The organism is Methylorubrum podarium (assembly GCF_040270385.1).
In the GTDB taxonomy this organism is placed as follows: domain Bacteria; phylum Pseudomonadota; class Alphaproteobacteria; order Rhizobiales; family Beijerinckiaceae; genus Methylobacterium; species Methylobacterium podarium.
This window is the reverse complement of sequence record NZ_JBELQE010000057.1, coordinates 1-54,783: the sequence shown is the minus strand read 5'-3', so window position 1 is coordinate 54,783 and position 54,783 is coordinate 1. Positions and strand designations below refer to the sequence as shown.

Annotated in this window: 55 protein-coding genes (1 of these 55 only partly in view); 22 read left to right on the top strand and 33 right to left on the bottom strand. The window is 70.0% G+C overall.

Translation table 11 applies throughout. The features are described 5' to 3' along the window. The 8 genes from ABS772_RS09855 to ABS772_RS09820 form a co-directional block, all read right to left on the bottom strand. Positions 1-669, bottom strand: the 5' portion of a protein-coding gene (locus tag ABS772_RS09855; RefSeq protein WP_238254552.1) for a DUF599 domain-containing protein. It extends 45 nt beyond the left edge of the window; 669 of the gene's 714 nt are visible here — the first part of the coding sequence; the start codon lies at positions 667-669; the stop codon falls past the left edge of the window. Positions 670-770: 101 nt separating this feature from the next. After that, positions 771-1,055, bottom strand: a complete 285-nt coding sequence (locus ABS772_RS09850) for an acylphosphatase (RefSeq protein WP_350394109.1) — start codon at positions 1,053-1,055, stop codon at positions 771-773. A gap of 120 nt (positions 1,056-1,175) precedes the next feature. Next, positions 1,176-1,607 (bottom strand): gamma-glutamylcyclotransferase family protein, encoded by a 432-nt coding sequence (locus ABS772_RS09845; protein ID WP_238256403.1) that lies wholly within the window; start codon positions 1,605-1,607, stop codon positions 1,176-1,178. A gap of 29 nt (positions 1,608-1,636) precedes the next feature. Further along, entirely contained in the window at positions 1,637-1,771 is a 135-nt protein-coding gene (locus ABS772_RS09840; protein WP_350394106.1) for a hypothetical protein, read from the bottom strand. Beyond that, on the bottom strand, positions 1,768-1,998 hold the full coding sequence (locus tag ABS772_RS09835; protein ID WP_350394105.1) for a hypothetical protein: 231 nt from the start codon (positions 1,996-1,998) through the stop codon (positions 1,768-1,770). Before ABS772_RS09835 ends, ABS772_RS09840 begins: the two co-directional genes overlap by 4 nt. Before the next feature lie 24 nt (positions 1,999-2,022). Further along, positions 2,023-4,026, bottom strand: coding sequence for an acetyl/propionyl/methylcrotonyl-CoA carboxylase subunit alpha (locus ABS772_RS09830; protein WP_350394103.1), 2,004 nt, complete (start codon positions 4,024-4,026; stop codon positions 2,023-2,025). Between the two features lie 227 nt (positions 4,027-4,253). Continuing rightward, a complete protein-coding gene (locus tag ABS772_RS09825) occupies positions 4,254-4,712 on the bottom strand; it encodes a hypothetical protein (RefSeq protein WP_350394102.1) in 459 nt (152 codons plus the stop codon). Between the two features lie 172 nt (positions 4,713-4,884). Next, a complete protein-coding gene (locus ABS772_RS09820) occupies positions 4,885-5,535 on the bottom strand; it encodes a L,D-transpeptidase (protein ID WP_350394100.1) in 651 nt (216 codons plus the stop codon). A 300-nt stretch (positions 5,536-5,835) separates the two neighbouring features. Here ABS772_RS09820 and ABS772_RS09815 point away from each other — a divergent pair, with 300 nt between their 5' ends. Beyond that, positions 5,836-6,765 (top strand): histone deacetylase family protein, encoded by a 930-nt coding sequence (locus ABS772_RS09815; protein ID WP_350394147.1) that lies wholly within the window; start codon positions 5,836-5,838, stop codon positions 6,763-6,765. Positions 6,766-6,820: 55 nt separating this feature from the next. On the opposite strand, the gene ribB is transcribed toward ABS772_RS09815, so the two are convergent. Both ribB and aroC read right to left on the bottom strand, forming a co-directional pair. After that, entirely contained in the window at positions 6,821-7,897 is a 1,077-nt protein-coding gene (ribB, locus tag ABS772_RS09810; RefSeq protein ID WP_350394098.1) for a 3,4-dihydroxy-2-butanone-4-phosphate synthase, read from the bottom strand. A gap of 35 nt (positions 7,898-7,932) precedes the next feature. Further along, a complete protein-coding gene (gene aroC, locus ABS772_RS09805) occupies positions 7,933-9,033 on the bottom strand; it encodes a chorismate synthase (RefSeq protein ID WP_350394097.1) in 1,101 nt (366 codons plus the stop codon). Between the two features lie 132 nt (positions 9,034-9,165). On the opposite strand from aroC, the gene ABS772_RS09800 reads away from it, so the two are divergent. Next, complete coding sequence (locus ABS772_RS09800) at positions 9,166-9,468, top strand: type II toxin-antitoxin system RelE/ParE family toxin (protein ID WP_350394096.1); 303 nt, start codon at positions 9,166-9,168, stop codon at positions 9,466-9,468. After that, positions 9,465-9,755 carry an addiction module antidote protein gene (locus tag ABS772_RS09795; protein WP_238256411.1) on the top strand — a complete coding sequence of 97 codons (291 nt, stop codon included), beginning with the start codon at positions 9,465-9,467 and terminating at the stop codon, positions 9,753-9,755. The genes ABS772_RS09800 and ABS772_RS09795 overlap by 4 nt, the downstream gene beginning before the upstream one ends. A gap of 4 nt (positions 9,756-9,759) precedes the next feature. Here ABS772_RS09795 and ABS772_RS09790 read toward each other — a convergent pair whose 3' ends face one another. Further along, complete coding sequence (locus ABS772_RS09790; protein ID WP_350394095.1) at positions 9,760-10,365, bottom strand: DUF3578 domain-containing protein; 606 nt, start codon at positions 10,363-10,365, stop codon at positions 9,760-9,762. Positions 10,366-10,372: 7 nt separating this feature from the next. Continuing rightward, on the bottom strand, positions 10,373-11,506 hold the full coding sequence (locus tag ABS772_RS09785) for an anhydro-N-acetylmuramic acid kinase (RefSeq protein WP_350394094.1): 1,134 nt from the start codon (positions 11,504-11,506) through the stop codon (positions 10,373-10,375). 139 nt (positions 11,507-11,645) lie between these two features. On the opposite strand from ABS772_RS09785, the gene tyrS reads away from it, so the two are divergent. Next, positions 11,646-12,917, top strand: coding sequence for a tyrosine--tRNA ligase (gene tyrS, locus ABS772_RS09780; protein WP_350394093.1), 1,272 nt, complete (start codon positions 11,646-11,648; stop codon positions 12,915-12,917). Positions 12,918-13,175: 258 nt separating this feature from the next. Here the strand turns inward: tyrS and ABS772_RS09775 are convergent, their stop codons facing one another. Further along, positions 13,176-13,685 (bottom strand): chlorite dismutase family protein, encoded by a 510-nt coding sequence (locus tag ABS772_RS09775; protein ID WP_350394091.1) that lies wholly within the window; start codon positions 13,683-13,685, stop codon positions 13,176-13,178. Positions 13,686-13,944: 259 nt separating this feature from the next. Continuing rightward, on the bottom strand, positions 13,945-17,400 hold the full coding sequence (locus tag ABS772_RS09770) for an AsmA-like C-terminal region-containing protein (protein ID WP_350394089.1): 3,456 nt from the start codon (positions 17,398-17,400) through the stop codon (positions 13,945-13,947). A 150-nt stretch (positions 17,401-17,550) separates the two neighbouring features. On the opposite strand from ABS772_RS09770, the gene ABS772_RS09765 reads away from it, so the two are divergent. Together ABS772_RS09765 and ABS772_RS09760 are read left to right on the top strand one after the other, a co-directional pair. Further along, complete coding sequence (locus ABS772_RS09765; RefSeq protein ID WP_238256417.1) at positions 17,551-18,018, top strand: peroxiredoxin; 468 nt, start codon at positions 17,551-17,553, stop codon at positions 18,016-18,018. Between the two features lie 165 nt (positions 18,019-18,183). Then, the gene (locus tag ABS772_RS09760; RefSeq protein WP_350394086.1) at positions 18,184-19,359 is read left to right on the top strand and encodes a M23 family metallopeptidase; all 1,176 of its coding nucleotides are present in this window, start codon (positions 18,184-18,186) and stop codon (positions 19,357-19,359) included. 195 nt (positions 19,360-19,554) lie between these two features. On the opposite strand, the gene prfB is transcribed toward ABS772_RS09760, so the two are convergent. Then, positions 19,555-20,683 (bottom strand): peptide chain release factor 2 gene (gene prfB / locus ABS772_RS09755; protein ID WP_096485929.1). Its coding sequence is split into 2 segments (ribosomal slippage): positions 19,555-20,613 and positions 20,615-20,683, totalling 1,128 coding nucleotides; the frame shifts between segments, so codons are not numbered across the junction. A gap of 127 nt (positions 20,684-20,810) precedes the next feature. Here prfB and ABS772_RS09750 point away from each other — a divergent pair. Further along, a complete protein-coding gene (locus ABS772_RS09750) occupies positions 20,811-21,257 on the top strand; it encodes a ribosomal maturation YjgA family protein (RefSeq protein WP_350394084.1) in 447 nt (148 codons plus the stop codon). Positions 21,258-21,310: 53 nt separating this feature from the next. On the opposite strand, the gene ABS772_RS09745 is transcribed toward ABS772_RS09750, so the two are convergent. The 5 genes from ABS772_RS09745 to ABS772_RS09725 form a co-directional block, all read right to left on the bottom strand. Then, positions 21,311-21,943 carry a tetratricopeptide repeat protein gene (locus ABS772_RS09745; RefSeq protein ID WP_350394082.1) on the bottom strand — a complete coding sequence of 211 codons (633 nt, stop codon included), beginning with the start codon at positions 21,941-21,943 and terminating at the stop codon, positions 21,311-21,313. A 17-nt stretch (positions 21,944-21,960) separates the two neighbouring features. After that, entirely contained in the window at positions 21,961-23,664 is a 1,704-nt protein-coding gene (locus ABS772_RS09740) for a lysine--tRNA ligase (protein ID WP_350394081.1), read from the bottom strand. 108 nt (positions 23,665-23,772) lie between these two features. After that, on the bottom strand, positions 23,773-24,702 hold the full coding sequence (locus ABS772_RS09735; RefSeq protein ID WP_350394080.1) for an AEC family transporter: 930 nt from the start codon (positions 24,700-24,702) through the stop codon (positions 23,773-23,775). 112 nt (positions 24,703-24,814) lie between these two features. After that, the gene (gene rpmB, locus ABS772_RS09730) at positions 24,815-25,120 is read right to left on the bottom strand and encodes a 50S ribosomal protein L28 (RefSeq protein ID WP_017486232.1); all 306 of its coding nucleotides are present in this window, start codon (positions 25,118-25,120) and stop codon (positions 24,815-24,817) included. A gap of 200 nt (positions 25,121-25,320) precedes the next feature. After that, positions 25,321-26,169, bottom strand: coding sequence for a tetratricopeptide repeat protein (locus tag ABS772_RS09725; RefSeq protein ID WP_350394078.1), 849 nt, complete (start codon positions 26,167-26,169; stop codon positions 25,321-25,323). A gap of 96 nt (positions 26,170-26,265) precedes the next feature. Between ABS772_RS09725 and ABS772_RS09720 the strand changes: the two genes are divergently transcribed. Beyond that, on the top strand, positions 26,266-27,675 hold the full coding sequence (locus ABS772_RS09720) for a leucyl aminopeptidase family protein (protein WP_350394077.1): 1,410 nt from the start codon (positions 26,266-26,268) through the stop codon (positions 27,673-27,675). Positions 27,676-27,694: 19 nt separating this feature from the next. Here the strand turns inward: ABS772_RS09720 and ABS772_RS09715 are convergent, their stop codons facing one another. Both ABS772_RS09715 and ABS772_RS09710 read right to left on the bottom strand, forming a co-directional pair. Continuing rightward, on the bottom strand, positions 27,695-27,934 hold the full coding sequence (locus ABS772_RS09715; RefSeq protein WP_350394075.1) for a hypothetical protein: 240 nt from the start codon (positions 27,932-27,934) through the stop codon (positions 27,695-27,697). Positions 27,935-28,044: 110 nt separating this feature from the next. After that, positions 28,045-28,854, bottom strand: a complete 810-nt coding sequence (locus ABS772_RS09710; RefSeq protein WP_350394074.1) for a cold-shock protein — start codon at positions 28,852-28,854, stop codon at positions 28,045-28,047. 381 nt (positions 28,855-29,235) lie between these two features. Between ABS772_RS09710 and ABS772_RS09705 the strand changes: the two genes are divergently transcribed. Continuing rightward, entirely contained in the window at positions 29,236-29,712 is a 477-nt protein-coding gene (locus tag ABS772_RS09705; protein ID WP_096485920.1) for a response regulator, read from the top strand. 17 nt (positions 29,713-29,729) lie between these two features. On the opposite strand, the gene ABS772_RS09700 is transcribed toward ABS772_RS09705, so the two are convergent. Next, the gene (locus tag ABS772_RS09700) at positions 29,730-30,677 is read right to left on the bottom strand and encodes a metallophosphoesterase family protein (protein ID WP_350394145.1); all 948 of its coding nucleotides are present in this window, start codon (positions 30,675-30,677) and stop codon (positions 29,730-29,732) included. A 227-nt stretch (positions 30,678-30,904) separates the two neighbouring features. On the opposite strand from ABS772_RS09700, the gene ABS772_RS09695 reads away from it, so the two are divergent. From ABS772_RS09695 to lpxK, 3 genes are read left to right on the top strand one after another with little or no spacing between them, the layout of a single operon-like run. Continuing rightward, positions 30,905-31,657: a lysophospholipid acyltransferase family protein gene (locus ABS772_RS09695; protein WP_350394072.1), complete on the top strand. Its 753-nt coding sequence runs from the start codon at positions 30,905-30,907 to the stop codon at positions 31,655-31,657. Beyond that, the gene (locus ABS772_RS09690; protein WP_350394071.1) at positions 31,654-32,958 is read left to right on the top strand and encodes a 3-deoxy-D-manno-octulosonic acid transferase; all 1,305 of its coding nucleotides are present in this window, start codon (positions 31,654-31,656) and stop codon (positions 32,956-32,958) included. Before ABS772_RS09695 ends, ABS772_RS09690 begins: the two co-directional genes overlap by 4 nt. Before the next feature lie 7 nt (positions 32,959-32,965). Next, entirely contained in the window at positions 32,966-33,949 is a 984-nt protein-coding gene (lpxK, locus tag ABS772_RS09685) for a tetraacyldisaccharide 4'-kinase (RefSeq protein WP_350394069.1), read from the top strand. Positions 33,950-33,956: 7 nt separating this feature from the next. Here the strand turns inward: lpxK and ABS772_RS09680 are convergent, their stop codons facing one another. After that, a complete protein-coding gene (locus ABS772_RS09680) occupies positions 33,957-34,181 on the bottom strand; it encodes a DUF2093 domain-containing protein (RefSeq protein WP_350394067.1) in 225 nt (74 codons plus the stop codon). A 158-nt stretch (positions 34,182-34,339) separates the two neighbouring features. On the opposite strand from ABS772_RS09680, the gene ABS772_RS09675 reads away from it, so the two are divergent. The 4 genes from ABS772_RS09675 to deoA are packed head-to-tail and all read left to right on the top strand — an operon-like array spanning position 34,340 to position 37,630. Continuing rightward, positions 34,340-34,753 carry a cytidine deaminase gene (locus ABS772_RS09675; protein WP_350394065.1) on the top strand — a complete coding sequence of 138 codons (414 nt, stop codon included), beginning with the start codon at positions 34,340-34,342 and terminating at the stop codon, positions 34,751-34,753. Next, positions 34,743-35,555, top strand: coding sequence for a purine-nucleoside phosphorylase (locus ABS772_RS09670; RefSeq protein ID WP_350394063.1), 813 nt, complete (start codon positions 34,743-34,745; stop codon positions 35,553-35,555). The genes ABS772_RS09675 and ABS772_RS09670 overlap by 11 nt, the downstream gene beginning before the upstream one ends. Before the next feature lie 9 nt (positions 35,556-35,564). After that, the gene (gene deoC, locus ABS772_RS09665; protein WP_350394062.1) at positions 35,565-36,323 is read left to right on the top strand and encodes a deoxyribose-phosphate aldolase; all 759 of its coding nucleotides are present in this window, start codon (positions 35,565-35,567) and stop codon (positions 36,321-36,323) included. Next, positions 36,320-37,630, top strand: a complete 1,311-nt coding sequence (gene deoA, locus ABS772_RS09660; protein ID WP_350394060.1) for a thymidine phosphorylase — start codon at positions 36,320-36,322, stop codon at positions 37,628-37,630. Before deoC ends, deoA begins: the two co-directional genes overlap by 4 nt. Before the next feature lie 62 nt (positions 37,631-37,692). On the opposite strand, the gene ABS772_RS09655 is transcribed toward deoA, so the two are convergent. The 5 genes from ABS772_RS09655 to dnaK all read right to left on the bottom strand — a co-directional run bounded on the left by ABS772_RS09655 (position 37,693) and on the right by dnaK (position 43,914). Next, positions 37,693-38,775: an alpha/beta hydrolase family protein gene (locus tag ABS772_RS09655; RefSeq protein WP_350394058.1), complete on the bottom strand. Its 1,083-nt coding sequence runs from the start codon at positions 38,773-38,775 to the stop codon at positions 37,693-37,695. A gap of 408 nt (positions 38,776-39,183) precedes the next feature. Beyond that, positions 39,184-39,501 carry a hypothetical protein gene (locus ABS772_RS09650; RefSeq protein WP_350394056.1) on the bottom strand — a complete coding sequence of 106 codons (318 nt, stop codon included), beginning with the start codon at positions 39,499-39,501 and terminating at the stop codon, positions 39,184-39,186. 288 nt (positions 39,502-39,789) lie between these two features. Next, positions 39,790-40,446 carry a class I SAM-dependent methyltransferase gene (locus ABS772_RS09645; RefSeq protein ID WP_238254847.1) on the bottom strand — a complete coding sequence of 219 codons (657 nt, stop codon included), beginning with the start codon at positions 40,444-40,446 and terminating at the stop codon, positions 39,790-39,792. 157 nt (positions 40,447-40,603) lie between these two features. Next, positions 40,604-41,755, bottom strand: a complete 1,152-nt coding sequence (dnaJ, locus tag ABS772_RS09640; RefSeq protein ID WP_350394054.1) for a molecular chaperone DnaJ — start codon at positions 41,753-41,755, stop codon at positions 40,604-40,606. Positions 41,756-41,994: 239 nt separating this feature from the next. Beyond that, positions 41,995-43,914: a molecular chaperone DnaK gene (gene dnaK / locus ABS772_RS09635; protein ID WP_238254845.1), complete on the bottom strand. Its 1,920-nt coding sequence runs from the start codon at positions 43,912-43,914 to the stop codon at positions 41,995-41,997. Positions 43,915-44,324: 410 nt separating this feature from the next. Here dnaK and ABS772_RS09630 point away from each other — a divergent pair, with 410 nt between their 5' ends. The 5 genes from ABS772_RS09630 (at position 44,325) to ABS772_RS09610 (ending at position 49,278) form a co-directional block, all read left to right on the top strand. Continuing rightward, entirely contained in the window at positions 44,325-45,362 is a 1,038-nt protein-coding gene (locus ABS772_RS09630) for a hypothetical protein (protein ID WP_350394052.1), read from the top strand. Between the two features lie 124 nt (positions 45,363-45,486). Continuing rightward, positions 45,487-47,802 (top strand): FdhF/YdeP family oxidoreductase, encoded by a 2,316-nt coding sequence (locus tag ABS772_RS09625; protein WP_350394143.1) that lies wholly within the window; start codon positions 45,487-45,489, stop codon positions 47,800-47,802. Positions 47,803-47,915: 113 nt separating this feature from the next. Continuing rightward, entirely contained in the window at positions 47,916-48,608 is a 693-nt protein-coding gene (locus ABS772_RS09620; RefSeq protein ID WP_350394050.1) for a PspA/IM30 family protein, read from the top strand. 33 nt (positions 48,609-48,641) lie between these two features. Beyond that, on the top strand, positions 48,642-48,914 hold the full coding sequence (locus ABS772_RS09615; RefSeq protein WP_350394049.1) for a YiaA/YiaB family inner membrane protein: 273 nt from the start codon (positions 48,642-48,644) through the stop codon (positions 48,912-48,914). Between the two features lie 70 nt (positions 48,915-48,984). Beyond that, complete coding sequence (locus ABS772_RS09610) at positions 48,985-49,278, top strand: RNA polymerase sigma factor region1.1 domain-containing protein (protein WP_152277411.1); 294 nt, start codon at positions 48,985-48,987, stop codon at positions 49,276-49,278. Here ABS772_RS09610 and recN read toward each other — a convergent pair. Beyond that, entirely contained in the window at positions 49,275-50,975 is a 1,701-nt protein-coding gene (gene recN, locus ABS772_RS09605) for a DNA repair protein RecN (RefSeq protein WP_350394047.1), read from the bottom strand. The two genes, ABS772_RS09610 and recN, sit on opposite strands and share 4 nt — an antisense overlap. A gap of 164 nt (positions 50,976-51,139) precedes the next feature. Here recN and ABS772_RS09600 point away from each other — a divergent pair, with 164 nt between their 5' ends. Further along, positions 51,140-52,126 (top strand): glycosyltransferase family 2 protein, encoded by a 987-nt coding sequence (locus ABS772_RS09600; RefSeq protein ID WP_350394045.1) that lies wholly within the window; start codon positions 51,140-51,142, stop codon positions 52,124-52,126. Positions 52,127-52,283: 157 nt separating this feature from the next. Here ABS772_RS09600 and ABS772_RS09595 read toward each other — a convergent pair whose 3' ends face one another. The 3 genes from ABS772_RS09595 to ABS772_RS09585 all read right to left on the bottom strand — a co-directional run. After that, positions 52,284-53,159, bottom strand: a complete 876-nt coding sequence (locus ABS772_RS09595; RefSeq protein ID WP_350394044.1) for an outer membrane protein assembly factor BamD — start codon at positions 53,157-53,159, stop codon at positions 52,284-52,286. Between the two features lie 164 nt (positions 53,160-53,323). After that, positions 53,324-54,265 carry a UDP-3-O-acyl-N-acetylglucosamine deacetylase gene (gene lpxC, locus ABS772_RS09590; protein WP_350394043.1) on the bottom strand — a complete coding sequence of 314 codons (942 nt, stop codon included), beginning with the start codon at positions 54,263-54,265 and terminating at the stop codon, positions 53,324-53,326. Between the two features lie 351 nt (positions 54,266-54,616). Continuing rightward, positions 54,617-54,783: hypothetical protein (locus tag ABS772_RS09585; RefSeq protein ID WP_350394142.1), on the bottom strand; the 167-nt coding region annotated here is incomplete at its 5' end.

The following is a 54,783-nucleotide window of genomic DNA, read 5'->3' as shown; positions in this document are numbered from 1 at the left end:
CGGCGAGGCGAACTGGCGCCGCCACATCACCCAGACCACGCTGGCGGTGGCGAGCATCATCACCGGCGCGCTCACGAACCAGCCGAGATAGGCCAGCGCGAACAGGAAGGCACGCTGGCCTTTCGCGAAATGCGAGCCCGCGGCCACGTTCATCGCGCCGGCCCGCTCGGCCGCGCGCCGCATCACCGCCTCGGGGGCGCCCGAGCCCTTGGGCGGCACCGCGCCGATCAGGATCGCACCGTAGTTGAACAGCCGGTAGGCCCAGGCGAATTTGAAGAAGGCGTAGACGAACACCACCGCGAGCCCGGCGACCTTGATCTCCCAGGTCTGGCGGGTGGTCACGGTGCCGAAGGGCAGCGCCGAGAACAGGTTCAGCACGTCGTCGCCCGAGCGCGAGAGCGTCAGCACCGAGCCGAGCGCGATCAGCGAGGTCGAGGCGAAGAAGGCGGTGCCGTTCTGCAGCGAGGCGTTGATCGTCGTGTCCACGACGCGGTTGTCACGGGCGATCATCTGGACCGCCCAGTTGCGCCGCTGCCGGTTCATGATCTGGCTGAGGCTCAGCCGGTCCCCCCGCCGCCGGGCGACCGCGAAGCTGTAGCCGGCCCAGACTGCCACGAAGAAGACGAGCGCCGCGAAGTCGAGCGGGGAGAAGGCGTGGAGGTCCCACATGGTCAGGGCGTCGTCATCGCGGTGTCGTCCTGCCGGTCGGGCTCGGAATGCTGCCCCGGCGGCTACAGGCCGGAGGCCCGGCGGGCAAGCCCTTGACCTGTCTAGGCGCGGATCTCGAAACCCTCGCCCGAGGCCGGCTCGGCCTCGTCGCTTACGTCGATGCCGTCGACGCGCGCCGCGAACGGGCCGCGCCGGCAGGCGGCGAGGAGCGCGTCGACCGCTTCGGCCGGGCCGGTGAAGGACGCTTCGACGGTGCGGTCGGGACGGTTGCGGACCCAGCCGGCGACGCCGTGCCGATCTGCCTGCTTCTTGGTCCAGGCGCGGTAGGACACGCCCTGCACGCGGCCACGGATCACGACCCGGATGGACTTGCTGTCGGTGGTCAAGGTGACTGGATCTCACGAATTCCGATCGGCGGGAGCCCGCCGGTCTTGGTCACGATACTATAGCGGCCGGACGGGGAGGACGCCGCCGACCGCGTCGCGGCGGGCTCGGCCGCGGGCCGATCAGGCCGGAGCGCGCCGCTGCCAGCCGCGGATCTCCTGGAGATACAGGCCGGGCAATTGCGCCGCCGCCCCCGCGGCGAGCACGGCTTCGAGGTAGCCCGGCCGCGGCAGCCCGCCGGCCTGGCTGCGGCCGAGATAAATCAGGGCGCGCTTCGTCCCGCCATCGGTGACGACCGGCTGGTAGGCCTTCACGTAGAGCCCGCCCGCCACGCCCTCGTAGCGGTCCAGCGCCGGCACGTCGGAGAGCGCGAGTTCCCACAGCACGCCCCACACCGTCGCGCCCGGTGCCCGCACCACGGATGCCCAACCCTCCCGCATGATGATGAAGCGGTGCCGCGGCAAGCGCCCGCGCCCAATCAGCCGCGAGGCCGGGCAGCGTTGCGCCATGGCGGCGGCGTCCATGTTGGCGCCGTAGGCGAAGTAGAGCGGCATGTGTCTGGAGAGGAATGCGGATGGCGGGGCTACTCGCCGGGCGCGTGCTTTTCGCGCTCGACAGCGCGTTTCACCGCTCGCTCGTTCGCGAAGACGGCGGCATATGCCATCGCCACGACGACCGCGGGGATGACGAAGATCACAAAAATCTCGCCCGAACTCACGGCTTGAGGCTCCGAAGGGCGCGTCGTGCCGCCCAATGTACGGCAACGCCCGCACTGAGCCAAACCGTGGCGAACGCGACGGTTCCGAAGCTGAGGCTCGGCGCGCTCGCGACGCCGAAGCTCATCGCGGTGACCGGCGTGACGCCGCCGATCACCACGAAGGCGACGGCGACATTGTTGAGGCCGGTCGCCAGAAGCTTCGTCTGCTCGTTGTGGATCTGATTCACGGCGGCCGACGACGACCGCGCCGATCAGGCGAATTCCAGGATCACCGCATCGACGGCGAGGCTGTCGCCTTCCTTGGCGGCGATCTTCGAGACGGTGCCGTCGCGCTCGGCGCGCAGCACGTTCTCCATCTTCATCGCCTCGACGATGGCGAGCGGCTCGCCGTTCTTCACCTCCTGGCCCTCCGCGACCATGATCTGCTTGACCAGGCCCGGCATCGGGCAGAGGAGCTGCTTGCCCGAACCGGCGTTCTCCTTGACCGGCATCAGGTCGGCGAGCTCGGCCTCGCGGCGGGTGAAGACCCGCGCTTCGGCCGCCGCACCCGCATGCTGCAGGAAGACGCCGTTGAGGAGCGGGCGGACCTGGATCGCCACCGGCGCGCCGGCGACCGTGCCGCTCCAGACCGGATCGCCGGGGCGCCAGTCGCTTCGCACCGCGGTCGCCGTACCGTCGTCGAAGGTGACGAGAAGGTCGTCGTCCTGCGTCTCGACGGTGACGTTGAAGCGCTGACCGGAGAGTACCACCACGCGCTCCCGCTGGAAGGTGAGCAGGCTCGGGTCGCGCATCTGGCCGGAGATGCCGCGCTTGCGGATGTTGAGCTTGTGGTCGATCGCCGCCGCCACCGCCGCGAGCCGTCGGGCGACCTGCCCCTCCGGCGCGGGGGCGGAGAAGCCCTCCGGGAACTCCTCCTTGATGAAGCCCGTCGAGAGCCGGCCCTCGCGCCAGCGCGGATGGGCCATCAGGGTGGCGAGGAACGGGATGTTGTGGCGGATGCCGTCGATGGCGAAGGCATCGAGCGCCGTCGCCTGCGCCTCGATCGCCTCAAGCCGCGTCGGCGCCCAGGTGACGAGCTTGGCGATCATCGGATCGTAGTGGATCGCGATCTCGCCGCCCTCCTCGACGCCGGTATCGTTGCGCACGATCGCCCCGCCGAGCGGACCCTCCTCCGGCGGCTGGTAGACCGTGAGCCGGCCGATCGAGGGCAGAAAGTTGCGGGTCGGGTCCTCGGCGTAGACGCGGCTCTCCACCGCCCAGCCGTCGAGCTTCACCTCGTCCTGCGTCAGCGGCAGCGTCTCGCCGGCGGCGACCCGGATCATCAGCTCGACGAGGTCGAGCCCGGTGATCATCTCGGTGACGGGGTGCTCCACCTGCAGGCGGGTGTTCATTTCGAGGAAGTAGAACGACTTGTCCTGGCCGGCGACGAACTCGACCGTGCCGGCGGAGTCGTAGTTCACGGCCTTTGCCAGAGCGACCGCCTGCTCGCCCATCTTGCGGCGGGTCTCCTCGTCGAGGAGCGGCGACGGGGCCTCCTCGATGACCTTCTGGTTGCGGCGCTGGATCGAGCACTCGCGCTCGCCGAGATAGATCACGTTGCCGTGCTTGTCGCCGATCACCTGGATCTCGATGTGGCGCGGATCGGTGATGAACTTTTCCACGAAGACGCGGTCGTCGCCGAAGGAGGACGACGCCTCGGACTTGGCGCGGGCGAAGCCTTCGGCGACCTCGTCGGCCGACTCGGCGATGCGCATGCCCTTGCCGCCGCCGCCGGCGGACGCCTTGATCATGACGGGATAGCCGATCTCGTCGGCGATTTTCACGGCGTGCTCAGGACTCTCGATCACCCCGAGGAAGCCCGGCACCGTCGAGACCTTGGCCGCGGCCGCGGCCTTCTTCGATTCGATCTTGTCGCCCATGGCGGCGATGGCGCCCGGGTTCGGGCCGATGAAGACGATGCCGGCTTCCGCCAGCGCTTTCGGGAAGGCCTCGCGCTCGGAGAGGAAGCCGTAGCCCGGGTGGACCGCCTGCGCGCCGGTCCGCTTGCACGCGTCGATGATCCTGTCGATCAGGAGGTAGGACTGCGCGGCGGGCGCCGGGCCGATATGGACGGCCTCGTCGGCCATCGCCACGTGGACGGCATCGCGGTCGGCGTCCGAGTACACGGCCACCGTCTTGATGCCCATCTTCCGGGCGGTCTTGATGATACGGCAGGCGATCTCGCCCCGGTTGGCAATCAGGATCTTATCGAACATCGCAGCCGCTTCTTGAGGGGGACTGTCCTGGCCTGCCCCTCCCGAAGGCAAGCCCGAACCCCTCCCGATAAAGCAGTTGCGCGAGAGACGGAAGCTGTGCCGCACACCTCAAAAGGCCAGCTTCGGTGAAATTCGATTGAGGGGCTATCAATTCGAATTTCGGCGCGGCTCGGTTGCTGGCCGCGGTGTCGTTGCCGAAGGCGAACTTGCCCTCAAATCTGAATACATCATGCAGCGCAGGGCAGGCGACCGGCGCAGCTCTCGGCCGGCTCGTCCATCATGCTCTTGGCCAGGGTGCTCTTGGCCTTGAGGGCGAAGGCGATCAGCGCCTCGTCGCTGGTGTCGGCCTCGCGCACGATCTCCATGGCGATCCGGGTGCCGAGCGCGGTCGGACCCTTGCGGCCGGCGATCGAGGCGGAGAGCCACGCGGACATCTCGCGGGTGATAATGCCGGTGGGGCGCTCGCCGTAGACGGCGAAGTTCACGACCTCGGCGGCGACGAAGGCGGAAAAGCCCTCGTGCGTCTCGGCGACCGCACGGTCCAGGGCGAGCAGCAGGTCGGCCTCTTCCCGGCCCATGATGCCGTCGGGCAGGATCTCGCGGGCGAGCTCGCGGACGTCGTCCTGGGTCAGGCGGCCGGCATCGACGATGCGGGTGCAGAACAGTTCAAGCGCAGTGTTGGTCATGGTCTGATGCCTCCCCGGCCCCGTGTTGCCGGTGTTTGTCCGTGTCTGTGCTGACAATACGGACCGACAACACCCGAAGAGGTTAATGGCCAAATCTGAACCCGTGTTCAGGTAAACGTAGGCTCACGATTGAGCCTTTCGGAAATCTTGCTCTCGAAAAGTAAGACTCTCTTCATCGCACCACGACCTTCGTCCCGACCGGCACGCGGTCGTAGAGGTCCATCACGTCCTCGTTGAGCATGCGGATGCAGCCCGAGGACACCGCCTGCCCGATCGTCTCCGGCTCGTTGGTGCCGTGGATGCGGTAGAGCGTGTCCTTGCGGTTCTGCGCGAGGTAGAGCGCGCGGGCGCCGATCGGGCTGAAGGGACCGCCTTCCAGGCGCGGCGGCAGATCGGGATGGCGGCCGATCATCTCCGGGGCCGGGTTCCAGTCCGGCCATTCGAGCTTGCGGTCGATCTCCGCCCGCCCGGTCCATGCGAGCCCCGCCCGGCCGACGGAGACGGGGTAGCGCATCGCCTTGCCGCCGGGCTCGACGAGGTAGAGTCGCCGCTCGGTCGTGTCCACGATGATGGTGCCGACCGGCTCGCGGGTCGCGAAATCGACCGTGGTGCGGGCCAAGGCCGGATCGAGGGGCGCTTTCGGCGCGAGCTTCATCCAGGCCGCGTCCCGCTCCGGCCCCGGCGGCAGGGGCGGGACGGCGGGCAGTTCGGCGACCGCCTGGACGGGCGGCGCGACCTGCGCCGTCCGCGACTGGCAGCCGGCCAGGCCGGAGGTCAGGGGCACGAGGCCCGCGAGGAGGATGAGGGCGGACGAGGAGCGCATGGCGGGTGGTCGGTCGTGCGAGGAGGCCACCGCAGGTTGAGAGCGACTTTATGGCTAAGCTTGGGCCGGGAAGCGGCCCTGTGCGGAAGAGAGCGATCCGGGCCGCTGTCCCGCTTTGTCCTGTTGCGCGCGGGCGACAAGATCGACAAGTTCGAGGGAACGAGGCGGTGGGTCCCGGCGCGAACCGGGAGCATCGCATCGGCAACGACAAGGCCGTCCTGCCTCCGCAGGGCGGCGCGTGACGAGGTAGGATCGCCGGGCCCCGGCATCGACGCTTCGCGCACCCTGGGAGAAACGGCCCTGAGCACCCTCTACGTCACCCATCCGAGCGCGGTCGAACACGTGGTTCCGACCGGACATCCGGAGCGGCCCGCCCGCATGCAGGCGGTCGAGAGCGCCCTCGAGAACGAGCGCTTCGCCGCCCTCGTCCGCAGCCACGCGCCGAAGGCGGAGGCGTCGGTCGCCGAACTCGCCCACCCGGCATCCTACGTCGAGGCCATCGTCGCGGCCTCGCCCGACGAGGGGTTCTTCCAGATCGACGGCGACACGCTGATGTCTCCGGGCACGCTCAATACCTGCCTGCACGCGATCGGCGGCTCGAACCACGCCGTCGATTCGGTGATGAAGGGCGAGTGCGCCAACGCCTTCGTCGCCATGCGCCCGCCCGGCCACCACGCCGAACTCACCCGTGCCATGGGCTTCTGCCTGTTCAACCACGCGGCGATCGCCGTGCGCCACGCGCAGAAGGCGTTCGGCGCCACCCGCGTCGCGCTGGTGGATTGGGACGTCCACCACGGCAACGGCTCGCAGGACATCTTCTGGTCCGACAAGAGCGTGCTCTACGCCTCGACCCACCAGATGCCGCTGTTCCCTGGCACCGGCTCGACGGGCGAGCGGGGGGACCACGACACCATCGTCAACGCGCCGCTCTCGGCCTTCGACGGCAGCGAGATTTTCCGCGAGGCCTTCGAGGCGCGGATCCTGCCGCGGCTCGACGCCTTCGCCCCCGACCTGATCGTGATCTCGGCCGGGTTCGACGCGCACAAGCTCGACCCGCTGGCCAACATCCAGCTCGAAGAGGCCGATTTCGGCTGGGCGACGCGGCGCCTGATGGAGGTCGCCGACCGCCACGCCAAGGGACGCGTCGTCTCGATCTTGGAGGGCGGCTACAGCCTCGACGGGCTCGCCCGCTCGGTGGCCGCCCATGTGGACGCGCTGATGGGGCGGTGACCTTCGGCCCCGAAGACCAGCCTCCGGCCTTCGGGACGACGGTTTGGGGCGCCGCTCAGCCCTCCAGCGGCTCCTCGCTGACCAGCTCGATGCCGAAGCCCGAGAGGCCGACATAGGCGCGGGACGAGGACGACAGGTTGCGGATCGAGACCACGCCGAGGTCGCGCAGGATCTGCGCGCCCAGGCCCACCTCGCGCCACTGGCGCACGCGCTGCGCCTCGGCGCCCTCCTCCGCGTAGCGGTTGAGCGGCACACCCGCGGTGCCGTCGCGCAGGTAGACGAGGATACCCCTTCCCTCCTTGGCGAAGCGGCGCATGACGCTCTCGATCTGCTGACCGCCCTCGATGACGTCGGCCACGACGTTGGAGCGGTGCAGGCGCACCGGCACGTTGCGGCCGTCGCCGATGGCGCCGTGGACGAAGGCGAATTGCTGGATCGGCTCGAACGGCGTGACGTAGGCGTAGCCGGTCATCGCGCCGAACTCGGTCTTCACCGGGAAGGTGCCGACCCGCTCCACCAGCCGGTCGCGGGCCTGGCGGTAGGCGATGAGGTCGGCGACCGACACGCGCTTGAGGCCGTGCTGCTCGGCGAACGCGTCGATCTGCGGCCCCTTCATCACGGTGCCGTCGTCGTTGGCGAGTTCGCAGATCACGCCGACCGGCGGCAGGCTCGCGAGCTTGCACAGATCGACCGCCGCCTCGGTATGGCCGGAGCGCATCAGCACGCCGCCGTCGCGGGCGATGAGCGGGAAGACGTGGCCGGGCCGCACGAAATCGCCCGCGCCCATGTTCCCGTTGGCGAGCGCGCGGACCGTGTTGCAGCGCTGCTCCGCGGAGATGCCTGTGGTGAGCCCGTGGCGCACGTCGACCGTGACGGTGAAGGCGGTGCCGAGCGGCGCGTCGTTGGAGGCCACCATCGGGTCGAGATGGAGGCGGCGCGCCTCGTCGAGGGTGATCGGCGCGCAGACGATGCCGCAGGTGTTGCGGATGATGAACGCCATCTTCTCCGGCGTGCAGAGCGAGGCGGCGACGACGAGGTCGCCCTCGTTCTCGCGGTCGTCGTCGTCGGTGACGACCACGATCTCGCCGCGGGCGAAGGCCTCGATGGCCTCGGTGACGCTGCAATGGGGCACGGGCTTCGTCTCGTTCAGCGGTTCGAAAGGGCGGGTCAGGCGCGGTCGCCGACCTGGCCGCGATGGCGAAGATAGTGGTCCGCCAGCACGCAGGCCATCATCGCCTCGGCCACCGGCACGGCGCGGATGCCGACGCAAGGGTCGTGACGGCCCTTGGTGACGAGGTCGATCTCCGCACCGTCCCGGTTCACGCTCCGGCGCGGCGTCAGGATCGAGGAGGTCGGCTTCACGGCAAAGCGCACCACCACCGGCTCGCCCGACGAGATGCCGCCGAGGATGCCGCCGGCATGGTTGTCGAGGAAGCGCGGCCGGCCGTCATTGCCGGCGCGCATCTCGTCGGCGTTGTCCTCGCCGCGTAGGCGCGCCGCCGCGAAGCCGTCGCCGATCTCGACGCCCTTGACCGCGTTGATCGACATCATCGCCGCGGCGAGATCCGCGTCGAGCTTGCCGTAGATCGGCGCGCCGAGGCCGGGGGGCACGCCTTCGGCCACGACTTCGATCACCGCGCCGACCGAGGAGCCGTCCTTGCGGATCCCGTCGAGATAGGTCTCGTAGAGCGCGGCCGCCGTCGCATCCGGGCAGAAGAACGGGTTGCTGCCGACCTGCTCCCAGTCCCAGTTCGCGCGGTCGATCGCGTGCGGCCCCATCTGCACCAGGGCGGCGCGGATGGTGATGCCGGGGATCACCTTGCGGGCGATGGCGCCGGCCGCGACCCGCGCGGCGGTCTCCCGCGCGGAGGAGCGGCCTCCGCCGCGGTAATCGCGAAAACCGTACTTGGCGTCGTAGGTGTAGTCGGCGTGGCCGGGGCGGTAGCTGTCGCGGATCTCGGAATAATCTTTCGAGCGCTGATCGGTGTTCTCGATCATCAGCGCGATCGGCGTGCCGGTGGTGAGCTGACGCCCGCCGGTGCGGTCGTCACCGAATACGCCCGACAGGATCCTCACCTGGTCAGGCTCGCGCCGCTGCGTGGTGAAGCGCGACTGGCCGGGCTTGCGCCGGTCGAGTTCCGCCTGGATCTCCTGGGCGTCCAGGGGAAGGCCGGGCGGGCATCCGTCGACCACGCAGCCGAGCGCCACCCCGTGGCTCTCGCCGAAGGTGGTGACGCGGAAAAGGTGGCCGAAGGTGTTGTGCGACATGGCGCGCGTGCCTTAGCGCGGGATGCGGGGCGGCACAAATTCCACCCACTCATCGGTCTGTCGGGTGCAGGCGGGCATCGGCTCGACCGCGAAGCCTGTTGCAGAAATGTAGCCTATGGGCTACGATCTATCATGCCAGAGATCGTCCGAACCCGCGTCTTCGCGGACTGGCTCAGAGGACTTCGCGATGATCGTGCGAAGGCAAGGATCGCTGTGCGGCTCGACCGCCTCGCACTCGGCCATGAGGGTAACTCGAAGCCGGTCGGCGAAGGCGTCAGCGAGCTGAGGATCGACTACGGGCCGGGCTATCGGATCTACTTCACGTATCGTGATCGAACCCTCGTCATCCTTCTCTGTGGAGGGGACAAATCCAGTCAGAAGCGCGACATCGCCCGTGCGAAATCCCTCGCGGTGACGCTGGAAGGAAAGCCATGACCGAGTTGAGCCCCTACGATTCGGCTGAATTCCTCGACAGTGACGAGGCCGTCGCCGAATATCTCGCTGCGGCCATTGAGGAAGGCGATGCCGCACTGTTTCGTCGGGCGCTCGGCGTGGCGGCGCGCGCCCGCGGCATGACCCAGATTGCCCGCGAAACGGGCTTGTCGCGGGAAAGCCTCTACCGGGCGCTGTCGGATGACGGCAATCCGAGCCTCGACACCGCTTTACGCGTCCTCAACGCCCTGAACGTCCGCCTCAGCGCGTCCGTCGCCGCTTCTCGATGACGCGTCAGCGTTGCGCCGGAAGATCGAGCCCGCCCCGTGCCTTCAGCGCTCGGTAGGCGGCGATGCCGGTGGCGAGGTCGGCGTGCAGCCGCCGCTCGTCGGCGAGGGCGTCGAGATCGTAGGTCAGGCCGAGGATGTGGGCCGCCTCGTAGCCCTCGGGCAGTTCGCCTGCGCTGCCGAGCGTGATCGCCGGGATCGGCAGAGCGCCCGAGAAATCCGAAAGCCGCTCCCGCAAGCGCGCACCGCTCTCGCGCAGATGCGCACCCGCGCGCGGCCCGTGCGCGCGGATCGCCGCCACGGTCCCCTGCGCCAGCGAGAGGTGCACCGCCTCCCGGTGCGCCGGGAACAGGTAGACGAGATAGTAGCCCGTCGTGGCGCTCGTCGTCACCGCGGGGTCGAACACCGCGAGCCACGGCACCGCCGCCCAGCGGCTGCCGCGGCCGGGGCTGCCCTTGACGAGGAACGGCCCGTCGAGCGGGGCGAGCGCCCGGCGCAGCTCGTCCGGCGCGCCTTTTCGGATCACATGCGCGAGGGGATGCCCGGCCGGCGGATCGGTGCGCGCGAGCGGGTATCCCTCGACGATGCGGCGCAGGGCGTGGCCAAGACTCACGAGGGGCTCACGGGCCGGAAATCACTCCGCCGGTCACCGGCGCGCTCACCCCTGTCGTCGTTGGATAGGTGAGCGGCAGCCCTTCGAGCGCGCGGAGCGCGAGGTAGGCGAAGGCCTGCGCCTCCAGGAAGTCCGAGGACCAGCCGATCGCGTCGGCGTTCATGACCTCGGCGTCGAGGAGCCGTTCCAGCATGGCCATCAATGTGCGGTTCTTCGCGCCCCCGCCCCCGACGATCCAGCGGATCGGGCGCTCGCGGGCGAAAGCGAGGCTGCGGGCGACCGCGTGGGCGGAAAAGGCGGTGAGGGTCGCCGCGCCGTCCTCGACCGTGAGGTAGCCGGCGAGCCGGTGGGAGAACCAGTTCCGGTCGAGGGATTTCGGCGGCGTGCGCAGGATCAGCGGGTGGCCGAGCAGGTTTTCGAGAAGCGCCCCATCCACCGTGCCGCGGGCGGCGGTGGCGCCGTCCGCATCGTGGTCGGCGCCGACGCGCTCCTTCATCCAGTCGTTGATCGGCCCGTTGCCCGGCCCGGTATCGAAGGCGAGCATGGCGCCCTTCGAATCGATCAGGGTGACGTTGGCGAGCCCGCCGATGTTGAGGATGCCGAGCGGCCCGGCAAAGCTGGCGGCCTCGGCCAGCGCCCTGTGGAACACCGGCACCAGCGGCGCGCCCTGTCCGCCTTGCGCTACGTCGTTGGCGCGCATGTCGGAGACCACCCGGATCCGCAGGCGCCGGGCGAGAGCCGCGCCGTCGCCGACCTGAACCGTGATGCCGAGCCGCGGCCGGTGGATCACCGTCTGGCCGTGGAAGCCGACCACGTCGATGTCCTCGGGCCGAAGCGCGTTCTCGGCCAGGAACGCCTCGACGGCCTCGGCATGGGCGCGGGTGACGAACGCCTCCGCCTCCCCCAGCCGTCCGGGCCGGTCGTCGCGGTCGCGGATGGCCTCGGCGTCGCGGGTCGCCTCGCGCAGCAGCGCCTTCTCGTCCTCGCCGTAGCCGCGGTAGCCCGTCGGCCCGAGCGGCGCGATGAAGCCGTTGGCGGATTTCACGACGCGGATGCGCTCGCCGTCGCTCTCGATCAGCGCCACGTCGATCCCGTCCAGCGACGTGCCGCTCATCAGGCCGATCGCGCGCTTCATCGCCATGGCCGTCCTGTCTCCCGAAATCCCGGCTCGTGCCTTTCGCGGCCTGCCCTGCTAAGAGCGCCCGCGAGCGCGTCCCCTCGCGGGATAGCATTCCGGCCGCGCCCCTGTCGCGCCGCCAAACCATCCGAGACCGATCATCATGACCGCCGAGAGCTTCGCGCCGAAATCCGACTTCATCCGGGTGCTGCAGGAGCGCGGCTACATCCATCAGGCGTCCGATCTGGCCGGCATCGACGCGCTCGCGGCGGAGGGCGGTCTCACGACCTATACCGGCTACGATTGCACGGCGGCGTCGCTCCATGTCGGCCACCTGCTCTCGATCATGATGCTGCACTGGCTGCAACGGACCGGCGGCAAGCCGGTCGTGCTGATGGGCGGCGGCACCACCCGCGTCGGCGATCCGTCCGGCCGCGACGAGGCGCGCAAGATCCTGACGCTGGAGCAGATCGAGGCGAACAAGGACGGCATCAAGCAGACCTTCTCGCGCTTCCTCAGCTTCGGCGAGGGCGCGGGCGACGCGGTGATGGTCGACAACGCCGAGTGGCTGACGAAGCTCAACTACATCGAGATGCTGCGCGACATCGGCCGCCACTTCTCGGTCAACCGCATGATGTCGATGGACAGCGTGCGGATGCGGCTGGAGCGCGACCAGGAACTGTCGTTCCTGGAATTCAACTACATGATCCTCCAGTCCTACGACTTCGTGGAGCTGAACCGCCGCTTCGGCACCCGCCTGCAGATGGGCGGCTCGGACCAGTGGGGCAACATCGTCAACGGCATCGATCTCGGCCGCCGCATGGGCACGCCGCAGCTCTACGCGCTCACCTGCCCGCTGCTCACCACGGCCTCGGGCGCGAAGATGGGCAAGACGGCGGCCGGCGCGGTCTGGCTCGATGCCGGGATGCTCTCGCCCTACGACTACTGGCAGTTCTGGCGGAACACCGAGGACGCCGATGTCGGCCGCTTCCTCAAGCTGTTCACGCTGCTGCCGCTCCCCGAGATCGAGCGTCTCGCCGCGCTCCGGGGCGCCGAGATCAACGAGGCGAAGACGATCCTCGCCACCGAGGCGACCGGCCTGATGCACGGCAAGGAGGCCGCCGAGGCGGCCGCCGAGACCGCGCGCAAGACCTTCGTCGAGGGCACGCTGGCGCAGTCGCTGCCGAGCGTCTCCGTGCCGCGGGCGGTGCTGGAGGCGGGCCTCGGGGTGCTCACCGCCTTCGGACCGGATTATGCGGGGCTCGTGCCGTCCACGAGCGAGGCGCGCCGCCAGATCAAGGGTGGGGGCCTGCGGGTCAACGACGTGCAGGTGAGCGACGAGCGGGCCCTGCTCGGCCTCGGCGACCTGACGGCGGACGGCGTGGTCAAGCTCTCGTTCGGGCGCAAGAAGCACGTGCTGCTGCGGCCGGAATAGGGATCCCTCAGGACCTCCCGCCGTCGCGAGTCGCGGCAAAGCGAGGTGGCGCCATCGCGATCGGCGGATGGGGTGGAGCGAACCGAGCTTCGATCGGCGAAGGCGCCGAAGCTCGGGACTCAACGCGTTCGACAGTGCCAGGGCCGCTTTCGATTCTCTCCAGCCAACCCCGAACATTCCGAGGCTTGGCCGGTCTGGCTTTCCATCAATCCAGGCGGATCGTCGAGGCTAGCGACCAGACCGACTTGGTATGCATCATCAAGACTTCATGGCCTCATGGTGTCGACTTAACCTTATGTCGATTTCACGATCGACATAGCGCCATTCGGGCGTTTGACGTAACCGATCGACCATGTCCTCAAACTCGTTCGCATGCTGAGGCGCGAATTCGAACCACGTCAGAAAATCGAACGGCTCAGCGAGTTCTCGGCTGTGATGGAGCCGCCTGGCAACCGCCGGGAGATAGTCCAGACCTATCTTGATGTGATGGGACTGTTCCTCGAAAATGGCACGGCGTTCGTTCTGGGCCAAATCCCACCAGGCCGCCGTTTTGCGAATGGGTATGAGCGCGGCACAGGTGGCGTCCGGGCGGGCGAGTCCCACTTGCTTCGAAGCCAATGCCTCGACCTCCGGCCTCTCCGTGTAACGGGTGTTGCTCGTCACCCCCTTCAAAATCCATGCATGGTCGGTGAGAGGTTCGTCGCTACGGCCTTCGGAAATGATGAGCCGCGATGCTTCTGGCAGTCCTGAGCCGATGACCGTCCGCATGGAGTCGATCTGCCATGGGCCGGATGCTCCCGCGATGAAGTCAACCCGAATGGGAGTAGGCATGTGATGTTCTGTGGTCGATGGGCCGCCCTGCACCTGGGAGAGGCAAATCTCAGGCCTTCCGGGGACCGGGATTGATGAGCGGCGCGATCGACACCGTGACGTGAATGGCTCGGGCCCGTGCCCCGATTGCGTGCGCGATGCCGGAGGTTGGGGGGATGGCGGCCCCGCGTGAGATCGAGCTGACGGGGTTGCGCCCCTACTGCTCCGGCAAGCCCTGCGGCGCGCCGTTGGCAAAGGCGTCGCCGCCGCCGGCGCCGAAGAGCTTGCGCAGGAAGCCGGGGGCGACCGCCGAGAGCGGGTTCACGCTCACCGTCGGCTTGGCGATCGGCCCCGACACGGCGAAGTTGACCGCGAACAGGCCCTCGTTGCTGCCGCCTGCGAGCAGCGGTCCGAACAGCGGCACCTGTGCGACGACGTTGTTGAGCCCGTAGAGCGGCACGAAGGTGCCGTCGATCTGCGTGCGCTCTTTCGCCGTGTCGAGCCAGCCGGCGGCGGTGAAGCCCATGGCCGGATTGGAGATCGCCGCGTCGGAAAAACTCACCCGCGGGCCGTTGCGGGTGAAGTTCGCCCGCATCTTGTCGAAGCCGACATCGTTGGCGTTGGGCGCGGTCCGCCGCCCGTCCGAGGGCGGCGGCGCCTGGGCGACGATGCTCGACAGGGCCGGCTCGTTGCGCAGGGCAAAGTCCTTGATCTGGACGACGCCGGCCTGCGGGCCGTCGTTGAGATAGATGTTGAGCGCGAGCCGCCCGCCATACATCCGCTTGTAGATGTCGAGGAAGCGCAGCGTCGCGCCGGAATCGGCGGAATCGAGGGTGAGCAGCGGTGCGCCGCGCTCGTTCCGAACCACGGCGTTGAGCGGGGCGGCGCCGAAGCGGCCCTTGAACTGCGCGGCGCGTAGGTCGCCGCCCTTGAAGCTCGCCTTGAGGGTCGCGTTGGTCAGCGACTCGCCGTTGAAGCCCGCCAGGATGCTGGCGGCGACGTCGGCCTCGATCTCCTTGCCGGGATCCTTGCTGCTCTTGCCGTCGTCGCCCGTCATGCTCTTCAGGAAGGGCCGCGCGTCCACCACGGCTCCCTTCACCGCCACCTTGTAGGTCGAGCCGGCCCGGTCGAGGCTGACGCGCATGTCGTCGCCCGGTGAGAGCTTGAGCGCGGTCAGCTCCGCCCGCTCCAGATTGCCCTCGGCCGAGATCGTCGCGCTGCCGCGGGCGAGCGCCGGGGCGGCGTCGAGGGTGATGTCGCGCAATTCCATCGCGCCGCCCGGCCCCTCCACGAGGGTGAAGCCGAGGCGCCCGGCCTTGCCCGCCGGCTTGCTCCAGCCGGGCATCAGGCCGTTGATCGAGGCGCGGGTCAGGTCCGCCTCGACCCGGGCCGGCGGCTTGCCGGCGGAGGCCGGACGTCCGACCGGCACCACGACGCGAGCCGGGATGACGCCGCCGAGCTGCGGCGCGGTGGGCAGGCCGCGCTTGGCCCGGAAGGCATCGTCGAGGGTCAGGCTCACCACCGCCTCGCCGGGGCTGCCGGGCTTGGGCTGCCTCAGGTCGATGGCGACGGCGGCCCCGAGCAGCTTCCCATCGCCCTTGAGGGCGAAGCCGCTGCGGTCGAACGAGATCGCGAAGCGGCCCGCCTCGAAGCGATCCTTGCCGACCGCCCTGTCCATGCTGAACTCGGTCAGCGTCCCGGTGAGCGTCACCGGCATCTCGGCGAGATCGGGCACGTGCTTGAGGTTGAGCGGCACGTCGAGCCGCAGGTCCGCCTTGCCCTTGATCGTGGCCGGATCGATGTCGGCCCCGGTGAGCCCCTTGAACATCGGGGTTTCGAGGAGAGCGGCGAGCGAGTCGGCAGAGCCGGACAGCCGCAACCCGAGCTGGGCGATGATCTTGTCCGGCTGCGGATCGCGGATCAGGAAGGAGCCGTCCGAGATCGTCAGCATCCGCGCGTCGGAGAGGCGGATCTCGGCGGTGGCGTTCTGGATGGTCGTGGTCCGGCCGGTGACCGTGCCGGCGACCCGGCCGCGGCTGAGCGGCGGCGCGTCCTGCGAGATCGTGAGGCCCGCATCCGAGACCGCGAAGGCGACGGTGAGCGCCTGATCCGGCATCGGGTCGCCGCGGGTCGCGGCGGCGAGCTCCGGGCCGCTCAGGTCGATCTGGATATCGGCCTGATCGAGCCGTCCGCCGCGCAGCTCGTCCACGAGGTAGTTGCGCACGCCGGGCGCGATGTTCTCCGGCCACAGCCGCAGCGCCTTGCGGCCGTCGGTGTCGCCAGCGACGATGTGCAGGGTGAGGCCGTCGTCGTCGGCCCGCGTTCCGACCGTCCCGCTCAGGCGGCCGTGCAGGCCGTCGCCCGCGATCGCGATCGACTCGATGTTCACGCCCCCGGCCCGGCCGGTGATCCGTCCGCTGATCTCGCCGACGCGGAAGGACGGGTCGCTGCGGGCGGCGCCGCGCAGCAGGGCGTCCTTGCCGGCGAAGTCGAGGGTCCAGGCGTCCTCGGCGCCGGGCGGCCCGATGGCGAAGGCGCCGGTCAGGTGCGCGTCGTTGCCGCCGCCCTTGTAGTCGATCGCCGAGATGGCGAGGGCGCGCCGGGCCTCGTCCCAGGCCGCCTCGGCGCGCAACTCGTCGATGACGACCGGGTTGAAGTCCTTCTCGTCGATGAGGAGCGTGCCGCCGCCGGTCTTCACCTCGGCCTTCATCGTCTCGATGCGGCCGCCCGACAGCGCCACGTCGGCCTTGGCCGAGACCTTGAGGTCGGTGTCCACCGGCATCTTCGAGCGGCCGGACAGCAGCAGCAGGTCGCTGACGGGCAGGTCGTCCAGGGTGATCACGCCCGCGCGCCGGCCCGCGCCGACCTCGTGGACGCGCCCGCCGAAGCGCCACTCGCCGTTCGGCCCGTCGATGCGCAGCTCGAACACCCGCGAATCGTCGCTGGTGCCGCGGCGGAACAGGCCGTTCACCCGCTCGAAGGTGGCTTGGTGCCGGGCGTCGTCGACGAGGTTCAGGCGCCCGTTGGTGATCCGTGCCCGGTCGAGGGCGCCGATGACGCCGGCCGGATCGAGCACAACGCCGAAGATCGAGGCGACCGCCGCCGAGACCGGCGAGACGGTGCCGCGGGCGGCGTCCACGCTCGGCAGGGTATGGGGCTTGGCCGTTTCGCCCGCCGCGCCCCCGTGCGTCGGCGCGGAGGCGGCGAAGGCGATGGAGCCGTCGTCGTGGACGAGGGCGGTCATCTCGATGTCGCGGAACTCGATGGAGCGCGGCTGGACCGACAGGCGCAGCAGGCTCCAGGTATCGAGGCTCACCACCGCGAGCGGCGCGCGCACCACCAGCGCGCCTTCCGGGTTGTAGATGTCGAGCCCGCCGACCCGCAGAGCCAGGGAGGCTTCGCTGTCGAGTTCGAGCGCGCTGTCGCGCAACGCCACGCGCCAGCCGGGGCCGAAGCGGCCCGCCACCGCCTCGGCGACCTGATGCGTGAGGCCGTCGATGCGGAGCGGCCCCTGCGACAGCCGCAGCACCACGAGACCGCCGCCGAGCCCGAGCAGGAACACGAGCAGCAGCGCGCACCAGAGGACCGGCCGACGCCGCCGGCGACGCGCTTCACGCGGCGCAGGGGTCTCGACCGCCTGCTGGAGCAGGGTCCTGGCCGTTTCCTGATCCATCATTCGTTCGCTGCTGCACCCGTAGGTTCGGGCGAAGGTCCGTTTGCCGCGGCGTCTGTCCTCAGGATTCAAGCCATTCCGGCATGGCGTCCCGGGAAGTCTGCGTGCATCAGATCAGGCACACCATCAATCGGCCGAAAGGAAGGCGAGATGCCGCTGGAGCCCGGCAATGCCGCACCCCTGTTCTCGTTACCGGGGGCGGGTGGGGAAACCATCTCTCTGGAGAGCCTGCGCGGTCACAAGATCGTGCTCTATTTCTACCCCAAGGACGACACGAGCGGCTGCACCCTGGAGGCGCAGAACTTCAATGCTCACAGCGACGCCTTCGCCGCGGCGGGAGCGACCGTGATCGGAGTGTCGCCCGATTCCGTCAAAAGCCACGACAAGTTCCGGACGAAGTACGGCCTGACCTTTCCGCTCGCCTCCGACGAATCCAAGTCGATGCTGGAAGCTTACGGCGTGTGGGTCGAGAAGAGCATGTACGGCCGGAAGTACATGGGCGTGGAGCGTACGACCCTGCTCATCGACCGCGAGGGGCGGATCGCGCGGATCTGGCACAAGGTCAAAGTGCCCGGCCATGTCGAGGAGGTGTTGGCGGCGGCCCAGGCTCTCGCGTGACAACGAAGCGTCGTCGTCGGGGTCGGAGACTCTGACGACCCCGCTCGCTGCTTGGCCTTGCGACGTCTTTTCCAAAAGCCGACGGCTCCTTTCCGATACGAGGCGCTAAGCTTCCTTAACCTTAATCGTCTGTCATCGGTCGCGTCACCGACCGACCGACGTGCCATGACATCGACTGCCCCGGCCCGCCGCAGCGCGGGCCTCTTCTCCCTCCCCCAAAGCCGTCTCGTCGCGGCTCTCAGCCTCGGGCTCGCCGTCTCGACAATCTGGGCAGCGGGGGCGAGCTACTACCTCGTCTTTCACGACGAGGTGCTGGCGCGCTTCGTCTCCCGGCAGAGCGCTATGCAGTTCGCCTACGAGGAGCGGCTCGGAACGCTCCAGCGCGCGCTCGACCGCTCCGCCGCCGAGGGCGCCGCGGCGCGCGGCGGGGTCGAGAGCCGGCTCACGGCACTCATCGAGCGGCAGGCCCTGATCGAGAAGCGCCAGGGACTGCTCGCCGGCTTCGGCGGGGCGGCGGCGAGCCTCGATGTTCCTGCGCCCGCTCCGGTTCCGCTCGCGGAGCCGGCGCCCCGTATCCAGAAGCCGTTCCCGACGCCGGGGCTCCGTATGGGCGGGGAAGATCGCGTCGAGGCCGTCGGGCCCGACTCGGCCGCGCGCCTGTCGCGCCTCGAGGACGGGCTTCATCGCGTCGCCGAGGCGCAGTCGCGCGCCGTCGCCGGCATCGCCCAGCAGGCTGCCCGCAGCGCCGAGCGATTCCGCGATCTGATCGCCCGCACCGGCCTCTCGCCGGCCCGGTTCGAGGCGCCGCCGGCCGGTGTCGGCGGTCCGCTCGTTCCCCTCGGCTCCGATGCGTTCGAGCGCGGTCTAGCCGATGCCCGGCGCCAGATCGACGAGGAGACGCATCTGCGCCGGGTGGCGGCCGCCCTCCCCTTCCGCCAGCCCCTGCCGGGGGAGCTTTCCTTCACAAGCAGCTTCGGTGCGCGGCTCGATCCGTTCACCCGCGGCTACGCGCTCCATACCGGCGTCGACATGCGCGCCGAGACCGGCGCTCCCGTCCAGGCCACCGCCGCCGGGCGCGTGACGGCGGCCGAATATGCCGGCGGCTACGGCAACATGGTCGAGGTCGATCACGGCCGCGGCCTCGTCACCCGCTACGCGCACCTCTCGGGCACCGCCGTCTCGGTCGGACAGCGGGTCGAGGCGGGCGCCGTGGTGGGCTTCGCGGGCTCGACCGGCCGCTCCACCGGCAGCCACCTCCATTACGAAACCCGCATCGACGGCGAGCCGGTCGATCCGCAGCGCTTCCTGCGCGCCGGGGCGCAGCTCGTCTTCGCGGATTGATGTCGTAAGACGGCTTTTGGTCGATCGCTTCGGTCAGACCATGGTCTGTCCCCTCCCCCTTGCGGGGAGGGGTTCGGGGTGGGGGTGGTGCAGACGGCACCGCACCGCCTCATTCTGAGCCACCCCCACCTCCTGCTTCCTCCCCGCAAGGGGGAGGAGAGAGGCGGCGGCCGAAGCGATCAGGCGGAAACCGTCCTAGTCGATGTCCGCGACCTCTTCGCCGCCGCCGAAGACGCGCTGTGCCAGCGAGGCTTCCATGAACGGGTCGAGGTCGCCGTCGAGCACCTCGTCCGGATCGGTCGATTGCGTGCCGGTGCGCAGGTCCTTCACGAGCTGATACGGCTGAAGCACGTAGCTCCGGATCTGGTGACCCCAGCCGATATCCGTCTTGGCGGCGGCCTCGGCGTTGGCTTTCTCCTCGCGCTTCTTCAGCTCCAGCTCGTAGAGGCGGGCGCGCAGCATGTTCCAGGCGGTCGCCCGGTTCTTGTGCTGCGAGCGCTCCTGCTGGCAGGCCACGACGATGCCGGTCGGATTGTGCGTGATGCGCACCGCCGAATCGGTCGTGTTGACGTGCTGGCCGCCCGCGCCCGACGACCGGTAGGTGTCGATGCGGCAGTCGGATTCCTTGATCTCGATCTCGATCCGGTCGTCGATCACCGGATAGACCCAGACGCTGGCGAAGCTTGTGTGCCGCCGCGCGTTCGAATCGTAGGGCGAGATCCGCACCAGCCGGTGCACCCCGGACTCGGTCTTGAGCCAGCCATAGGCGTTGTGGCCCTTGATCAGAAGCGTCGCGCCCTTGATCCCGGCCTCTTCGCCGTCGGTCATCTCGACGATCTCGACCTTGAACTTCCGGCGCTCGGCCCAGCGGGCATACATGCGCTGGAGCATATTGGCCCAGTCCTGGCTCTCGGTGCCGCCGGCGCCCGCATGGACTTCGAGATAGGTGTCGAAGCCGTCGGCCTCGCCCGAGAGCAGGGTCTCGACCTGCCGGCTCGCGGCCTCCTTCTCGACCGCCTTGATCGCATTCTCGCCCTCGGTGATGGAGGCTTGGTCGCCCTCCATCTCGCCGAGTTCGATCAGCGTCGCGGCGTCCTCGAGATCCTGCTCGAGCTTCTTGATCGCAGTGACGGCCTCGTCGAGCTCCTGGCGCTCGCGCATGACCTTCTGCGCCGCCTCCGGATCGTTCCAGAGGTCGGGGTTCTCGGACGCGGCGTTCAGCTCCGCGAGGCGTTTATCGACGGTGTCCCAGTCAAAGATGCCTCCTCAGCAGTCCTATAGACTGCTTGGCGGCATCCGAGGCCTGCTCGATCTCGGCGCGCATCTGGTGTGAAACTCGACTATCAGTGTGGCCGGGGGTGATACCGGGCGCCCTCTGCGCTGTAAACCGCCGATCCGCGATGCCCGACGCTCCATCCCGCCGCCTTCACCTCTTCGTCGCCGTCCTGATCGTGATCGCGGCGGGCGTCGGCGTGCGTTTTCTGCCGCTCGGCCTGCCGAGGGAGGTCGTCAAATACGCGGGTTCGGTGATGTGGGGCGCGATGGTCTACGGGCTCGTCGCCTTCGTCCGGCCCGCTGCCCGACCCATCCGGCTCGCCGCCGTGGCGCTGGCCGTCGCGGTGCTGGTCGAGCTGTTCCGGCTCGTCCATACGCCGGGACTCGATGCATTTCGGCTGACGCTTGCGGGCCAGTTGCTGCTCGGGCGTATCTTCTCGGTCTGGAACGTGCTGGCCTACGCCATCGGCATCGGGCTGGCGGCGGCGCTCGACGCAGGGACGCGGCCACCGACCGGTCGGCGGCGAAGCATCGCCGACGCCCTGGACTCGCCCGGCGCTGCGGACATCGCCTTCGAGCCAACTCGAGGGAATATCAAGATCCGACCCGCTGATTTCTCGTGATCTGAGGTCGGTCGTGATCCGCGATCTGGCGGCTTTGAACCGGCTGGCGTAGCTCAGCCCCCCGACAGCGCCCGCACCACCGCCCGGTTCGGCGCGATGTAGCGCTGGAAATAGGTCTTGCCGCGCGCCTGGGCTTCCTGGATCTGCGCGCGGTCGAGCATGCTCGCCGCCTGGATCGCGTTGGCCATGGCGGATTCGTCCATGATCGAGGCGTGGGTGGCCGGATAGATCCAGGCCATGCCCTCGACGGGATCGCGCGGCACGCCCTTTCCCTCGATGTAGAGGATGCCGAGTTCGTTGCCGGCCTTGTAGTGGCCGCCCTTGGCCGCGCGCTCGTACCAGCGCGCCGCTTGCGCCGGGTCGGCGCCGACGCCCTGCCCCTTGCGATAGGCCTGTCCGAGGTTGAAGGCGGCGAGCACGCTGCCGCCCTCCGCCGCCTGCCGGTAGAAGTCGAGGGCGCGCGCCGGGTCGGCCGGCACGGCACGGCCTTCGGCATAGGCGACGCCGAGATTGTAGAGGGCTTGGCTGTCACCCTTCGCCGCCCCGGCCTCGAAGGCGCGCATCGCCGCCGGGTAGTCGCCGCGCGCGTAGGCCTTGATGCCCTGCGCCACCTGCGCCGAGGCCGAACTCCCGAACAGGGCGGCGAGGATGCCGAGGATGCCTGCCAACGCCTTCACCCTCGCCATGCCGCCCCGTCTCCTCGTCACGCCGCTGCGGCCTTGCGGTTCTCCAGGAACGCCGCGTGCTCGGCCACCAGCGCGCCGCTCAGCGCCTTCTCGATCAGCGCGCGGGTGCCCGCCACACCGTAGAGCGCGATGAACGAGCCGAAGCGCGGCCCCTGCGCCTCGCCGAACAGGACGTTGTAGATCGAGGCGAACCACGTCTTCGAGACGCCGGGCCGCCCGTCCGGGCTCTTGGCCTTGCCCGAGAGGTCGGGGAAGTGGCGCCGGCCGACCTCGTAGACGACCGCCTGCAAGCCTTCCGGATCGGTCGAGCCCTCGTGCGCGGCGAGCGTCTCGGACAGGTCGCGGAGCGCCGCGGCCTCCTCCTCGGTCGGGGCGCGGTACTGCTTCTGCGGCCGCACGAAGTCCCGGTAATAGGCGAGCGCCCGCGTCACGAGGCCGGCGAGCTTCGGATGCGTCTCCGGCCCGACATTCGGCGCGTAGCGGCGGATGAAGCCCCACAGCACCGCCTCGTCCTCGGCATTGGCCACCGCCACGAGGTTCAGGAGCATGCCGAACGACAGGGTCGTGCCGGCCTCGTCGATGGTCTCGACGGCCGGCGGATCGCCCGCGTGCAGGTGCCAGACCGGGTTGCCGAGCCGGTGCTTCGCCTCCTGACTACCGAAACGGCCCAGGAAATTGTCGTACTCGTCGACGTGGCGCGGGATCACGTCGAAGAACAGGCGCTTGGCCTCGCGCGGCTTGTTGTACATGAACAAGGCGAGCGACTCGGGCGTGGCGTAGGTGAGCCACTCGTCGATGGTCAGGCCGTTGCCCTTCGACTTCGAGATTTTTTGGCCCTTCTCGTCGAGGAAGAGTTCGTAGTTGAACCCTTCCGGCGGTTCGGCCCCCAGCGCGCGGGCGATCTGGCCCGAGAGCTTGACCGAGTCGATCAGGTCCTTGCCGGCCATCTCGTAATCGACGCCGAGGGCGACCCAGCGCATCGCCCAGTCCGGCTTCCACTGCAGCTTGGCGTGGCCGCCGGTCACCGGCGTCTCGTAGCGCTCGTTCGTCACCGGATCCCGCCAGACGATGGTGCCGGCGCCCGGACGCACCTCGTCGATCGACACCTGCATCACGTGGCCGGTGACGGGGTGGATCGGCAGGAACGGCGAGTAGCTCGCCGAGCGCTCGGCCCGCAGCGAGGGCAGCATGATCGCCATCACCGCGTCGTAGCGATCGAGCACGAGGCGCAGCGCGTCGTCGAAGACGCCCGAGGTGTAGCACGCGGTGGCCGAGCGGAACTCGTAGTCGAAGCCGAAGGCGTCGAGGAAGCGGCGCAGCTCGGCGTTGTTGTGATGGCCGAAGCTCTCATGCGTGCCGAACGGGTCGGGCACCTTGGTCAGCGGCAGGTTGAGCGCCTCGCGAAGCCGCTCGCGGTTCGGCACGTTGTCCGGCACCTTGCGCAGCCCGTCCATGTCGTCCGAGAAGGCGATCAGCCGGGTCGGCACCGCGTCCTTCGTCAGAACGCGGAAGGCGTGGCGCACCATCGAGGTGCGGGCGACCTCGCCGAAGGTGCCGATATGCGGCAGTCCCGAGGGGCCGTAGCCGGTCTCGAACAGAACCTCGCTCTTCGGCGTCTTCTCCAACCGCGCCACGAGCTTGCGCGCCTCCTCGAAGGGCCAGGCGGCGGCGGAGGCGGCAGCCTCCAGGATATCGGGGTCGAGACGGAGGGGCGCGGACATCGAAGGAGCTTTTCGGGGTTCAGGACGGGCGCCGCGCCGGCCGATCGGGCCGGGGCGCGAGAGGGGGCAACCTATGGAGCGGGGGAGCCGTGGTCAACGCGAGACCGGCTACCCCCGCCCGAGCAGCATCAGCCAGCCGATGGTGGTCGCGGTCGCCGCCAGCGTCGAGACGAGCACGGCGGCCGCCACCAGCCCCTGCTCGCTCTTGTAGCGCATGGAGAGGAGATAGGCGTTGATGCCCACCGGCATCGCCGCGAACAGCACCGCGACGCCGGCATAGGCCGGCGGCATGGTGAAGACGTGGAAGGCCAGCAGGTAGACCGCGAGCGGGTGCAGCCCGACCTTCAGGGCCGCCACGATGCTGGCGCCCGGCAGATCGTGGAGCACCTTGTAGCGGGTCAGCCCGGCGCCCAGCGCGATCAGGGCGCAGGTCGAGGCGGTGCCGCCGAGCGCTTCGATCAGCGCCTTGGGAATGCCGGTGAACGAGAGTCCCGCGGCCTTCATCGCCATGCCGACCACGAGGGCCAGGAAGATCGGGTTCTTGGCCAGCACGAGGCAGAGCGTCGTCAGCCGGTGGTGCAGGGGCCGGCTGCCCTCCGACTCGATCAGGAAGGTGGCCGCGCCCATCATCAGCGGCAGGTGGACGGCGAGCAGCATGAAGAGCGGGAAGGCTCCGGCCTCGCCATAGGCCTGGAGAATCATCGGCACGCCGACGAAGACGGTGTTGGACTGGCTCGCGGCGAAGCCGTGCAGCACCGCGCCGCGCCGGTCCACGCCCTCGGTGCGGCGCCCGATCAGCGAGCCGGCGGCCCAGGCGATCGCGACGCCGCCGAAATAGCTCGCCCAGTAGCCCCAGGCGATCTCACCCGACAGGCCCGGCCGCGTCAGCGTCGAGACGATCAGCGCCGGCACCGCCAGCGCGAAGACGTATTCCGACAGGCCGTCGCCGACCCGCTCGGAGATGATCTTGGTGAGCGAGGCGAGCCAGCCGATCAGGACCAGGCCGAAGATCGGGATGATGAGGGTGAGCGCCGTCATCGGACGCGGATGCCTTGTCGAACGGAAAAGGCCACCGGGCGCGATCCGCGCATCCGGTGGCCTTCCGATTCAATTTGAGAAGACGTTCGGGCCGGGAGGCGGCCCGAGCCCCTTACGCGGCGGCGGGCGCCGCGGTCTCGGCGAGCTTCTTCTCGATGTCGCGCTTCAGCAGACGGGCGGTCTGCGACAGCTCGATCTCGCGCGCCTTGATGAGGAAGGCGTCGAGGCCGCCGCGGTGCTCGACCGAGCGGAGCGCGTGGGCGGTCACGCGCAGGCGGACGCGGCGGTTGAGGGCATCCGACTGCAGCGTGACGTTGCAGAGGTTCGGCAGGAACCGGCACTTGGTCTTCCGGTTCGAGTGGCTCACGAGGTGACCGACCTGGACGGCCTTGCCCGTGAGTTCGCAGCGACGCGACATCGTTACAGTCCTGTCAACGTTAGGCCGGGTCTCGGCGCTGAAGCGTTTCGGCAATGCCACACGGCTCTCGCGCCGAGGGCGTCGAACCCTCGCGACAATCGATACCGGCGGAGTCCTATGGGAGTGGCGAGCCTATAGGGGAGACGCGCCGGATTCGTCAAGGTCGCAGGGCAACAAGTTCCGTGGGACGAGCCCCGGACTTACTGGACCGCCGTCCGCGCCAGCTGCCGCCCCGGCGTCGGTCCGGCGGCCTGCGCCGTCTTCGGAGCGCTCCGCTTGGCGGCCATGGCGCGCAGCTCCCGCACGTTGGCGGCCGCCTCCGCCGGGCCGAGATCCTGGGCCAGCACCTGCTCCGCCTCGTCGTAACGGCCCTTGAGGCCGAGCACCAGGGCGAGGTTCTGGCGCACCCGGGCATCCGCCTTCGGCTGGGCGACGGCGAGGCGCAGGGTCGTCTCGGCCTCGTCGAGATGGCGGGAGAGGGCGTAGGAGAGACCGAGATTCGACAGGATCCGCGGCTCGTTCGGCGCGATTTTCAGCGCGGCGTCGTAGAGGCTCTGGGCGCGGGCGTGGTCGCCGGTCTCGTCGGCCACCATCCCCTGCGCGGAGAGCACGCGCCAATCGGGCTGGGCCGGGCTGTGGGCGTTCTGGAGGACGTCGTTGGCCTCCTGGTAGCGGCCGGCATCGGCGAGGCTCTTGCCGTAGGCGGCGAGCACCGACCTGTCCTTCGGGTTGCGCAGGGCCAGTTGCTGCAGCACCGCCACCGCCTGGGACTTCTGGTCGGTCGCCCGGAGCGCCGCGGCGTAGCGCATGGCGGTGCGCGCATCGCTCGGGTCGGCGTTGTAGCGGTCCGCCAGGGCGGCGATCTCGGCGCGGGGCGAGCGCTCGGACCCGATCTTGGCGAACGGGTTGAGGCTCCCGATCGAGCCCGTCGTCTCCGGCGAGCGGGTCTGGCAGCCGGCGAGCCCGAGGCCGAGCAGGGCCAGGGCGAGCATGCGGCGCGTCCGGACCGTTCCAGGCTGGCGCGGGGCCCTGCCGCAGATGCCGGTCATGTCGTCGTCTCCCCGAATGTCACGGCCGGCGCTTGCGCCGCACCGATGCCGGGGTGATAGAGCGTTAACCCTAATGGCCGGTTAAGCTTATTTTCCATGACTTCGGACCAGACGCCGCACGGACCCTCCCTCGTCGACGAAGCCGCAGGGGCGGTCCCGATCCGCTGCGTGACGGCGGAAGCGTGGCCTGCGGTCGAGGCCGGCATGCCGCCGCTCCAGCGCAGCTTCGCCGCCGCCACCGGCTTCGCCCCGAAGGCGGGCCGCGTCGCGCTCCTGCCGGGCGAGGACGGGGGGCTCGGCCTCGTTCTGCTCGGTCTCGGCGAGGCCGGGGAAGGACATCGCGACCGGTTTCTCGCCGGCAAGCTGCCGGGCGCCCTGCCCGCCGGCCACTACCGTCTGGAGCCCTGCGAGGCGCTCGATGCGGCCGAGGCGGCGCTGGCATGGCTGCTCGGCAGCTACCGGTTCGAGCGCTACCGCAAGCCGGGCGAGCCGCGCCCGCGCCTCGTCGCGCCGGAGGGCGTCGATGCGGCGGCGGTCGGGCGGATCGCGCGCGCGGTCGCGGCCGGGCGGGACCTCGTCAACACGCCCGCCAACGATCTCGGACCGGCCGAGGTCGAGGCGGCCATGCGCGCCCTGGGCGAGCGGTTCGGCGCGGCGGTGGCCGTCACCCTGGGCGAGGATCTCGCGAGGGACTTTCCGCTCGTCCACGCGGTGGGCGCCGCCTCGCCGCGGGCGCCCCGGCTCATCGACCTGACCTGGGGTGACGCCGACGCGCCGCGTGTGACGCTCGTCGGCAAAGGCGTGGTGTTCGACACCGGCGGACTCGACATCAAGCCCGCCTCCAACATGCTCCTGATGAAGAAGGACATGGGCGGCGCCGCCGCGGCCCTCGCCGCCGCCGAAATGATCATGGGCGCCGGCCTGCCCGTGCGCCTGCGGCTGATCGTGCCGAGCGTCGAGAACGCCATCGCCGGCGACGCCTTCCGTCCCGGCGACGTGATCCGCTCCCGCGCCGGCCTCACCGTCGAGATCGGCAATACCGACGCGGAGGGCCGCCTGATCCTCGCCGACGCGCTGGCACTCGCCGATGCCGAGGAGCCGGAGCTCATCCTCGATTTCGCGACCCTGACCGGCGCCGCCCGCGTGGCGCTCGGCCCCGATCTGCCGGCCTTCTTCACCGAGGACGAGGGGCTGGCGGGCGCGGTCGCCGAGGCGGGCGATCGCGTCAACGATCCGGTCTGGCGCCTGCCCCTGCACCCGCCTTACGCGAGCCTGCTCGATTCGAAGATCGCCGACCTCAACAACGCGCCCGGCGGCGGCTTCGCCGGGGCGATCACCGCCGCCCTGTTCCTGCGCCGGTTCGTGCGCCGGACGCGGGCACACGTGCATTTCGACCTCTACGGCTGGAATCCCTCGACCAAGCCCGGCCGGCCGGAGGGCGGCGAGGTGCAGACCGCCCGCCTCGCCTACGCCCTCGTGGCCGAACGCTACCCGCGCAAAGGCTGACGACGTGCGCCGGGCGGCCTCAGCGCCGTCCGGTCGGACGCTCCGGCGACTGGCGCTCCTGGATCCGCGCCACGCTCGGCGGAAGTCCCGCGTCCGGTCTCGCGGGGGCCGATGCCTCGGATGTCGAGGGATCGCGGGCGCCGCCGCGCTCGAACGCCCAGCCCGCATTCACGCCGGCGTAGAAGCCGGTGAAATCCTCCGCCCCGGCCGGCGCCGTGCACAGCAGGAGCAGGCCGAGCGCGCTCACGGTTCGACGCATCGCGGGTCCGATCCTGATATCCGCGGACCGACGAGGGTGCCCGCGGCCAGCGCGCCAAACGAAAACGGCGGCCGTGAGGCCGCCGCTTCCGTCATTCCGTCACGCGTCGATCAGTAATCGACGCTGATGCTCGATGCCTCGCGGCCCTTCTGGCCCTCGACCACGCCGAGGGTGACCTGCTGGCCCTCGGCCAGGGAGTCGAGGCCGGCGCGGGAGAGCGCCGAGCGGTGGACGAACACGTCCTTGCCGCCGTCGTTCACCGACACGAAGCCGAAGCCCTTGGCCGGGTCGTACCACTTCACGGTGCCGGTCATCTCGACCGACGGGCCGGAGGCGAAGCGCCCGCCGCCGCCGCCACCGCCGAAGCGATCACGGCCGCCGCCGCCGAAGCGGTCACCGCCGCCGCCGAAGCGATCGCCGCCGCCACCGCCGAAGCGGTCGCCGCCGCCGCCGAAGCGCGGGCCCTCGCGCCGGGGCGGAGCCGCCTCGGCCGTGGAGGTGTCGACGCTGGTCACCGCGGTGACCTGCGGGCCCTTCTGGCCCTGAGCGGTCTGGACCGTCAGGCGCGTGCCGGGCAGGAGATCGTCGTGACCGGCGGCCTCGACCGCGCGGATGTGGAGGAAGGCGTCGCCGGAGCCGTCGCCCAGCTCCACGAAGCCGAAGCCCTTCTCCTTGTTGAACCACTTGACCGTCGCATCACGCTCCGGCCCCGTCGGGGCAGCGGGAGCGCGCGCCGGGCCGCGGTCGAAGCCACCGCCGCCACCGCCGCCGTAGCCGCCACCGAAGCGATTGCCACCGCCGCCGCCGCCGCCGAAGCGGTCACCACCGCTGGGGGGCAGTTCGTCCGGCCAACGCGGCTCGGCACCACCCTCGTCGAAGCCGCGCTTCTGCGGCCCCCTGAAATCACGACCACGTCCCATTGAAAGCTCGCAAAAACCGTCCGCCCGCCAAGTCTCGAATACCGCGTGCGCGCTATCTCGAGACAGCCGACGCGCCGCACTATCATCCCCCCGGCTGCGGCTACCGGGAGCGATGCCTCAGGTCTGACGCAATCCCGGCCATACCGCAAGGATCTTCTAACCGATCCGTGCTTCGGGCTCCGCATTTTCGCGGTGAAACTGCTTAAGTACCCCCTTTGGGACCGCACGGCCATCGATCCGGCTTGCACGCCAGGGGCGTAGATCAGAACGATTCTCGCCCGTGATTCCCGCAGGCCGGCGACGCTTTAGGGAAACGCAAACCGAACCGGCTCTAAGACTCGTCGTGAAACGCTCCGGATCTGCACCGGGCGCCGGCCGCCGATGATCGCAACTCCGACCTTCCCGGACCTCTCCGCCCTCGTCGTGGACGAGAGCCTCTACATCCGCCGCATCGTGCGCGACATGCTGATGCGCGTCGGTATCAAGCGCGTGCTGGAGGCGCCCGACGGCGCGGAGGCGCTCGGCGTGCTCGCCGAGAGCAAGCCGGACCTCACCATCATCGACTGGGATCTGGCGATCCTGTCCGGCGAGGAGTTCATCCGCCTCGCCCGGACCCCCGCCACCTCGCCCTCGCCGACGGTGCCGATCATCCTGATGCTGGCCCAGCCGCGCCGCAACGTCGTCGATCGGGCGATCGCGCTGGGCGTCAACGAGATCATCGCCAAGCCGTTCTCGCCCAAGACGCTGTGGTCGCGCCTCGACGAGGTGATCAACCGACCGCGGCCGTTCTCGCAGGTGAAGAGCCTGCTGCGCCCGCTTCCCCGGGCCAACGGCCTCTCGAAGATGGGCGCCATCTGAGCGGACCGGAGGCCGGTTCACTTCCGGCGCAGGCGCCGCCGATGCACGATGCCGATCCGGTCCGCCGGGGGAGTCTCGATATCGAAGCCGGAGAGCTCGCCGATGCCGCCGGCTTCGTCGAGTCCGCGCTCGGTCACCGCGATCCGGAAGCGGTCCTCGGCCGGCGTCACCGTGTAGAGGTAGTAGGAGGCGCGCCGGTTGGTGAGCAGCGTGCGCGCCGAGGCCGAGGGCGCGCCCACCACCGGCACCGGCCGCCCGTCCGGCCCGGCGATCTGCGCCACGGTGCCGACATGGTTGTGCCCGTGCAGGATCAGATCGGCTCCGGCCCGGCCGATCATCGCCGCGAAGGCCGCGGCATCCTTCAGCTCGCGCCCCGAGGCCGCTCCGCCCGGATGGGGCGGGTGGTGGATCATCACCACCCGGCAGGGCCGGTCCGGCGCCGTCGCGAGGTCACGCAGCACGCGCTCGGCCGCCTCGATCTGCGACGGGCCGAGGCGCCCGCTCGCCACGAAGGGCTTGGTCGGGATCGCCGAGGACAGCCCGACGAGGGCGAGCGGCCCGCGCCGCCGCAGATAGGGGAAGAGGCGGGTCTGCCCGTCATCGGCCTCGGTCCAGCCGCCGCAGGCACCGAGCAGCCCCTCCAGCGAGCCGCGGACATAGGCGTCGTGGTTGCCCGGCACGAAGCTGACCCGGTCGGACGGTCCCAGCGCCTCCAGGAAGAGCCGGGCGCTCTCCCACTCGTCCGGGAGTCCGAGATTGCACAGGTCGCCGGTGCAGGCGACGTGGTCGGCGCCCTGGTCGTGCAGGTCGGCGACGAGGGCGCCGAGCAGGTCCATGTCGTGGTGGCGCCCGCGGCCCCGGCGCCAGTTCACGTAGCCGGTCGCCCGCTTGCTGAGAAGCTGGCGCAGGCGCGGCCGCGGCAGCGGTCCGACATGCGGGTCGGTGAGGTGGGCGAGACGGAACATGCGCTGCCCCGCATCGCGGCAATGCGCGCCGACGTCAATATCGTGCACCTCGCCGCGTCGTGGGGTGTGCAATGCGGGGGCTGATGATATAACGAAAGTTAAGTCTGCGGCCGGCTCCGTTGCGTCCGCCGCACGGTCGGGGCTAGACACCCGCCGGTCCGGTCGCCGCGGCACGAGAGGCGGACCGGTCGGGAATCGCGCGAAGCGGGACGGAGCGGTCCGAACCCATGGGCCTGATCAAGACCATCGGCCGCAAGCCCGGTGTCCAGCGGGTGCTCGCTGCCGCCGCGTACGGCTATCTCCGGCTCGTCCGGCGCACCAACCGCTTCACCGTGGAACCGGCGGATGCCGATGCACGCCTTGATTCGTACGGCCCCTTCATCGCGGCGATGTGGCACGGCCAGCACATCATGATCTCGTTCATGCGCCGCCCGCATGACCGGATCGCCACGATCATCTCGCGCTCCCCCGACGGCAATATCAACACCATGGCCCTGACGCGGATGGGCGTGCGGGTGATGCGCGCCTCCGGCGCCCGCGGGCGCGTGGTCAAGGACGCGCGCGCCAAGGGCGGTGCCGAGGGCCTGCGGGCCATGGTCAAGGCGCTGAAAGGCGGCGAGACCGTCGCCTTCTCGGCCGACGTGCCGAAGGTCTCCCGCGTGTGCGATGCCGGGATCATCATGCTGGCGCGCTTCTCCGGCTGCCCGATCGTGCCGGTGGCGGTGGTCACGAGCCGGCACATCCGGTTCAATTCCTGGGATCGGGCCTGCCTCGGGCTGCCGTTCGGCCGCGGCGCCATGGTGTTCGGCGAGCCGACCTACGTCCCCCGCGAGGTCTCGCCCGAAGAGGTCGATGCCCTGCGGCAGCGGGTGCAGGCCGAGCTGAACCGCGTCCACGACCGCGCCTACACCCTCGTCGGGCGGCTCGACCGTGTCGGCGGCCTCGCCGCCGCCCCCGCCTCGCAGGGCGTCGCCGCGTGAGGGTGCCGAAGCTTCCCGTGGCGCTGCGCGCCTACCGCTACGGCCTCTATCTCGGCGAACCCGCCGTGGCGGGCTTGCTGGCCTGGCGCTCGCGCCGGGGCAAGGAGGATCCGGGCCGGCTTCCGGAACGGCGCGGCCTGCCCGGCCGGGCGCGGCCGGTGGGCCATCTCGTCTGGATGCACGGAGCGAGCATCGGCGAGGCGCTCTCCCTCGTCGGGTTGATCGAGGGGATGATCGCCCGCGGCTGCTCGGTCCTCGTCACCACCGGCACCCGCAGCGCGGCCGACCTTCTGAGCAAGCGCCTGCCGGCCGGCGCCGTGCACCAGTACATGCCGCTCGACGCGCCGCGCTGGATCGAGCGTTTCCTCGCCCACTGGCGGCCGGATCTGGCCATCGTCGCCGAATCGGAGATCTGGCCCAACACCATCATCTCGCTCCACCGGCGGGGCATCCCGCTTATCCTTGTCAACGGAAGGATGTCGGAGCGCTCGTTCAAGGCCTGGACGCGTTCGCCCGACACCGCCCGGGCGCTGCTGGCGCGGATCGCCGTCTGCCTCGTGCAGACGCGGGAGGACGGGGAGCGGTTCGCCCGGCTCGGCGCGCCGCGGATCAACGTCGTCGGCAATCTCAAATACGATTCGGCGGTTCCGCCGGCCGATTCTCAGCAGCTCGCCTATCTCGGCGACATGATCGGCGACCGGCCGGTCTGGGTCGCGGCCAGCACGCATCCCGGCGAGGACGAGATGATCGCTCGCGTCCATGCCGGCCTGAAGGAGCGCCTTCCGCGCCTGCTGACGGTGATCGTCCCGCGCCATCCGCGCCGGGGCGAGGAGGTCGCCCGGATCGCCGCCGATGCCGGCCTGCGGGTGAGCCGGCGGGCCAAGGGCGGGCGCCCGCTGCCCTCCATCGACCTGTACGTCGCCGACACCCTGGGCGAACTCGGGCTGTTCTACCGGCTCTGCCCGCTCGTCTTCCTCGGCGGCTCGCTGGTGCCGCACGGGGGCCAGAACCCGATCGAGCCGGTTCGCCTGGACAGCGCGATCCTGCACGGACCCCACATCCACAACTTCCACGAGCCCTACGGCGCGCTCGATCAGGGCGACGGCGCCCGCAGGGTCGCCGACGAGGCGGAGCTGCTGACCGCCGTCGGCGCGCTGGTCGCCGACCGGCACGCGCTGGCGGCGATGTGGGCCAAGGGTCAGGCCGCGCTCCTGCCCTTCGAGGGCGCGGTGGCCCGCACCTTCGCGGTGCTCGAACCCTACGTCGCGCAGATGAAGCTCACCGCCCGCGAGCGGGCCTGAGGCCGCCATGCGCCCGCCCGGCTTCTGGTCTCGGCCGCCGACCCACCCCCTCACCCGTCTGCTCGCGCCCGCCGGCTGGTTCTACGGCGGGCTGACCGCCGACCGGATGGACCGCACCGGCGCGGCCCCGCCCTGCCCGGTCCTGTGCGTCGGCAACTTCACCCTCGGCGGAGCCGGCAAGACGCCGACGGCGCTGGCGCTCGCCCGAACCCTGCGCGAGATCGGCCGAACCCCCGCCTTCCTCAGCCGCGGCTATGGCGGGCGCCTCGCCGGGCCGCTGGTCGTCGATCCCGCGCGGCATGGTCCGGCGGAGGTCGGCGACGAACCGCTGCTGCTGGCCCGGGCCGGGACCACAATCGTCGCCCGCGACCGCCCGGCCGGCGCCCGTCTCTGTGCCGAGGCCGGCGCCGACGTCATCGTCATGGATGACGGCCTGCAGAATCCGAGCCTCGCCAAGACGCTCTCGCTCGCGGTGGTCGATGGCGGCGCCGGAATCGGCAACGGCCTGCCCTTCCCCGCCGGGCCGCTGCGGGCGCCGCTCGCCCGACAATGGCCGCACGTCGCCGGCCTCGTGCTGGTCGGCGAGGGCGCGCCCGGCGCCGCGATGGCGAGGGAGGCGGAAGGACGGGGCCTGCCGGTCCATCGCGCCCGCTTCGTTCCCGAGGACGGCCCGGACTGGGCCGGCCGCCGCGTCGTCGCCTTCGCCGGGATCGGACGTCCGCAGAAATTCTTCGAGACGCTGCGGGGCCTGGGCGCCGAGATCGTCGCGGAACGGGCCTTCCCCGATCATCACCCCTTCACGCCGAAAGAGCTCTCGGCGCTGTCGGCGCTGGCCGCACGCGAGGGCGCAAGCCTTGTGACGACGGAGAAGGATGCCGTGCGCCTGCCGACCGATTCACGGGCCGCGGTCGGCGTGCTGCGGGTCGTCCTGTCCTTCGCCGACGAGGCGTCGCTGCGTCGCCAGCTGGAAGCGGCGTTCCCGCCCGCCTGACGCGCCGTCAGCGCGCCGTGCCGATCTCCTTGAGGCGCTGCATCGCCGCCTCGGGGGTGGCGTAGGCTTCCTGGCGATCGACGTTCCAGTAGCGCAGGGCGTCGAGCAGGATCGGCTCGCCGGTCACGGCGCAGCGCACGTAGGTCCCGGGCTTGACCACCCGCATGGTGCCGTCGCCGAACTCGACCTTGGCTTCGCCGCTGGCCGATCCCCGATCGTAGCGTCCGAGCATTGTATGGCCTCCCGGTGCCGCGCCCGCGCGCGCTCGACTTGCCTTCTCTCGATCTGCCTTAGAAGCCGGGCGCCGCTCTGTCGATGGCCCGCCCCTCGACAGGGCCCTGCCGCCGGGCCAAACGAAACCCTGCGCTTCACGTCGCTCCGGGAATGTCCGTGACCGAGCCTGATCTCGATGCCCTGTTAGAGGCCGCCGCCGCGGTGCGCGGGCGAGCCCACGCGCCCTATTCGGGCTTTCCCGTCGGTGCCGCGCTGCTGGACGAGACCGGGCAGATCCATGCCGGCTGCAACGTCGAGAACGCCGCCTACCCGGTCGGCACCTGTGCCGAGGCCGGGGCCATCGCCGCGATGATCGCGTCCGGCGGCCGGCGGATCCGCGCCATCCTCGTGCTGGCCGACAGTCCCGACCCGGTCACCCCCTGCGGCGCCTGCCGCCAGCGCATCCGCGAATTCGCCGGCCCCGATGCGCCGATCCTCTCGGCCGGTCCCGGCGGCCTGCGGGCGCGCTTCACCCTCGAACAGCTTCTGCCGGCTTCCTTCGGCCCGGAGCATCTCGTCCATGGCGCCTGACGACGCGGCGGTCGCTCATCTGCGGGCGGAGGGCTTCGCCGGCCCCTACGCCCTGGCAATCGTGACCGGGACCGGCCTCGGCGCCCTGGTCGAGGCGGTGGAGGATCGCCGCAGCCTCGCCTACGCGGCGATCCCCGGCTTTCCCGCCCCCGGCGTCAGCGGCCATGGCGGGCGGCTGCATCGCGGCCGCCTTGCCGGGCGGCCGGTGCTCGTCTTCGAGGGCCGGGCCCACGCCTACGAGACCGGCGATGCCGCCGCCATGCGCGTGCCGCTCGCAGCCGCGCGGGCGCTGGGCGCCGAGAGGCTCCTGCTCACCAACGCCGCCGGATCCCTGCGGCCGGAGATCGGCCCCGGCCGCCTCGTGGTGCTGGCCGACCACATCAATCTGTCCGGCCTCAACCCGCTGATCGGCGAGACCAGCGACGCCCGCTTCGTGCCGATGACGGGCGCCTACGATTCCGCCCTGCGCGCCGATCTGAGCGCGGCGGCCGACGCGATCGCGCTGCCGCTGTCGACGGGCGTCTACGCGTGGTTCTCCGGCCCGAGCTTCGAGACCCCCGCCGAGGTGCGCATGGCCGGCATCCTCGGCGCGGACCTCGTCGGCATGTCCACCGTGCCCGAGACGATTTTGGCCCGCTTCCTCGGCCTGCCCGTGGCCGCAATCTCGGTGGTGACCAACCTCGCGGCGGGGATCGCGGGCGGCGATCCGCACCATGCCGAGACCAAGGCCGTCGCGGCCGGGGCCGGGGCGGATCTCGCCCGGCTCGCCGCCGCTTTCGTCGGCCGCCTGCCCGAAGTGTAAGGAACGCGGATGACCGCGCCAGCCCCCCTCCCCCCGAAGGATGCGGCCCGCTTGGCGCGGCGCGCCCTGCCCTTGCTCGACCTCACCGATCTGAGCGAGACCTCCAGCGCCGCCGCCGTCGAGGCGCTCTGCGAGGCGGCCCGCGCGAGCGGCGTCGCCGCGATCTGCGTCTGGCCGGACTTCGTCGCGGGCTCCGCGCGGACGCTCCGGGGCAGCGGCGTCCGGGTCGCCACCGTGATCAACTTTCCCGAGGGCGGCGAGGACGCGGCGCGCGCGGTCGCCGAGACCCGTGCCACCCTGGCCGACGGCGCCGACGAGATCGATCTCGTCCTGCCCTATCGCGCGCTGATGCGCGGCGACGCGGAGGGGGCCCGCGGGATGGTCGCCGCCGTGCGCGCTGCCTGCCCCGACCGGCTCCTCAAGGTCATCCTGGAGACCGGCGAGCTCGGGGAGCCGGATCTGATCGCGCGGGCGAGTCGCCTGTCGCTCGAGGCCGGTGCCGACTTCATCAAGACGTCCACCGGCAAGACCCCGGTCTCCGCCACCTTGCCCGCCGCCGAGATCATGCTGGAGGCGATCCGCGCGCGCGGCGGCCGGCCGGCGGGGCTCAAGGTCTCGGGCGGCCTGCGCCGGATCGAGGATGCGAGCGCCTACCTCGCGCTCGCCGACCGGGTCATGGGGCCGGATTGGGTGAGCCCAACGACCTTCCGCATCGGCGCGAGCGCATTGCACGCCGAACTCGTCCGCGCCCTGGAGGCCGCCCGATGAGGCTCCCCCAGGAGATCATCCGCGACAAGCGCGACGGGCGCGCCCTGTCGGAGGCCGACATCGCCGGCTTCATCGAGGGGCTGACGCGGGATCAGGTCACCGAGGGACAGGCCGCGGCCTTCGCCATGGCGGTGTTCTTCCGCGGCCTGTCGCTCGACGAGCGCGTGGCGCTGACCCAGGCCATGACCCGTTCGGGCAGGGTGCTCGACTGGGATCTGCCCGGCCCCGTCCTCGACAAGCACTCCACCGGCGGCGTCGGCGACACCGTGAGCCTGCCGCTCGCCGCGATGGTCGCGGCCTGCGGCGGCTACGTGCCGATGATCTCGGGGCGCGGCCTCGGCCATACCGGCGGCACGCTGGACAAGCTCGCGAGCATCCCCGGCTACGACGTGGCGCCGGGCCTCGACCGCTTCCGCCAGGTCACGGCCGAGATCGGCTGCGCCATCATCGGCCAGACCGCCGACCTCGCGCCCGCCGACCGGCGCCTCTACGCCATCCGCGACGTGACCGGGACGGTGGAGTCGCTCGATCTGATCACCGCCTCGATCCTCTCGAAAAAGCTCGCGGCGGGGCTTCAAGGCCTCGTCATGGACGTGAAGACCGGCTCCGGCGCCTTTATGGCGGGTCGGGCGGAGGCGCGGGCGCTCGCCGAGAGCATCGTCACCGTCGCCAACGCCGCCGGGCTGCGCACCCGTGCCCTGGTCACCGACATGGACGCGCCGCTGGCCTCCTGCGCCGGCAACGCGGTCGAGGTCGCCTACGCCGTCGATTACCTCACCGGTCGCGCCCGCGAGCCGCGCTTTCACGCGGTGACCCTGACGCTCGCCGCCGAGATGCTGGTGATCGGCGGCCTTGCCGCGGACGTGGCGGAGGCGGAAGGGTGCCTGACGGCCTCGCTCGACTCGGGCCGCGCCTGCGAGACCTTTTCGCGGATGGTGGCGGCGCTCGGCGGCCCCGCCGATCTCGTGGAGGCGGCGGACCGGCACCTGCCGAGGGCGCCGGTCGTGCGGCCGGTGACGGCGGAGAGGGCCGGCATCGTCGAGGACGTGGAGACCCGCGCCATCGGCCTCGCCGTGATCGGTCTCGGCGGCGGCCGGACCCGACCGCAGGACGCGATCGACGGACGCGTCGGCTTCACCGGTCTCGCGCGGCCCGGCGACCGGGTCGAGCCGGGTGATCCTCTCGGCACGGTCCACGCGGCGGACGAGGCCGCTGCCGAGCGGGCGGCGACCGCGTTGCGGGCGGCCTACCGGATCGGGACGGTGAGTACGCCGCCGCGCGAGGCGGTGATGGAGCGGCTTGGCTGAGCGAGGCGCGCTCCGCGATCGCCGGCGACCGTCGCCATCGACCGGCGTGACGGCCGGCCCGCCTATGGCCGAGCGGGGGCCGGCACGGTCCGGGATCGGAGATGGGCCTGCTTCGGCAGGGCGGTGGCTCTCCAGACGACGTCGCCGTCCACCGCGTAAGGACGGCATTGCCGGCTGTAGCGTTGGCAGATGGCGAGCGCCCTCGCGAGCGGATCGAAGCCGCCGTTCGCGGAGGCCAGGACGCCGCCCGGCGCGAGCACGGCGGCCCGCGGGAAGGGCCGTGAGAGGAAGGCGCGGTAGGCCTCCCGACCCTGCTCCGACAGGTACGGCACCGCCGCGACATCATCGACGGCGGCGAACTGCGTGCGCCGCGGCTGCGAGGACGGCATGTATTGCGGGTAGAGCACCCGCGTCGGGAGCCCCAGGCGTGACAGGAAGCCGTCGAGCCTCGGGCTGACCACGGCGATGCCCTGCGGGTAGGACAGGAGCTTGTGAGAGTTCGACATGAAGGTGCCGAACGGAACCAGCTCGGCCGGCCCGCCCTCGGCCCGGTAGGCGGCGTACATGGCCTGCCACGTCGCGCGCGGGAACAGCCGGTCGTTGTCGCCGTAGAGCCAGAGGGAGGGTATCCGCGTCGCCCTGCCGAAATCCCTGGCGCCGCTCACCAGGGCCGCGTCGCTGGCCGAACAATTCGAGGTGCGCACGCCGCCATAGAAATTGACCAGGCCGGCGACGTGAGGGTCGTTCAGGGCCCCGACGGCGAGCGTGTTCCATCCGCCGAAACTTCCGCCGGCCACGAGAACGCGCTGGCCGCTGATCTGCGGCTGTTGCTCCAGCTGTGCGATCACGGCGGCGATGTCCCGGGCGTCCTGCCGTCCGAGGCTCTCCATGTCGCAGCCGGAGACCTGGATCCGTCCGCCCGATCCGCCGTAGCCGCGGAGCAGAGGATGGGCGACGGCGTAGCCGCGAGCCAGGAAGTAGTAGGTGCCGTAATGGGTCCCGACGTTATGCATGTCCTGGTCGGCGCCCCGTCCATCCGAGCCGTGGTTCCAGACGACGAGGGGAAACGGCCCGGCTCCGGGCGGCAGGAACAGGCGGACCTTCAGGTTGACGGGGCGAGCAGGGTCGCCGCGAAGGACGAGCATCCGCGTCTCGGCCGGAGGCAGCATCGACGACGAAGAATCGGGACCTGCGGCTCCTGCCGGAACGGGCAGGAGGCAGGAAAGGGCGAGCCAGACAGCGGAAGCGCGCATGGGGGCGACTCGGCCAGTAACATATGATGTTTTCTAATATAGATAGCGCGTGTGCGCTAGAGGCTTCGCAGAAACCTCATTCGGATATAGAAAATCGATTGAATGGGTAGCGCAATCAGTATATTTGTGCAGTCTTCAAGGTTATCGATAATTGCACGCGGCAACCGACTGAAACAAAACAAATTTGTTAAGGTTTGTCCCGATTTACACTTAGAGACAAGCTTATCGATAGCAGTCTCATAAACAAAAATCCCCGCCAGCGCTTTAGATGCACTGGCGGGGATCGTTCAGATCTGAAAACTACCAGTGATGGTGGTGCCGGTGACGCCAGCCGTGGTGATGCCCCCAGTGGCGGTGATGGTGGCCCCAGTGGCGCCGATGATGGCCCCAGTGCCCGTGATGGTGGTGGCGGTGACCCCAGTGGCGGGGGTGATGGCGATGGCCGAAATGATGGTGCTGCCACTGCACCGTCTCGACCGACGCCTCGGAAGCGAGCGCCGTCGCCGGGGCCGGCGCGAGCGGGGCGGCGTTGGCGGAACTGCCGCCGAACAGGCCGCCGGCCATCAACGCGAGTGCGGCGAGGGCGAAGCGGGAGCGACGCGTTGAGGATTCCGACATCGTGGTGACCTCCGTTCATCGGGCCGTCCTGACGGCCTTGAGAGCGAAGCTAGAAGCCACCGGCTGAACGCGTTCTGAGCGGAATCCGTACAATGGGAAACAAGAATGCCCGCGACCGCAGAGCATGGAGAAGATTAGGGTTTCAACCTTCCCGCAAAGAATGGTCACGGGCCTAGCAAGGCCTGACCACGTCCGGAAAGTCGGACAACTTTGCTGAGTGGGTCTCGCTTCTCGATCTTCGCGATGACGACGTGCGGCGTGCCCCGACGCGATCGATCGGAGCCGGGATCAGACGGCGCCGGCCTTCGGCTCGGGACGCCGGTACACCCAGACGCGCGCCGGGGGCAGGTTCAGCCAGACCTTGTTGGAGCGGCTCGCCGTGTAGCTGCCCGCCTCGCACTTGGCCGGGATCGGCGGCACCACCGCGTAGGTGAACTGCACGAAGGGCGCGCCCGGATGCATCAGGTCGTGGGCGCCTTGGAGGAGGTCGAGGCGCTGCTCCAGCGGCTTGGTGAAGAGCGGCAGGCTCGAGATCGTCGCGGCGCAGAGGCTGCCGAGCCGGTCGCGGAGCGTCTCGCGGATCCGGTAGGCGTCGCCGCAGATCACGGTCACGCCGGGGAAGCGGCGGCGCAGCAGCGTGCAGAAATCGGGGTTGAACTCGACGAGGACGAGCCGCTCCTGATCGAAGCCGCGGCGGATCAGGGCCTCGGTGACGGGGCCGGTGCCCGGCCCGAGCTCGATCACCGGGCCGGCGACGCTCGGGTCGGCATAGGCGGCCATGGTGCGCGCGAGCATCTTGCCCGACGGCGTGACCGCGCCGGTGACCAGCGGGCGCTCGAACCAGGAGCGCAGGAAGCGCGCCTCGTCCTCCAGCGGATCCTTGCGCTCTCGAAGGACGCGGGTGGCGGCGACGGCTCTGGCACTGGAACGGCGAAGCGGCGGCACGTCCGAAGGTCCTCGGCTCATCATGGATCGAACAGGCTAGACGATGAAAACCCGCGGGCAGTCAAGCTGTGCGGCTCGGCGTCGAGCGCATGACCGCAGCGATGAGCCGCCGTCATAACCGGCCGAAGCGCGGGTTTGATCCCGTGGCGCGGAGCGATCACGCGCGCGTCGAGCCGCTCACGAAGAAGTCGCGCACCTTCGAGAAGAAGCCGGCGCTCTCCGGGTGGTTCTCGTCCGAGGCGCTCTGGTCGAACTCCTGCAGCAGCTCGCGCTGGCGCTTGGTGAGGTTCTGCGGCGTCTCCACCGAGACCTGGATGTAGAGGTCACCCACCTCGCGCGAGCGCAGCACCGGCATGCCCTTGCCCTTGATGCGGAACTGCTTGGCTGTCTGCGTGCCGGCCGGGATGCGGACCTGCGTCTGCGAGCCGTCGATCACCGGCACGGTGATCTCGCCCGAGAGCGCCGCGGTCACCATCGAGATCGGCACGCGGCAGAACAGGTCGGCCCCGTCGCGCTGAAAGAACGGGTGCGGCTTGATCGAGAGGAAGACGTAGAGGTCGCCCGCCGGTCCGCCGCGCAGGCCGCTCTCGCCCTCGCCCGCGAGCCGGATCCGCAGGCCGTCATCGACGCCCGCCGGCACGTTGATCGAGAGCGTCCGCTCGCGGTTGACGCGGCCGGCGCCGGAGCAGGACGGGCAGGGATCGTCCACCACCTCGCCCCGGCCGTGGCAATTCGGGCAGGTCCGCTCGATGGCGAAGAACCCCTGGGCCGCCCGCACCCGGCCGTAGCCGCCGCAGGTCGAGCAGGTCCGCGGCTTCGATCCGGCCTTGGCGCCCGTCCCCGAGCAGGTCTCGCAGGCGATGGAGGTCGGGATGCGGATGGTCTCGGTCTTGCCGGCGAACGCCTCTTCGAGGCTGATTTCGAGGTTGTAGCGCAGGTCCGCCCCGCGCTCGCGGCCGGGCGCGCCGCCGCGTCCCCGCCCGCCGCCCGGCGCGCCGCGGCCATCCCCGAAGAAGTTCTCGAAGATGTCCGACATGAAGTCGCCGAACTCGTTGCCGAAGCCGGGGCCGCCCGCGCCGCCCTGGCTGAAGGCGGCGTGACCGAAGCGGTCGTAGGCCGCCCGCTTCTGGCCGTCGGCGAGGCACTGATAGGCCTCGTTGACTTCCTTGAACTTGATCTCGGCTTCCTTGTCGCCGGGATTGCGGTCCGGGTGATGCACCATGGCCAGCTTGCGGAAGGCGACCTTCAGCTCGCTCTCCGAGGCCGTCTTCGCGACGCCCAAGACCTCGTAATAGTCCCGCTTCGACATTCCCGGCCCCTGGAGCCTCTCGTTCGCGCCGGCCGCCGGCTCGCTTGCCGGATTTCGGCCGCGCCGCGATCCGCCTCCCGACTCGGACGGGACTGGACGGATCGACCTTCACGGAGATCGGACGCTCGACAAGGTTGATCCCCGAGCCTTGCCCGAGGATCAAGCCGTCCGCGCCGCTGACGATAAAAAAATAGTCGGGAGCGGCGCCGGCGCACCGCTCCCGAACCATCCTCGACGACTTACGCGCGCTTCTTGCGCTCGTTCTCGTCCACTTCCTGGAAGTCGGCGTCGATGACGTCGTCCTTCTTCTCCGCCGACGCCGCGGCGCCGTCGGCACCGGGCGCGCCCTCGGCCTGGGAGGCGGCGTACATCGCCTCGCCGAGCTTCATCGAGGCCTGCATCAGGTCGTTGGTCTTGGCCTTGATGCCCTCGGCGTCGTCACCTTCCAGCGCGGTGCGCAGGGAGGCGATCGCCGTCTCGATGGCGCCCTTGTCGGCGGCCGAGACCTTGTCGCCGTACTCCGCGACCGACTTCTCGGTGGCGTGGATCAGGCTCTCGCCCTGGTTCTTCACCTCGACCAGCTCGCGGCGCTTCTTGTCCGCCTCGGCATTGGCCTCGGCGTCCTTGACCATCTTCTCGATGTCGGCGTCGGAGAGACCGCCCGAGGCCTGGATGCGGATCTGGTGCTCCTTGTTCGTCGCCTTGTCCTTGGCCGTGACGTTCACGATGCCGTTGGCGTCGATGTCGAAGGTCACCTCGATCTGCGGCATGCCGCGGGGCGCCGGCGGGATGCCGACGAGATCGAACTGGCCGAGCAGCTTGTTGTCCGCCGCCATCTCGCGCTCACCCTGGAAGACCCGGATGGTGACCGCGTTCTGGTTGTCTTCCGCCGTCGAGAAGACCTGGGACTTCTTGGTCGGGATCGTGGTGTTGCGGTCGATGAGGCGCGTGAACACGCCGCCCAGCGTCTCGATGCCCAGCGAGAGCGGGGTCACGTCGAGCAGCAGCACGTCCTTCACGTCGCCCTGGAGCACGCCCGCCTGGACCGCGGCGCCGATGGCGACGACCTCGTCCGGGTTGACGCCCTTGTGGGGCTCCTTGCCGAAGAACGCTTTGACGACCTCCTGCACCTTGGGCATGCGCGTCTGGCCGCCGACGAGCACGACCTCGTCGATGTCGTTGGCCGAGACGCCGGCATCCTTGAGCGCCTTGCGGCAGGGCTCGATCGTGCGCTGCACGAGGTCGTCGACGAGCGACTCGAACTTGGCGCGGCTGAGCTTGAGCGCGAGGTGCTTCGGCCCGGTGGCGTCGGCGGTGATGTAGGGCAGGTTGATCTCGGTCTGGGTGGCCGAGGACAGCTCGATCTTGGCCTTCTCCGCGGCCTCCTTGAGGCGCTGGAGGGCGAGCTTGTCCTTGGTCAGGTCGATGCCCTGCTCCTTCTTGAACTCGGCGGTCAGGTACTCGACCACGCGGTTGTCGAAGTCCTCGCCGCCGAGGAAGGTGTCGCCGTTGGTGGACTTCACCTCGAACACGCCGTCGCCGATCTCGAGGATCGACACGTCGAAGGTGCCGCCGCCGAGGTCGTAGACCGCGATGGTGCCGGACTTCTTCTTGTCGAGGCCGTAGGCGAGCGCGGCGGCCGTCGGCTCGTTGATGATGCGCAGGACTTCAAGGCCGGCGATCTTGCCGGCATCCTTGGTCGCCTGACGCTGGGCGTCGTTGAAGTAGGCGGGCACGGTGATGACAGCCTGCGTCACCGGCTGGCCGAGATGCGACTCGGCGGTCTCCTTCATCTTCTGAAGGGTGAAGGCGGAGATCTGCGAAGGCGAGTACTTCTTGCCGTCGGCCTCGACCCAGGCGTCGCCGTTGTCGCCCTTGGCGATCTTGTAGGGCACGAGGCCCTTGTCCTTCTGCGTCAGCGGATCGTCGTAGGTCCGGCCGATCAGACGCTTGATCGCGAAGAAGGTGCGTTCCGGATTGGTCACGGCCTGCCGCTTGGCGGGCTGGCCGACGAGGCGCTCCCCGTCGTCGGTGAAGGCGACGATGGACGGGGTGGTGCGGGCGCCTTCCGCATTCTCGATGACCCGCGGCTGCGTGCCTTCCATGACGGCCACGCAGGAATTGGTGGTGCCGAGGTCGATACCGATCACTTTACCCATGGTGGGATCCCTCTGTTGGATTTTTCAAGCAGACCGCCGAGCCCCGAAGCAGCTCGACCCATGGCGGTACAAAACATCAGGTTTGAGAACGGGATGGATCCGAAGCGCCTCGCCCTTGCGGGTTGCGCTTCAAAGGCTTCGTCCCGTGTCCCGCCGCATATAAGAAGACGGCTACGCCGCCGCAAGAACGCGCGCCGCACGGTTGAGCGAGCGCCGTCATCCGCCGCCGCGCCGAAGCATTCGCCGGATCGTGTGCCCGCGGAAAGGCTTGTTTGTTGCCAGGCTGCCACGTCCGCGCCACGGGTGGCGTGCTACGACACGGGCATATCGAGAGAAAGCCGTCGCCCGAGAAGACGGCGCATGACGAGAACGCCCGCGCGGGGGCGTCGAACCGGGAGGCCGACTGCCTGATGTTCCTGCCCGACCCCGAGAGGAACTTTGCCGTGAAGTCTCGTCCGTTGCGCGCCGCGACGGGGGCACTTGCCGTGGTCGCAGGCCTGATGGTGGTCTCGTCCACCCCGGCGCGGGCGCAGAACTTCTTCGAGGAGCTGTTCGGCATCGGGCGGGCGGCGCGTCCGCCGCAGCCGCCGCGCAACGTGCCGGTCCAACCCCCGCCCCAACCGGCCGATCCCGGCGCGCCGGGCGCCCCGGCGCCGGGGGAAGGCGCCGAGACCCGGCCGAGCGTGCCGGCCGCACCCCGCCAGCCGGTGGTGCTGCGGGTGCCGGCCGAGGACAACGTCGCGGGGCAGGACCTGCTGCTGAACGGACTGAACGGCTCCCTGAAGATCGAGCGGAGCGGATCGGCCTACACCGCCCAGATGACCCTGCCGGGCACCAAGATCTCGCAGCCGACCGAGAACTGCACGGTCAAGCTCAACGGCGGCAAGCCGGTGCCCCTGAGCGCGGAGGGCCGGGCGCAGGGCGTCTCCCGTTTCTCGGCGACGAGCGCCGAATGTCCGTTGCGTTTCGAGATCTTGGACGGCAGCGTGCTCGCCACGCCGCTCGGCTCGGGTCCGGCCTGCACCTTCACCGCGGCGGATTGCGAGACGACGCCGTCGGGCCTGTGGGGACCGGGTGCGGCGAGCCTGATCCCGCAGGCGGGCGAGTTCGACACCGCCCGCGGCGTCGCCGACAAGGCGGTGCGCGACAATTACAAGGTCATGACCCAGCGGGCGCGGGGCGGCGATGTCCGCCCGATCGTGCAGGAGCAGGCGGCCTTCTCCTCCGACCGCGAGCAGGCCTGCCGGACCTATGCCCGCGAGGGGGCGCACGGCTACTGCCACCTGCGCTTCACCGAGGCGCGGGCGATCGCGCTCGCGGCGCGGCTCGGCGCCAACGTCGCGACGCCGACCGCCGCCAACACCCCGCCGCGGCCCCGCCGCAGCCGCGGCCCGGTCGAGGGGATGAATCCGGACGCGCAGGGGGCGGAGCCCCTCGCCGACCAGTAAGGGGGGGCGAGCCTCGCTCGGCGAGCGGGGCCGTTCGCGGCCGGACCGGAGCCGTCGTCGCACGGGCGGAACTGCGGGTTTCGCGTCCGTGTTGCGCCGAGGTGCACCAAGAGTGAGCCTCGGTATGCCCGACGAGAAGATCGAAGCCTACACCGACCCGGCCGGCGGATGGGGTTCGGCCCGATCCCTCGTCGACATCCTGACCCGCGAGGAGATCCCTGTCTCCGGCGCGGCGATGCTGATGAAGCAGAACAAGCCGGGCGGCTACATGTGCGTCTCCTGCGCATGGTCGAAGCCGGCCAAGCCCTCCGCGTTCGAATATTGCGAGAACGGCGCCAAGGCGACCGCCTGGGAGCAGACCCGCAAGCGGATCGGCCCCGACTTCTTCGAGCGCCACTCGGTGACCGAGCTGCTGAGCTGGCCCGATTACGACCTTGAGGAGAAGGGTCGCATCACCCATCCGCTGCGCTACGATCCGCAGCGCGACCGCTACCTGCCCGTCTCCTGGGAGCAGGCCTTCGAGGAAATCGGCCGCGAGCTCCGAGCCATCCGGGAGACGGACCCGAAGGCGGCGGTGTTCTACTCCTCGGGCCGGGCCTCGCTGGAGACGAGCTACATGTACGCGCTGTTCGCGCGGATGTACGGCAACAACAACCTGCCCGACTCCTCCAACATGTGCCACGAATCGACCTCGAAGGCGCTGCCGCAATCGATCGGCGTGCCGGTCGGGACGACGGTGCTGGAGGATTTTGAGGCCACCGACCTGATCCTGTTCTTCGGCCAGAATGTCGGCTCGAACGCGCCGCGGATGCTGCACCCGCTGCAGGACGCCCGGCGCCGGGGCGTCCCGATCATCACGTTCAATCCGCTGCGCGAGCGGGGGCTGGAGCGCTTCACCAACCCGCAATCGCCGATCGAGATGCTGACGCATTCCTCAACGCAGATCTCGACCCAGTACCATCAGGTGAAGGCGGGCGGCGACATCGCCGCGATCGCCGGGATCTGCAAGGCGCTGTTCGCCATGGACCGGCAGGCGCAAGAGGACGGGCGCCCGCGCATCCTCGACATCGACTTCATCGCCGAGCACACCCACGGCTTCGAAAAGTTCGAAAAGTTCTGCGACCGGCTCGAATGGCCGGCGCTGGAGACGAAGTCCGGCCTGAAGCGCGAGGGGATGGAGGCGGCGGCCGCCGTCTACGCCCGCGCCCGGGCGGTGATCGGCATCTACGGAATGGGGCTGACCCAGCACCGCCGCGGCACCGAGACGGTGCAGATGTTCGTCAACCTGCTGCTCCTGCGCGGCAATATCGGCCGCCCCGGCGCCGGCATCTGCCCCGTGCGCGGCCACTCCAACGTGCAGGGCCAGCGCACCGTCGGCATCGCCGACGAGCCGTCGCTGGTGCCGCTCGACAAGCTCAAGGACATGTACGGCTTCGAGCCGCCCCGCGAGAAGGGGATGAACACCGTCGAGACCTGCGAGGGCGTGCTGTCCGGCAAGGTGGAGGCGTTCGTCGGGCTCGGCGGCAACTTCGTCCGCGCCATCCCCGACACGCGGCGGATGGAGGAGGCGTGGCGCGGCATCCGGCTCACCGTGCAGGTCTCGACCAAGCTCAACCGCTCGCATCTCGTCCGCGGCGAGATCGCCTACATCCTGCCCTGCCTCGGCCGCATCGAGATCGACGAGCAGGCGAGCGGTCCGCAGGCGGTGTCGATGGAGGATTCCACCTCCTGCTTCCACGGCTCGCGGGGCGTCGCCTCGCCGGTCAGCGACCACGTGCGCTCGGAGCCGTGGATCGTCGCGCAGCTCGCCAAGGCGACGCTGCCGCCCAACCCGAAGGTCGATTGGGACGCCTGGGTCGGCGATTATGCCCGGGTGCGCGACGCGATCGAGGCGACCTACCCGGAAAAGTTCAAGGACTTCAACGCGCGCCTGTTCGAGCCCGGCGGCCTGCACAAGCCGCTCGCCGCCCGCGAGCGCAAGTGGGAGACCGATACCGGCAAGGCCAACTTCGTCGTGCCGCCGGACGGGCTCGACATGGACCCGGACATGAAGAGCGACCGGCGCGACGTGCTCGACCTCATCACGCTGCGCTCGAACGACCAGTTCAACACCACGGTCTACGGCTATCACGACCGTTTCCGCGGCGTGAAAGGCACGCGGCAGGTGCTGTTCATGAACGAGAACGACATCGAGCGCCTGCAACTCGCCGACGGCGAGACCGTCGACGTCGTGACCGAGGCCGCCGACGAGTTCGCCCGGGAGGTGAAGGGCCTGAGGATCGTCAAGTACGACATCCCCGAGGGCAATTGCGCGGGCTACTACCCTGAGCTGAACGTGCTGATCCCGCTCTGGCACCACGACGCGCAGGCCAAGGTCCCGGCGGCGAAGGCGATCCCCGTGCGGATCGCCAAGGCGGCGGAGCTGGCCGTGAGGGACTGAGGCCCGACCCACTGGACTGGATTGTACGGTGTGCAAATTGTCACTTGCACACTGTGCAAACTCGGCGCACCCATGACGGCGTGACGAAGCGGTCACGCCATCGGAGTGATGCCATGTTGACGCTGTTGCGAACGCTTGCCCGCGGCGCTGCCGCCCAGGCCTGCGAGGACGCCTACGACCGCCACGCCCTCCTCGTGCTCGATCAGCAGATCCGCGAGACCGCCGCCGACCTGGAGCGCGGCCGGCGGACGCTGGCCGCAGCCATGGCCGGGGACGCGGCCGAGGCGCGACGCCTGGCGGAGGTCGAGGCGCGCGCCGCCGATCTGGAGACGCGGGCCGTGGCCGCACTCTCGGCCGGCCGCGAGGATCTCGCCCGCGAGGCGGCCGAGGCGATCGCCACCCTCGAAGCCGAGCGGGATGCCCTGCGCGCCGCACGGGCGACCTTCTCCGCGGAGGTGACGCGGATGCGCGCGGTGCTCGCCGACGCGACCCGGCGTCAGGCGGCTTTGGAGCGCGGGCGCCGGGTCGCGGCAGCCGCGGAAGCGGTCCGGCGTCTTCGCGGGACGCGCACGGTGAGCGGGAACGCGAGCCTGCGGGAGGCCGAAGCCACGCTGGCCCGCCTTCGGCGGAACCAGGCCGAGGCAACCGATGCCGACGCGGCGCTCGCGGCGATCGAAACGCCCGAGGAGACGATCGCGGAGCGCCTCGAACGCGAGGGCTTCGGTCCGCGGACGCGCCCCACCTCCGACGACGTGCTCGCCCGCCTGCGGAGCCGCGCCGAAGCCGACCGCGCCGCCACCGCCTGATCGCCACCCCATCCGCTTTCGAGGAACCGAACCATGTCCCAAGAGACCGCGCAGCATACCGGCGCCTGGGTTGTCTTCACCCAAGCCTCCTTCATCGCCTCCGCCGCCCTCGTCGGCTTCGGCATCCTGTTCATGCCCCTCGACTTCTGGATGAAGGGCTATCTCGCCATGGGCACGGTGATGCTGGTCCAGTCCTGCATCACCGCCACCAAGACGCTCCGCGACGTCCACGAGGGCCGCCGCATGGTCAACCGCATCGAGGATGCCCGCACCGAGCGCCTGCTGATGTCGGTCGGCAAGGAGTGACGCGAGAGGCGACGAAAGACGGCCGCCGGGGGAGACTCGACGCGCGCCCGCGACGGTCCATATTCGTGGCATGGACAGTTCGGACGGAGCTCACGCGCGACGGCAGGCGATCATCGATCGCCTGCTCAGCGACGCCCTGCGCCCGGCCGGCGGCGTGGTGCTGCCGAGCCACGACGCCCTGCCGGCCGACATCCGCATGACCGTCGATCGCCTGCTCGCCAAGGCGGATGCCGAGCGCCGCCGCTCGCTGACCTACGACGACCTTGAAGAGGCGCTGCCGCCGCGCGACGTGACCGCCGACGATCTCGAGGCAATCTTCTGGGTGCTGGCGGAGTACGGGATCGAGCTCGACGAGGGCGACTAACCCTCCGCCCCCTGGAGCAGCCGTGCCGCCGCCGCGCGAGCCTCGTCGGTCACGGTGGCGCCGGCCAGCATTCGGGCGATCTCTTCCCGGCGCGCATCCGCCGCGAGCCCGACCACCCGGGTCGTGACCCGATCGGCACTCTTCTCCGCGCCCTTGGCCGCTTTGCCCTTCACATTGTCCTTGGCGATCCGGAAATGCGTCGCGGCGCGGGCGGCGACCTGGGGCGCGTGCGTCACCGCCACCACCTGAACCTGCTCCGAGAGTCGGCCGAGCCGCGCGCCGATGGCGTCGGCGACCGCGCCGCCGAGGCCGGTGTCGATCTCGTCGAAGATCAGCGTCGGCGCCGACCCCTTTCCGGCGAGGACGACCTTGAGCGCCAGCATGAAGCGGGACAGCTCGCCGCCGGAGGCGACCTTCATCATCGGGCCGGCGCGGGTGCCGGGATTGGTCTGCGCCCAAAACTCGACGCGCTCGGTCCCCGCGGCGTCGCGTGAGGCCTCGTCCACGGTGATCTGAGTGATGAAGCGGGCGCCCTCCAGCTTCAGCGGCGGAAGCTCGGCCTGGACCGCGGCGTCGAGGGCTTTCGCGGCCTTTCGGCGTCCGTCCCCGAGCCGCTTGGCTGCCTGGGCATAGGCCGCCTCCGCCGCGTCGAGTTCCGCTTCGAGCCCGGCGAGCGCCTGCTCGCCGGCATCGAGTGCCGCCACGTCGGCGTCGTAGCGGCTGCGCAGGTCGGCGAGGTCGTCGGCCGGGACCGAATATTTCCGCGAGGCGGCGCGCAGGGCGAACAGGCGCTCCTCGACCCGCTCCAGCTCGCGCGGATCGAACTCGGCGGCGAGCACCGCGGCATCGAGGGTGGCGCGCGCCTCGTCCAGCGCGACGAGGGCGGCATCGAGGGCGGCGATGCTCGGATCGACCAGGCTCGGCACCGTGGCGCTGCGCCGTTCGAGGCGGCGCACGGCGGAGGAAAGATGCGGCACCAGCGAACCGGAGCCGCCGACGAGGTCGAGGGCCTCGTTCAGCTCGCGCGCGACCTTCTCGCCCTGCTGCATCACCGTGCGGCGCTCGGCGAGCGTCGCCTCCTCCCCCGCCTGCGGGTCGAGGGTCCCGAGTTCGTCCACCGCGTGGCGCAGGAAGTCGGCCTCCTTCTGCGCCGCCTCGACCCGCGCGCGCTGCTCGGACAGTGTCGAGCGGGCGGAGCGCACGCGCTTGGCCGCGGCGGCGACTTGATTCAGAGGACCCTGGAGGCCGCCGAAGGCGTCGAGGATCGCGCGGTGCGTCGTGGGGTCGGCGAGCGCCCGGTCGTCGTGCTGGCCGTGGATCTCGACGAGCGCCGTGCCGATCGCCCGCATGGTCTGGACGCCCACCGGCTGGTCGTTGACGAAGGCGCGGGTGCGCCCGTCGGCGAACTGGGTCCGGCGCAGGATCAGGTCGCCGTCGGTGTCGATCTCGGCCGCCGCGGCGACGGCGCGGGCGGGATGGTCGAGGGGGACGTCGAACACGGCGGTGACGCCGCCCTGGGCCTCGCCCTGCCGCACGAGACCGCCGTCGCCGCGCCCGCCGAGAGCCAGGGCGAAGGCGTCGAGCAGGATCGACTTGCCCGCGCCGGTCTCACCCGTGAGGACGGTGAGCCCCGCGGTGAAGGTCAGTTCGAGCGTGTCGATCAGGACGATGTCGCGGATTGCGAGCTGGACGAGCATGAAGCGGCGCCAGAGCCCCTTATTGGATTGTGCGCGGGTTTAGCCGTAAGCGGAGAGGACTTCATCCGGAAAGTGCTGCGAGACCCGTGACGACCATCGGCCGCGCGATGATCGCGACGCGGGTCGCCTCGCTCACCGGGTCGGATGTGTCTGGGAGCCGGTGCATGCGTGTCGTTGCCGTGAGTCGAGTCCTCGATGAGGTCGATATCATCGAGGCCTTCATCCGGCACACCGCCACCTTCGTCGATCACCATGTCATCCTGGACAACGGCAGCCGGGACGGAACCATCGAGATCATCAGACAACTCGCGGCAGAGGGCATCTCCCTGACGGTCTACCAGTCGCCGTCGATCTGCTTCTCCGAGCGGGACATGAACAACTGGCTCTACAACGAAGCCGTCCAGCAGCACGATGCGGATTGGGTCGCCTGCCTCGACAGCGACGAGTTCTACGACGAGCGGCAATTGCCGGGAGGATTGCGGACTTATCTTCGAGAGTTGGAGAATTCCCGCGAAAACGTGGTCGCCGTCCGGATACCCTGGGCGCATTACAACTACACCACGCGCGACGACACGGCCGAGAATCTCGTGCCCCGCCGCATCACCCACCGCACGGACGTTGCGGACGACGGCAAGGTGATCGCGAGCTGGCGGCTGTCGAAGGAGGGGGGCCTCGTGCTGGAGGGGCAGCACGACGTGCATCTCCCCAAGGGCAGCCGCGGCACGGTCGTGACCGAGCGGCGCCTCTGGATCGCGCATTTCTCCGAGCGCAACGCCGCGCAATACGTCACGAAGGTCGTGCGCGGTTGGGCGAAGATCCTGACGGCCGGTCAGGCCAGCGTGGATCGGGGCTTCTCGGCCCATTACCGCGGCCCGTTCGAGCTTCTCAGAGACCATCCCGAGCAGCTGCTGCGGTCCGAGTGGTTTCTCGAGCGGAAGAACGAGGATCGCAGCGTGATCCACGACCCGATGGATTACCGCGGCGGCCCGCTCCGCTACACGCCTCCGAACGATCCCGAGATGCAGTCGATCCGGGCGCTCGTCGGGTTCCTCGCGGAGGTGTGCAGCCGATACGGCGACCTCACGGACGCCCTGCCCGTGGCGAGGGCGTATTCCGAGCGGATCGACCGGCGGATCGACCGGCTTCTCTGAAGCCCCCTCGCCTCTCCTGCAAGCGGAAGGGAGTGGCATCGCCGCGGGGTCCGAGAGAGTCGAAACGAAAAAAAACAGCGTCCCGGATCCCAGATCCGGGACGCTGTTCGAATGCTTCGCCCGCGACAAGCCTGCCGCGGGGACCGACGGGCCGGTGCTACTCCGCGGCGGCGGTGCGGCCGATCAAGCCGCGGTAGATCTTGCTGATCCAGGAGGACTTCTCCTCCCGCGGCTCCAGGCCGCCGGTCTGCAGGAGCTTGTAGGCGTCCTGATACCAGGGGCTGTCCGGGAAGTTGTGGCCGAGGACGGCCGCGGCGGTCTGAGCCTCGCCGGTGATGCCGAGCGCCATGTAGGCCTCGACCAGACGCTCCAGCGCCTCTTCGGCGTGGCGGGTCGTCTGGTACTTGCTGACCACGTCGCGGAAGCGGTTGATCGCCGCCGGGAAGGCGCGCTTCTCGAGGTAGAAGCGGCCGACTTCCATCTCCTTGCCGGCGAGCTGGTCGCGGGTGATCTGGATCTTGGCCTTGGCGTCGGCGGCGTATTCGGAGGTCGGGTACTTCTGCACCAGCTCCTGGAGCGCCACGAGGGCGCGCTCGGAGCGCTCCTGATCGCGGGTCACGTCCGGGATCTGCTTATACTGCGACATCGCCATCAGGTACTGGGCGTAGGCCGCGTCCTTGCTCGCCGGGTGGCGCTGCAGATAGCGCTTCGAGGCGGTGATGGCGTCGTCGTACTTCGCGCCCTCGTAGTTCGCGTAGGCCGTCATCAGCAGGCCTTTCCGCGACCAGTCGGAATAGGTGTACTGCTTGTCGAGCTGCTCGAACTGCTTGGCGGCGTTCTCGTAGTCCTTGTCCTCCATCTTCGCCAAGCCCTCGCTGTAGAGCTTGTCCGCCGGCGTGTCCGGAACGGCCTCGGGCTTGTACTTCTCGGCGAAGAGATTGGTCGGATCGAGGGCATCGCAGCCGCCGAGCCCGAGGCCGAGGCTGAGGAGCACGGCCGCCATCGCGCCACGGGTCGGGAAGGTCAGAGGCATCGCGGTCAAATTCCCTGTCAGGCCCGGCCGATCGGACGACGGCACGCGACCTACGCGCAGGCTTTCACGGGTGGAGGCCGATTCGGGCGTCAAAACGGCGGGGCGGTGGCAACCGTTAAGGATTTCGCCCTGAGCGTTGATCGCGGAACGATGTGGCCTGGCGGTTACAGTTCGGCGGCGAAGGCGGCGATGCTGAGACCGAACTCGGCGCGGGCCGGCTCGCGGCGGGTGCCCTGACCCTCGACGATGGCGTAGTTCGCGCGGTCGGCGAAAAGGGCTTCGAGGATGCCGACATTCATGCGGTGGCCGCCGCAATAGGAGCGGTAGGCGCCCTGGATCGGCAGGCCGGCCAGCGCGAGGTCGCCGACCGCGTCGAGGAACTTGTGGCGGACGAACTCGTCCGCGAAGCGCAGGCCCTCCGGGTTGACGACGGCGGTCTCGCCGACGGCGACCGTGTTGTCGAGGGAGGCGCCGAGGGCGAAGCCCGCCTTCCAGTAGCGCTCCACGTCCTTCATCATGCCGAAGGTGCGGGCGGGGGCGATCTCGCGGCGATAGGCGGCCGGGGTCAGGTCCATCGCCTTGCGCGAACGGCCGATCACCGGGGATTCGAAATCGATCTCCACGTCGAGGCGGAAGCCGCGGTCGATCGGGCGGAGCTCGGCGAAGGCGCGTCCGGCCTCGATGCGGACGGGCTGGAGCACCTTGATCCAGCGCCGCGCCGCGCCGCAGAGGGCGAGGCCCACGCTGTCGATGGCTTCGACGAAGGGGCGGGCGCTGCCGTCGAGGATCGGCATCTCGGGGCCGTCGATCTCGATCAGCGCGTTGTCGACGCCCAGGCCGTAGAGGGCCGACATCAGGTGCTCGATGGTGGCGACGGCGCCGGTCTCGACGTCACCGATGACGGTGCACAGCTCGGTGGCGGAGACGCAGGCGAAGTGGGCTTTGATGAGCCGGTCGTTGCCGGTGGTCGTGCCCGTTCGCAGGAAGGCGATACCGTGGTTGGCTTTGGCCGGGTGGATCGTGATCTCTGCCGGGTTTCCGGAGTGGACTCCGATTCCGGTGAGGGTCACGGACGTTTTGAGCGTTGTTTGTTGGTTCGTCCGCATACCTTAGCCCTCGGCCAGGATCCTTCCCGCGCATCCCCGTTCCGGGGCGCGGTGTGGGAAAGTCCGTCCGCTGCTTGAAGCCTCTGCGAGCGCTGCCGGTCGTTCGACCTTCCGCGCCTTCTGTCGTTCCGGGAGCGTGTATAGCTGTGGCAAACAGGACGGCCAAATCACGGATTCTTACGATCTGTTACAGCCACGGTTTCGCCACGATCTTTGAAAAGCATTTTGTGATCAGTGTCTTAACAAGCAACTAAACCCGGGATCTTGCGATCCCGGGCCTGTTGCCGAAACACCTCACTCTAGGCCGATGGGGGCATGGTTGCCCCCACCAATCCACAGCCGATCGGCCTCTCAGTTCGCCTGACGGCGGAGGAAGGCAGGGATCTCGAGCTGGTCGTCTTCCATCATCCGCGGCGGCAGGGCGCGGCCCTGCGCGTCCAGATTGCCCTGAGCGGGACGGTACTGCGGTGCCTGCGGCGCGGGCGCCCGGAGGGCCGGCTCGACCCGCGGCGCAGGCA

Bases quoted from the DNA above. Each gene is read 5' to 3' on its own strand.
- ABS772_RS09845 (WP_238256403.1), bottom strand. From the start codon at position 1,607: ATGCCGCTCTACTTCGCCTACGGCGCCAACATGGACGCCGCCGCCATG.
- ABS772_RS09830 (WP_350394103.1), bottom strand. From the start codon at position 4,026: ATGTTCGATAAGATCCTGATTGCCAACCGGGGCGAGATCGCCTGCCGT.
- ABS772_RS09825 (WP_350394102.1), bottom strand. From the start codon at position 4,712: ATGACCAACACTGCGCTTGAACTGTTCTGCACCCGCATCGTCGATGCC.
- ABS772_RS09820 (WP_350394100.1), bottom strand. From the start codon at position 5,535: ATGCGCTCCTCGTCCGCCCTCATCCTCCTCGCGGGCCTCGTGCCCCTG.
- aroC (WP_350394097.1), bottom strand. From the start codon at position 9,033: ATGTCGCACAACACCTTCGGCCACCTTTTCCGCGTCACCACCTTCGGC.
- ABS772_RS09800 (WP_350394096.1), top strand. From the start codon at position 9,166: ATGCCAGAGATCGTCCGAACCCGCGTCTTCGCGGACTGGCTCAGAGGA.
- ABS772_RS09795 (WP_238256411.1), top strand. From the start codon at position 9,465: ATGACCGAGTTGAGCCCCTACGATTCGGCTGAATTCCTCGACAGTGAC.
- ABS772_RS09785 (WP_350394094.1), bottom strand. From the start codon at position 11,506: ATGGCGATGAAGCGCGCGATCGGCCTGATGAGCGGCACGTCGCTGGAC.
- tyrS (WP_350394093.1), top strand. From the start codon at position 11,646: ATGACCGCCGAGAGCTTCGCGCCGAAATCCGACTTCATCCGGGTGCTG.
- ABS772_RS09775 (WP_350394091.1), bottom strand. From the start codon at position 13,685: ATGCGGACGGTCATCGGCTCAGGACTGCCAGAAGCATCGCGGCTCATC.
- ABS772_RS09770 (WP_350394089.1), bottom strand. From the start codon at position 17,400: ATGGATCAGGAAACGGCCAGGACCCTGCTCCAGCAGGCGGTCGAGACC.
- ABS772_RS09765 (WP_238256417.1), top strand. From the start codon at position 17,551: ATGCCGCTGGAGCCCGGCAATGCCGCACCCCTGTTCTCGTTACCGGGG.
- ABS772_RS09760 (WP_350394086.1), top strand. From the start codon at position 18,184: ATGACATCGACTGCCCCGGCCCGCCGCAGCGCGGGCCTCTTCTCCCTC.
- ABS772_RS09745 (WP_350394082.1), bottom strand. From the start codon at position 21,943: ATGGCGAGGGTGAAGGCGTTGGCAGGCATCCTCGGCATCCTCGCCGCC.
- ABS772_RS09740 (WP_350394081.1), bottom strand. From the start codon at position 23,664: ATGTCCGCGCCCCTCCGTCTCGACCCCGATATCCTGGAGGCTGCCGCC.
- ABS772_RS09735 (WP_350394080.1), bottom strand. From the start codon at position 24,702: ATGACGGCGCTCACCCTCATCATCCCGATCTTCGGCCTGGTCCTGATC.
- rpmB (WP_017486232.1), bottom strand. From the start codon at position 25,120: ATGTCGCGTCGCTGCGAACTCACGGGCAAGGCCGTCCAGGTCGGTCAC.
- ABS772_RS09725 (WP_350394078.1), bottom strand. From the start codon at position 26,169: ATGACCGGCATCTGCGGCAGGGCCCCGCGCCAGCCTGGAACGGTCCGG.
- ABS772_RS09720 (WP_350394077.1), top strand. From the start codon at position 26,266: ATGACTTCGGACCAGACGCCGCACGGACCCTCCCTCGTCGACGAAGCC.
- ABS772_RS09715 (WP_350394075.1), bottom strand. From the start codon at position 27,934: ATGCGTCGAACCGTGAGCGCGCTCGGCCTGCTCCTGCTGTGCACGGCG.
- ABS772_RS09710 (WP_350394074.1), bottom strand. From the start codon at position 28,854: ATGGGACGTGGTCGTGATTTCAGGGGGCCGCAGAAGCGCGGCTTCGAC.
- ABS772_RS09705 (WP_096485920.1), top strand. From the start codon at position 29,236: ATGATCGCAACTCCGACCTTCCCGGACCTCTCCGCCCTCGTCGTGGAC.
- ABS772_RS09700 (WP_350394145.1), bottom strand. From the start codon at position 30,677: ATGTTCCGTCTCGCCCACCTCACCGACCCGCATGTCGGACCGCTGCCG.
- ABS772_RS09695 (WP_350394072.1), top strand. From the start codon at position 30,905: ATGGGCCTGATCAAGACCATCGGCCGCAAGCCCGGTGTCCAGCGGGTG.
- lpxK (WP_350394069.1), top strand. From the start codon at position 32,966: ATGCGCCCGCCCGGCTTCTGGTCTCGGCCGCCGACCCACCCCCTCACC.
- ABS772_RS09680 (WP_350394067.1), bottom strand. From the start codon at position 34,181: ATGCTCGGACGCTACGATCGGGGATCGGCCAGCGGCGAAGCCAAGGTC.
- ABS772_RS09670 (WP_350394063.1), top strand. From the start codon at position 34,743: ATGGCGCCTGACGACGCGGCGGTCGCTCATCTGCGGGCGGAGGGCTTC.
- deoC (WP_350394062.1), top strand. From the start codon at position 35,565: ATGACCGCGCCAGCCCCCCTCCCCCCGAAGGATGCGGCCCGCTTGGCG.
- deoA (WP_350394060.1), top strand. From the start codon at position 36,320: ATGAGGCTCCCCCAGGAGATCATCCGCGACAAGCGCGACGGGCGCGCC.
- ABS772_RS09655 (WP_350394058.1), bottom strand. From the start codon at position 38,775: ATGCTCGTCCTTCGCGGCGACCCTGCTCGCCCCGTCAACCTGAAGGTC.
- ABS772_RS09650 (WP_350394056.1), bottom strand. From the start codon at position 39,501: ATGTCGGAATCCTCAACGCGTCGCTCCCGCTTCGCCCTCGCCGCACTC.
- dnaJ (WP_350394054.1), bottom strand. From the start codon at position 41,755: ATGTCGAAGCGGGACTATTACGAGGTCTTGGGCGTCGCGAAGACGGCC.
- dnaK (WP_238254845.1), bottom strand. From the start codon at position 43,914: ATGGGTAAAGTGATCGGTATCGACCTCGGCACCACCAATTCCTGCGTG.
- ABS772_RS09630 (WP_350394052.1), top strand. From the start codon at position 44,325: ATGTTCCTGCCCGACCCCGAGAGGAACTTTGCCGTGAAGTCTCGTCCG.
- ABS772_RS09625 (WP_350394143.1), top strand. From the start codon at position 45,487: ATGCCCGACGAGAAGATCGAAGCCTACACCGACCCGGCCGGCGGATGG.
- ABS772_RS09620 (WP_350394050.1), top strand. From the start codon at position 47,916: ATGTTGACGCTGTTGCGAACGCTTGCCCGCGGCGCTGCCGCCCAGGCC.
- ABS772_RS09615 (WP_350394049.1), top strand. From the start codon at position 48,642: ATGTCCCAAGAGACCGCGCAGCATACCGGCGCCTGGGTTGTCTTCACC.
- ABS772_RS09610 (WP_152277411.1), top strand. From the start codon at position 48,985: ATGGACAGTTCGGACGGAGCTCACGCGCGACGGCAGGCGATCATCGAT.
- recN (WP_350394047.1), bottom strand. From the start codon at position 50,975: ATGCTCGTCCAGCTCGCAATCCGCGACATCGTCCTGATCGACACGCTC.
- ABS772_RS09600 (WP_350394045.1), top strand. From the start codon at position 51,140: ATGCGTGTCGTTGCCGTGAGTCGAGTCCTCGATGAGGTCGATATCATC.
- ABS772_RS09595 (WP_350394044.1), bottom strand. From the start codon at position 53,159: ATGCCTCTGACCTTCCCGACCCGTGGCGCGATGGCGGCCGTGCTCCTC.
- lpxC (WP_350394043.1), bottom strand. From the start codon at position 54,265: ATGCGGACGAACCAACAAACAACGCTCAAAACGTCCGTGACCCTCACC.